Source organism: Streptomyces sp. NPDC045470 (assembly GCF_040646595.1).
In the GTDB taxonomy this organism is placed as follows: Bacteria; Actinomycetota; Actinomycetes; order Streptomycetales; family Streptomycetaceae; genus Streptomyces.
In genome coordinates, this window is sequence record NZ_JBEZAN010000007.1 from 195,128 (window position 1) to 252,798 (window position 57,671).

At 73.0% G+C, this 57,671-nt stretch carries 35 protein-coding genes (1 of these 35 cut by a window edge); 22 read left to right on the forward strand and 13 right to left on the reverse strand.

The window, feature by feature from the left end; translation table 11 throughout:
* Positions 1–195: 195 nt before the first annotated feature.
* Positions 196–1,158 (forward strand): quinone oxidoreductase, encoded by a 963-nt coding sequence (locus AB0A97_RS21870; RefSeq protein WP_361152428.1) that lies wholly within the window; start codon positions 196–198, stop codon positions 1,156–1,158.
* A 45-nt stretch (positions 1,159–1,203) separates the two neighbouring features.
* Positions 1,204–1,803, forward strand: a complete 600-nt coding sequence (locus AB0A97_RS21875; protein WP_361152431.1) for a TetR family transcriptional regulator — start codon at positions 1,204–1,206, stop codon at positions 1,801–1,803.
* 127 nt (positions 1,804–1,930) lie between these two features.
* Here AB0A97_RS21875 and AB0A97_RS21880 read toward each other — a convergent pair whose 3' ends face one another.
* Positions 1,931–2,299 carry a helix-turn-helix domain-containing protein gene (locus AB0A97_RS21880; RefSeq protein ID WP_361152433.1) on the reverse strand — a complete coding sequence of 123 codons (369 nt, stop codon included), beginning with the start codon at positions 2,297–2,299 and terminating at the stop codon, positions 1,931–1,933.
* Positions 2,300–2,434: 135 nt separating this feature from the next.
* Here AB0A97_RS21880 and AB0A97_RS21885 point away from each other — a divergent pair, with 135 nt between their 5' ends.
* Both AB0A97_RS21885 and AB0A97_RS21890 read left to right on the forward strand, forming a co-directional pair.
* Positions 2,435–3,361, forward strand: coding sequence for an ANTAR domain-containing protein (locus AB0A97_RS21885; RefSeq protein ID WP_361152436.1), 927 nt, complete (start codon positions 2,435–2,437; stop codon positions 3,359–3,361).
* A 158-nt stretch (positions 3,362–3,519) separates the two neighbouring features.
* The gene (locus AB0A97_RS21890) at positions 3,520–6,159 is read left to right on the forward strand and encodes a SpoIIE family protein phosphatase (protein ID WP_361152439.1); all 2,640 of its coding nucleotides are present in this window, start codon (positions 3,520–3,522) and stop codon (positions 6,157–6,159) included.
* 76 nt (positions 6,160–6,235) lie between these two features.
* Here the strand turns inward: AB0A97_RS21890 and AB0A97_RS21895 are convergent, their stop codons facing one another.
* Positions 6,236–7,048, reverse strand: coding sequence for a helix-turn-helix transcriptional regulator (locus AB0A97_RS21895; RefSeq protein ID WP_361152442.1), 813 nt, complete (start codon positions 7,046–7,048; stop codon positions 6,236–6,238).
* A 6-nt stretch (positions 7,049–7,054) separates the two neighbouring features.
* Here AB0A97_RS21895 and AB0A97_RS21900 point away from each other — a divergent pair, with 6 nt between their 5' ends.
* The gene (locus AB0A97_RS21900) at positions 7,055–7,627 is read left to right on the forward strand and encodes a class I SAM-dependent methyltransferase (protein ID WP_361152445.1); all 573 of its coding nucleotides are present in this window, start codon (positions 7,055–7,057) and stop codon (positions 7,625–7,627) included.
* A gap of 129 nt (positions 7,628–7,756) precedes the next feature.
* Here the strand turns inward: AB0A97_RS21900 and AB0A97_RS21905 are convergent, their stop codons facing one another.
* The 5 genes from AB0A97_RS21905 to AB0A97_RS21925 all read right to left on the reverse strand — a co-directional run bounded on the left by AB0A97_RS21905 (position 7,757) and on the right by AB0A97_RS21925 (position 11,818).
* A complete protein-coding gene (locus tag AB0A97_RS21905) occupies positions 7,757–8,380 on the reverse strand; it encodes a cysteine hydrolase family protein (RefSeq protein WP_361152447.1) in 624 nt (207 codons plus the stop codon).
* Between the two features lie 123 nt (positions 8,381–8,503).
* A complete protein-coding gene (locus tag AB0A97_RS21910; protein ID WP_361152449.1) occupies positions 8,504–9,496 on the reverse strand; it encodes a DJ-1/PfpI family protein in 993 nt (330 codons plus the stop codon).
* Positions 9,497–9,544: 48 nt separating this feature from the next.
* Positions 9,545–10,234, reverse strand: a complete 690-nt coding sequence (locus AB0A97_RS21915; RefSeq protein ID WP_361152452.1) for a class I SAM-dependent methyltransferase — start codon at positions 10,232–10,234, stop codon at positions 9,545–9,547.
* Between the two features lie 97 nt (positions 10,235–10,331).
* Positions 10,332–11,168, reverse strand: coding sequence for an AraC family transcriptional regulator (locus AB0A97_RS21920; RefSeq protein WP_361152454.1), 837 nt, complete (start codon positions 11,166–11,168; stop codon positions 10,332–10,334).
* Between the two features lie 50 nt (positions 11,169–11,218).
* Positions 11,219–11,818, reverse strand: a complete 600-nt coding sequence (locus AB0A97_RS21925) for a hypothetical protein (protein ID WP_361152457.1) — start codon at positions 11,816–11,818, stop codon at positions 11,219–11,221.
* A 625-nt stretch (positions 11,819–12,443) separates the two neighbouring features.
* Here AB0A97_RS21925 and AB0A97_RS21930 point away from each other — a divergent pair.
* Positions 12,444–13,178 carry a phosphoribosyltransferase family protein gene (locus tag AB0A97_RS21930; RefSeq protein WP_361152459.1) on the forward strand — a complete coding sequence of 245 codons (735 nt, stop codon included), beginning with the start codon at positions 12,444–12,446 and terminating at the stop codon, positions 13,176–13,178.
* 46 nt (positions 13,179–13,224) lie between these two features.
* Here AB0A97_RS21930 and AB0A97_RS21935 read toward each other — a convergent pair whose 3' ends face one another.
* Both AB0A97_RS21935 and AB0A97_RS21940 read right to left on the reverse strand, forming a co-directional pair.
* On the reverse strand, positions 13,225–13,533 hold the full coding sequence (locus tag AB0A97_RS21935; protein ID WP_361152462.1) for a DUF3817 domain-containing protein: 309 nt from the start codon (positions 13,531–13,533) through the stop codon (positions 13,225–13,227).
* A gap of 2 nt (positions 13,534–13,535) precedes the next feature.
* On the reverse strand, positions 13,536–14,003 hold the full coding sequence (locus tag AB0A97_RS21940) for a hypothetical protein (RefSeq protein WP_361152465.1): 468 nt from the start codon (positions 14,001–14,003) through the stop codon (positions 13,536–13,538).
* A gap of 297 nt (positions 14,004–14,300) precedes the next feature.
* Here AB0A97_RS21940 and AB0A97_RS21945 point away from each other — a divergent pair, with 297 nt between their 5' ends.
* The 4 genes from AB0A97_RS21945 to AB0A97_RS21960 all read left to right on the forward strand — a co-directional run bounded on the left by AB0A97_RS21945 (position 14,301) and on the right by AB0A97_RS21960 (position 19,235).
* Positions 14,301–15,251, forward strand: a complete 951-nt coding sequence (locus tag AB0A97_RS21945) for a helix-turn-helix domain-containing protein (protein WP_361152468.1) — start codon at positions 14,301–14,303, stop codon at positions 15,249–15,251.
* A 106-nt stretch (positions 15,252–15,357) separates the two neighbouring features.
* Positions 15,358–15,660, forward strand: coding sequence for a hypothetical protein (locus tag AB0A97_RS21950; RefSeq protein WP_361152470.1), 303 nt, complete (start codon positions 15,358–15,360; stop codon positions 15,658–15,660).
* Positions 15,661–17,400 carry a glycoside hydrolase family 13 protein gene (locus tag AB0A97_RS21955; protein WP_361152473.1) on the forward strand — a complete coding sequence of 580 codons (1,740 nt, stop codon included), beginning with the start codon at positions 15,661–15,663 and terminating at the stop codon, positions 17,398–17,400. It abuts the gene before it with no gap.
* 197 nt (positions 17,401–17,597) lie between these two features.
* Positions 17,598–19,235 (forward strand): carboxylesterase family protein, encoded by a 1,638-nt coding sequence (locus AB0A97_RS21960; RefSeq protein WP_361152476.1) that lies wholly within the window; start codon positions 17,598–17,600, stop codon positions 19,233–19,235.
* 94 nt (positions 19,236–19,329) lie between these two features.
* On the opposite strand, the gene AB0A97_RS21965 is transcribed toward AB0A97_RS21960, so the two are convergent.
* Positions 19,330–21,720 (reverse strand): excinuclease ABC subunit UvrA, encoded by a 2,391-nt coding sequence (locus AB0A97_RS21965; RefSeq protein ID WP_361152716.1) that lies wholly within the window; start codon positions 21,718–21,720, stop codon positions 19,330–19,332.
* A gap of 245 nt (positions 21,721–21,965) precedes the next feature.
* Between AB0A97_RS21965 and AB0A97_RS21970 the strand changes: the two genes are divergently transcribed.
* Positions 21,966–23,102 (forward strand): amidase domain-containing protein, encoded by a 1,137-nt coding sequence (locus tag AB0A97_RS21970; protein WP_361152479.1) that lies wholly within the window; start codon positions 21,966–21,968, stop codon positions 23,100–23,102.
* Between the two features lie 178 nt (positions 23,103–23,280).
* The gene (locus AB0A97_RS21975; RefSeq protein ID WP_361152482.1) at positions 23,281–24,558 is read left to right on the forward strand and encodes a hypothetical protein; all 1,278 of its coding nucleotides are present in this window, start codon (positions 23,281–23,283) and stop codon (positions 24,556–24,558) included.
* A 102-nt stretch (positions 24,559–24,660) separates the two neighbouring features.
* Here the strand turns inward: AB0A97_RS21975 and AB0A97_RS21980 are convergent, their stop codons facing one another.
* Complete coding sequence (locus tag AB0A97_RS21980) at positions 24,661–26,706, reverse strand: transglycosylase domain-containing protein (protein ID WP_361152485.1); 2,046 nt, start codon at positions 26,704–26,706, stop codon at positions 24,661–24,663.
* Positions 26,707–27,175: 469 nt separating this feature from the next.
* The gene (locus AB0A97_RS21985) at positions 27,176–27,703 is read right to left on the reverse strand and encodes a hypothetical protein (protein ID WP_361152488.1); all 528 of its coding nucleotides are present in this window, start codon (positions 27,701–27,703) and stop codon (positions 27,176–27,178) included.
* Positions 27,704–27,873: 170 nt separating this feature from the next.
* Here AB0A97_RS21985 and AB0A97_RS21990 point away from each other — a divergent pair, with 170 nt between their 5' ends.
* From AB0A97_RS21990 to AB0A97_RS22035, 10 genes are all read left to right on the forward strand, one after another.
* The gene (locus AB0A97_RS21990) at positions 27,874–28,527 is read left to right on the forward strand and encodes a response regulator transcription factor (protein ID WP_361152491.1); all 654 of its coding nucleotides are present in this window, start codon (positions 27,874–27,876) and stop codon (positions 28,525–28,527) included.
* Between the two features lie 13 nt (positions 28,528–28,540).
* Positions 28,541–29,845, forward strand: coding sequence for an ATP-binding protein (locus AB0A97_RS21995; RefSeq protein ID WP_361152493.1), 1,305 nt, complete (start codon positions 28,541–28,543; stop codon positions 29,843–29,845).
* A 215-nt stretch (positions 29,846–30,060) separates the two neighbouring features.
* Positions 30,061–40,968 carry an amino acid adenylation domain-containing protein gene (locus AB0A97_RS22000; protein ID WP_361152495.1) on the forward strand — a complete coding sequence of 3,636 codons (10,908 nt, stop codon included), beginning with the start codon at positions 30,061–30,063 and terminating at the stop codon, positions 40,966–40,968.
* A 2-nt stretch (positions 40,969–40,970) separates the two neighbouring features.
* Positions 40,971–48,566 (forward strand): amino acid adenylation domain-containing protein, encoded by a 7,596-nt coding sequence (locus tag AB0A97_RS22005; protein ID WP_361152497.1) that lies wholly within the window; start codon positions 40,971–40,973, stop codon positions 48,564–48,566.
* Positions 48,551–52,996: an amino acid adenylation domain-containing protein gene (locus AB0A97_RS22010; RefSeq protein ID WP_361152499.1), complete on the forward strand. Its 4,446-nt coding sequence runs from the start codon at positions 48,551–48,553 to the stop codon at positions 52,994–52,996. Before AB0A97_RS22005 ends, AB0A97_RS22010 begins: the two co-directional genes overlap by 16 nt.
* A 56-nt stretch (positions 52,997–53,052) precedes the next feature.
* Complete coding sequence (locus AB0A97_RS22015; RefSeq protein WP_361152502.1) at positions 53,053–54,009, forward strand: ABC transporter ATP-binding protein; 957 nt, start codon at positions 53,053–53,055, stop codon at positions 54,007–54,009.
* The gene (locus tag AB0A97_RS22020) at positions 54,006–54,839 is read left to right on the forward strand and encodes an ABC transporter permease (protein ID WP_361152504.1); all 834 of its coding nucleotides are present in this window, start codon (positions 54,006–54,008) and stop codon (positions 54,837–54,839) included. Before AB0A97_RS22015 ends, AB0A97_RS22020 begins: the two co-directional genes overlap by 4 nt.
* A 429-nt stretch (positions 54,840–55,268) precedes the next feature.
* Positions 55,269–55,679 (forward strand): DUF3662 domain-containing protein, encoded by a 411-nt coding sequence (locus AB0A97_RS22025; RefSeq protein ID WP_361152507.1) that lies wholly within the window; start codon positions 55,269–55,271, stop codon positions 55,677–55,679.
* Between the two features lie 235 nt (positions 55,680–55,914).
* Entirely contained in the window at positions 55,915–56,820 is a 906-nt protein-coding gene (locus AB0A97_RS22030; protein WP_361152509.1) for an RNA polymerase sigma factor SigF, read from the forward strand.
* Positions 56,821–56,885: 65 nt separating this feature from the next.
* Positions 56,886–57,161 carry a DUF5133 domain-containing protein gene (locus AB0A97_RS22035; RefSeq protein WP_361152719.1) on the forward strand — a complete coding sequence of 92 codons (276 nt, stop codon included), beginning with the start codon at positions 56,886–56,888 and terminating at the stop codon, positions 57,159–57,161.
* Positions 57,162–57,272: 111 nt separating this feature from the next.
* On the opposite strand, the gene AB0A97_RS22040 is transcribed toward AB0A97_RS22035, so the two are convergent.
* On the reverse strand, positions 57,273–57,671 hold the 3' portion of the coding sequence (locus AB0A97_RS22040; RefSeq protein WP_361152512.1) for an NADP-dependent oxidoreductase. The gene runs 609 nt beyond the window's last position; the window shows 399 of its 1,008 coding nt (coding positions 610–1,008); its start codon lies off the right edge, out of view; it ends in the stop codon at positions 57,273–57,275.

Consider the following 57,671-nt stretch of genomic DNA (forward strand, 5'->3'; position numbering starts at 1 on the left):
CCGCCGTACACCGCCGAACCGGCGCCGGGCCTGCCGCGCAGGGGCCACCGCCCGCAAAACTGGACTTGCGGGTCCATTTTCACCGTCCTACGCTGCGCCGCAGTTGACGGTCGACGGTGCGGGCATCCCGCCCCGCCCGCGAGCGATTCCCCTTCACCGCCCGCGAGTTCCCCACCCGCGAGAAAGGACATCCGCATGCACGCGATCCGTATGGACCGGCACGGCGGCCCCGAGGTCATGACGTGGACCGCGTTACCGGACCCGGCCCCTGGGCAAGGCGAGGTGCTCGTGCGGCTCGCCGTCGCCGGAGTGAACTTCATGGACGTCGGAGCCCGGACGGCCGGCGGACCCGGCTGGGCCGCTCCCGCGATTCTCGGCGTCGAGGGCGCGGGCCGGGTGACAGCCCTCGGAGCGGGCGTCGAGGGCTTCGCCCCAGGTGACCGCGTCGCCTGGTTCTACCACGCGGGCAGCTATGCCGAACTGCTCGCCGTTCCGCAGGATTCGTTGGTCAAGGTGCCCGACGAGGTGTCCGACGAGACCGCGGCCGCGGTCATGATGCAGGGCCTGACGGCTCACCACTTCACCACCGGGACCTACCGCGTCGGGCCGGGGGACACCGCTGTCGTGCACGCCGCGGCCGGCGGTGTCGGACTGCTGCTGACGCAGATGATCAAAGCTCGCGGTGGCCGGGTGATCGGGCTGGTGTCCCGGGAGGAGAAGGCGGCCGCGGCGCGGGAAGCCGGCGCGGACCATGTCCTGGTCTCTCGCGGCGAGGGCTTCGAAGGCCGGGTCAGGGATCTGACGGACGGCAAGGGCGCGCACGTGGTGTACGACGGGGGCGGTACCGCGACGTTCCGCTCCTCGCAACGGGCGCTGCGTCCCCACGGAGTCCATGCCTACTACGGGCCGTTCATGGGCGTCCCGTCCATCGCTCCGACCGACCTCCCCGACAGCACCTTTCTGACGTACCCCGTGGTGCACCACCATGTCCCCACGCGTGCGGCCCTGGTCCAGCACACCGGGGAGGTCTTCGACCTGGTACGGGAGGGACGGCTGACTCCTCGCATCGGAGGGCGGTACGCGCTGTCGGACGCCGCGCGGGCCCACACCGACCTCGAATCCCGCCGGACCACGGGCAAGCTCCTGCTCGTACCCTGACTGCTGCACCCCCCCATCCGGCCTCCGACGACAGGGAGTACCGCCATGCCGCTGACCCGCAAGGGCGCCGCCACCCGGCAGCGCATCGTCGAGGGCGCGGCGTCCGAGATGCGCCGGCTGGGCGTCTTCTCCCTGACGCTGGACGATGTCATGCAGCGCACCGCGACCAGCAAGAGCCAGCTCTTCCACTACTTTCCCGGCGGGAAGGACGAGCTGTTGCTGGCCGTGGCCCGCTACGAGGCGTCCGGCGTGCTCAGCGACCAGCAGCCGGAACTGGCGTCGCTGAACTCCTGGAGCGCCTGGCGGAGTTGGCGCGACAAGGTCGTCGAGCGCTACCGCAGGCAGGGCCCCAACTGTCCGCTCAACGCCGTCATGGGGCAGCTCGGTCCGACGACGGAGGGGGCCCGGGCCGTGGTGCGGGAACTCTACGCCCGGTGGCAGGCCGAGCTGGCCGCCGGCATCCGCAGCATGCAGGACCAGGGTGAGATCGACCCCGCCCTGGACGCCGAGCGCGGCGCACGGGCCCTGCTGGCCGGTATTCAGGGGGGCGTGCTGATTCACCTCACGACCGGGAGCCTGGAGCACCTGGAAGCGGCCCTGGACCAGGGGATCGAGTTCCTGCGCCGGTCGGCGGCGAAGGCGTAGGGCTGTACGCGGGCTCCGCCGCGACCGTTGCGCGACCGCTGTTCCACGCTGCGGCGTCCCCCGGCCGGACGGCCCGTCGGCTCGCCGGCCGCTGCGCCCCGGCTGGCGGCCCTCCTGTCACCGTCCGTCAGGCCGTGCTGGGGTGGCGGCGGTCGTCGGGTTGCGGGGTGCGGTCCTGCTCGTCCTGGACGAGCAGGGACAGCAGGGACGCCACGGTCAGGCCCGCTTCGGCCGGGTGGCGCAGCACCTTGCCGGGGTCGATCCGGTAGGTGTTGCTGCGGCCCTCGCGGGTGTGCGAGAGGTAACCGTCGCGCTCCAGGTCAGAGATGATCTTCTGGACGGCGCGTTCGGTCAACCGGCAGTGCGCCGCGATGTCACGGATACGGGCGGTGTGATTGTCGGCGATAGCGGCCAGTACCCGGGCGTGATTGGTCACAAATGTCCAGCCGCTGTGCGGTTCGGGCACCCCGTTGTTCGACTCGGTCAGTCCATCCATGCCCCAACTCTACCGACCGAACATTCACGCGTCTCGATACACGCAAGGATTTTCGTGTATTAGTTGACGTGTGTCTGTCGATGGGTGAGCCTGAGATGGACGGCGGACGAGCCGATGACGATGGGAGGGAAGGCCATGCCGGAAGCTGCTCACCGGGCGCGCCTCCCCGAGGGCCCCGCTGAAGGCAACGGGAACGGCGGCCCGCCGGCCGCGTGGACCCCGAGCCTGTCGCGGACCGAGGCCTCGCACTGTGGCGACCGCGCGGCGGTGGCGGTGCACGGAGAACTGGACCTGGCCGCCTGCGGAAAGGTCGAAAGCGGACTGCACGACGCCTTGAACCGCTCGTCCCGGGGCGTGGACCTCGACCTCGGCGCGGTGACGTTCTGCGACTGCTCCGGTCTCAACATGCTGCTGAGGCTGCGCCGGCGGGCTGCCGCGCAGGGCAAGACCGTCGTCATCGTCGCCAGCAGCCGCGCGGTCGAGCGGCTGCTGGAGCTGACGGAGGCGCGCGGCCTGTTCGTCTCGCCGGAGCCGCATCCCGACCCGGCTCCGCAGCCGCCCCCGGCTCCCGGCCTGGCCCTTGTCCCGCACCCCCACTCGGGCCACGACTCGAACCATGTCCCGCACGCCGCCTCGGACAGCGCCCCGCATCCTGCTCCGGACGGCAAACACCCGACGTTCTCCGCGATCGATGCCCCGGCACCGCACGATGACGCTTCCCGGAACCTGCCCACGGAGGTCGCGCAGCTACGCCGTGCGATGCAGACCCGCCCGGCCATCGACCTGGCCCGGGGCATCCTGATGGCCACCTTCACCCTGAGTCCGGAGGCCGCCTGGTCCGTCCTGGTCAGCGCTTCCCAGAACACCAACATCAAACTGCACCGTCTCGCTCAAGACCTGGTCGACAGCGTTCAGGGGGCTGCGTTGCCCGAAGCGGTACAGGGGCAACTGGGGGCCGCGGTCGCCAAGGCGAGGGCGGCCCCGACGGTTCCGGCGCAGTCGGGTACGGCCACCGTCCGGAACACCGTGCCCGAGCCGTGGCGTACGGCGCCCGGTGAGTAGCCACGGGGCCGGCCCGGCGTCGGCGCCCCCGCCCGACTCCGCGGACCCGGCAGGCGGTCAGGCGCCCCCTCGCCCAGTTGATGGATTCCGGCACGCACGTTGACGAGATACCTCCGAAGCGCAGCACCGCGGGCAGCCGCGTACCGCACACTGACGGCATGGACCACATCAGTCAGCCGGGGGCGGCGTCCTCGCGGCGGTTCCCGCCGCGGCCGGAGAGTGTGGGGCGGGCGCGGCACTTCGTGCGGGCCGTCCTGGCCGACAGCGCGCCGGACGCGGTGGAGACCGCCGAGCTGCTGGTCAGCGAGCTGATGACCAATGCGGTGCTGCACGCGCGCACGGAGGCCGAGGTGACGGCCCGGGTGCGCGACCGCGTGGTCAGGGTCGGCGTCGGCGACGGCCGGCCGTGCCACCGGCCGGTGCCGGGGGAGTCCGCCCCGTACGCCGGTCCGGGACAGGGACTGGCGGTCGTCGGGCACCTGGCCTCCCGGTACGGCGTCGACGCCGGGGGCGAGCGCAAGACGGTGTGGTTCGAGTTGTGGCCCGACGGGCGGACCCCACCGCCCTCCACCTGGGCGACCGCCGCGCCGTCCTGCGGCCCGACCCGTACGGTGACGCTCGTCGACCTGCCCGGCACGCTGTACCTCGCGTCCCAGCACCACCGGCACGCACTGCTGCGGGAGCTGACCCTGGCCGCGTTCGCCGGAGCGGACACCGGGGTGGACCCGGAAGACCTGGCCGCCGCGCACGACGCGAACCACGCGATCAGCGCGGGCGTGTCGGCGGGGCTGGCCGGACAGACGTCGGTGGCCCACGTCCACTCCCTGAGCGTCTCCCTCCCGGCGGGCGTCGTACGGGCGGTACGCATCCTGGGCCGGGTGCTCGACGCGGCCGAGGAGGCGGCCCGGGACGAACGCCTCCTCACCTGGCCGTCGCTTCCCCAGAACCGCGCCTTCCGCCGGTGGCTGCTCGACCAGATCACCGGCCAGCTCACCGGCGGCCCGCCCACTGCGTGGACCATGGTGCCCCGCGAGCCGAGCGCCAGCCCCTCGGAACTGGTGCCCTGGGACGCCAGCCAGGTATGGGCGAGCAGGGTGCCCACCATCGCGGCCGACGACGACAACCGGATCATCGTGGCCAACGGACCGGCCGCCGACATGCTCGGCTGGCAGGAGGACGAGCTGGTCGGCCAACGGCTCACCGTACTGATCCCGGAGCACCTCAGGGACCGTCACGTGACGGCCTTCACCCGCCTGCTGCTCAGCGGTCAGCCCCGCATCCTGGGCCGCTCGGTACCGCTTCCGGCGCTCCACCGGGACGGCAGGCAGGTCCCTGTCCGGCTGTTCATCCAGACCCAGGTGACGGCTGACGGCCGTACCGTCTACGTCGCCCAGCTCGCCCCCAGGACCGCCCCGCCCGTCCCCGCGCCTCTCGCCGCCTCCGGGGAGAGCCAGGCGATCTTCCCGCAGCCGCCCGGCGGACCGGAACTGCCGGACGATCCGGAGCGCGTCACGGGAGCGGGCGGTGACGAGCCCGACGGACCGGCCCGGGAACGCCGGCTGCTGGCCGACATCGGCGAGTCGCTGAGCAGCACCCCGAACCTGGACGAGGGCCTCCAGCGGGTCTGCAAAATCCTCACGCAGCGGCTGGCCGACTGGTGCCTGGTGGACCTGCTCGACGACGGTGAACTGCTGGAGCGGTTCTGCGTCGCGCACCACAGCTCCACGGAACTGCCCGCCGCGGCGTACGCGGGCAGGCTCCCCCCGGTGACCGGCGCGGCACGGGGGCCGCTGGCCCGGGTGCTGCGCGGCGCCGGACCGCTGCTGCTCACCGAGGGCCCGGAGCCGAGCCAGGTCAAGAGCCCGCTCGACGTCCACGACCGCGAACTGTTCGAACGGGTCGGGGCCAACAGCGCGGTCATCGCCCCGCTGCGGACCCGCGGGGCCGTCTTCGGCGCCCTGACACTGATCCGCACCGACGGGGAACGGCCGTTCACCGAGGAGTCGCTGCCCCTCATCGGCGACCTGGTCCGCAGCCTCGCCCTCGGCGTGGAACACGCCCGCCTCTACCAGGAGACCCGGCACATCGCCGAGCGCCTCCAGCGCTCCCTGCTGCCCGTACTCCCCGAGATCGCACACCTGCGGATGGCCGCCCGCTACGCGCCCTCGTCCACCACCGCGCAGATCGGCGGCGACTGGTACGACAGCTTCGTAGTCCCCGGCGACCGGACCGCCGTGGTCATCGGCGACGTCACCGGCCACGACCTGGAGGCCGCCGTCGCCATGAGCCAGTTGCGCAGCATGCTGCGCGGCATCGCCATCGACCGCCAGGAACCGCCCGACGAGGTGCTGCGCCGCCTGGACATCGCGAACCACAGCCTGTCCGAGGAGGCCACCGCCACCTGCATCTACGGCCTGGTGACCGGCCCTGCCGACGGGCCCTGGCAGCTCAACCACTCCTCCGCCGGGCACCTGCCACCGCTGCTGACGACCAGAGAGGGCGACACGCGTTACCTCGACGCGGGCTCAGGACTGCTGCTGGGCATGGAACCGGACATGCCCCGACCGGGCGCCATCGACCCGATCCCGGCGCACGCCACCGTCCTGCTCTACACCGACGGCCTCATCGAACGCCGCGACGAGTCCCTCGACCACGCCATGGACCGGCTCCGCCGGCACGCCGCCGCCCTGGCGGACGAACCCCTCGACGTCTTCTGCGACGAACTGCTCATCGCGCTGAGCGCCGACAGCGCCGACGACATCGCCCTGCTCGCCTTCCGCCCGGTACCGCGCGACTGAACCCCGTCGCCGGGCCGCGAGAAACCGCCTGCTCACGGCGGAGACCCGCCTGTCTCACAGCGAGAATCCGCCCGACTCACGGCGAGAAATAGACCCCGGGCGGCACCCCGACCACGCGCCGGAACGCCGCCACGAACGCGCTCGGTGACGCGTACCCGACCCGGCACGCCACCGCCGCCACCGTCGCACCGCCCGCCAGCAGCGGCATCGCGCTCTGCAGACGGGCCCGGGTACGCCACTGGCCGAACGGCATCCCCGTCTCCGCGGCGAACACACGGGCCAGCGTCCGCGCGCTGGCCCCGACCTCCGCGCCCCACTCGGCCAGGGTCCGGCCGTCCGACGGACGCCTGCGCAGGGCATCCGCGACGCGGCGCGCCCGGTCGTCGCGGGGGAGCGGCGCCAGCACCGTCGCCACCGACACCGGCCGCAGTTGGTCGAGGACGACCGCTTCCGCGCGCTCCCGGGCGCACGCCGTCAGGCTGTCGTCCGCCAGATACCCGATCAACTCGCGCAGCAGGGGCGAGACGCCGACGACGGTCGGGGCCGTCCAGCGCACCGGGCAGCGGTCCGGCACGTAGTACAGGCTGTGGCCCGCGACCGGACCCGTGGCCCCCGTCGCGTGCTCGACGCCGGCCGGTATCCACAGCGCCATGGTCGGTGGCAGGACCCAGGTGCTGCCCCGGGCGCGCACGGCGATGACTCCCTTCTCCGCCCAGGCCAGTTGGTGCGTCGTATGCCAGTGCCGCCCGTACCACTGGCCGTCGGGGACCACGAAAGTGCCGACGACCACCGCCGCTTCCGGGCCCCCGCCCCCGGGGACGAGACGTCCGTATCGCGACAGGATGTGTCCCCCTACCTCGTGGTGGACGTCGTCCGCGCTTCCTAGCATCGCCGCATGGCCTCCATGAATCGCTTGCACCAGTGGATCTGCAGTTCCGGCAGGTGGGCGCGAGGGGTTGAGCAGAATCTGCTGCCCTGGGCCCTCGACGGAGTCGAACTCGGCACCGAGACCCTGGAGATCGGTCCCGGTTACGGTGCCACCACGCGCGTCCTCGCGCGCCGCGCACCGGGTCACCTCAGTGTCCTCGAAGTCGACGCGGAGTTCGCCAAGAAACTTCAGGACGTATACGCGGGGCGGGTCGAAGTCGTGCACGGCGACGGGACGTCGATGCCGTTCCCCGACGGCGGTTTCGACACCGTCGTGTGCTTCACCATGCTGCACCATGTGCCGTCCCCGGAGCAGCAGGACCGGCTCTTCGCCGAGGCCCGGCGGGTGCTGCGTCCCGGTGGCGTCTTCGCCGGCTGTGACGGCTGTGCGAGTACGGTCTTCCGTCTGCTGCACCTGGGCGACACCTGTGTGCCCGTCCCGCCGGAGACCCTGCCGCGGCGGCTGCGTGCCGCCGGGTTCGGTCCGGCCGAAGTCACCCTCGGGAAGGGAAGGTTCCGCTTCCGCGCCGTACGGGAGTGAGCCGCGCCGGTAACGCGAACGGCGGTCCGAGGGGACGGGGGAAGGAGGTACGGGGGACGGGGGAGCGCGGTCGTACGGTCCCCGATCGGGGAACGGGGGTGGGGACCGTACGACCGCGCGTACCGAAGGTCAGGCAGGCAGGCCGTCCACGGTGGGAACGACGAGCCCGAACAGGTCGGTGACCGTGGTCAGGGCCGCGGTCCGCAGGGCGGCGGCCGGCAGCACGGTGCCGTCCGGCGCGGCGAGGGCGCGGGTGGCGGTGGTGTCGGCGACGACGGTGGGCCGGTACCCGAGGTGGAAGGCGCCCTGTGCGGTGAAGGTGACGCACAGGTGCGTCATGAAGCCGGCCAGCACGAGATCCTTGCCGCTGCCCGGCCCGAAGCCCAGGCCGGACAGGGTCTTCTCCAGTTCGGTGGCGTGGAAGGCGTTCGGGAATCGCTTGACCACGACCGGTTCCCCCTCGGCGGGCGCGACCTGGTCGCTGATGGCGCCGATGTGGGCGCGGATGTCGTACGGGGTGCCCTCGCCGCCGTCGTTGACGATGTGGACGACCGGGGTGCCCGCGGCACGGGCGCGCTCCAGCAGGCGGGCGGCCGCCCCGAGGGCCTCCTCGGCGCCCTCCAGAGCCATGACGCCGGTGCGGTAGGTGTTCTGGAAGTCGATCATGAGCAGGGCGGACTCGCTCAGCCGCGGCGGCCGGCCGTCCAGCCCGATCACGTCGCGCAGGGGCGTGGACGGGGTGTTGGCGTTCATCGGGAACCTTTCGTCAGGACATGGCAGGTAAGGAAAAGGGACGGCAGGGAAGGGAAGGGCAGGGCGACGTCTTCCGCCTCGCCGTGCCAGGGAGGGAAACGGAGGGTGAGACGGTGTGGCGGGTCAGCCGACCCGGGTACGGAAGCGGCGGCGGTAGGCCGCCGGAGTGGTGGCGAGCTGCCGCCTGAACGCCCGGTGCAGGGTCTCCGCCGAGCCGAGTCCGGCAGCGGCGGCGACCTGGTCGAGCGGGCAGTCGGTGGTCTCCAGCAGGCGCCGGGCCAGCTCGACCCGGGCCGCCTCGACATAGGCGGCGGGACTGCTGCCGGTCTCCTGTTTGAAGACGCGGGCGAAGTGCCGTTCGCTGAGGCACATCCGGGCAGCCAGGGCCGGTGCGGACAGGTCCGCGTCGAGGTGGTCGGAGATCCACAGCCGTAGCTCGTCGATGTCCCGGCGCTCGGCGGCCGGACGGCTGAGCGGTACGGAGAACTGGCTCTGACCGCCCTGCCGTTTGAGGTACATCACCAGGTGCCGGGCGACCGCCAGGGCCGTCTGCTCGCCCAGGTCCTCGGCCACCAGGGCCAGCGCGAGATCCAGGCAGGCACTGATCCCGGCCCCGGTCCACAGCCGGCCGCAGTCGGAACGGACGAAGATCGGGTCCGGGTCGACCGTGACGTCCGGGTGGTCGGCGGCGAGCTGGGCGGAGGTCGACCAGTGGGTGGTCGCCGTCTTCCCGCCCAGCAGCCCGGCCGCGGCCAGCAGATGCGCGCCCACACACACCGACGCGACCCGCCGGGCGTACGGGGCCGTCTCCCGCACCCACGCCACGACAGCCGGATCGGTACGGGCCACCGGGCCGTCGTCGGTCATGTCGACCGCGCCCGGTACGACCAGCGTGTCCACCTGCTCGCCGACGTCCGCGAAGGCCACGTCGGCGACCAGCCGCACACCCGCCGACGTGCGGACCGCGCCCGCGGCCGGCCCGGCGAGGCGCACCTGGTAGCCGGCGCGGCCCCCGGTCTCCCGGTTGGCCAGCGCGAAGACCTCGGCCGGGCCGGTGACGTCGAGAAGATCGACATCGGGGAAGACCGCGATGACGACACGGTGCGCAGTGGGCATGAAGCGATCCTCACCGCAGCCGCCGGTGACCGCAATGACGATTACCTGTCACATCCGGACACGGTCGTGCGGGCGGTCGTGCCATACGAGCGTGTACCGCCAGAACAGCCGGCGGCGCAGGCGGGCGCCGGGCAGGAGGCGGCGGGCCTCGCGGGCGATGGTCGCGAAGCCGGTGTCCGCGGGGCGGGTCAGGGCGGTCATCGCGACCGGCCGGGGTGCGGGTGCCGTACGGCCGCGGTGCTTGAGCCGGCCGGTGGCGGCGTTGAGCGGGGCGGACACGGCGGCGAGCAGATGGTCCACGGGCGTCTGCTGACGGGCCAGACCGACGACGACCAGAGTGCCGCCGGGAGCCAGGTGGTCGCGGAAGACGGCGAGCGCGTCGGCGAGCGGCAGGTGGTGGAGGACGGCGACGCAGGTGATGACGTCGTACGGTCCGCCAGGGATTCCGGTGAGCGCGTCAGCGACCGTGAAGGTCACGGTGGCCGCGTCCGCGGGCGGAGTCAGCTCCCGCGCGCGGGCGACGATCGCCGGGTCGGGGTCGATGCCGTGCACCGTGGCGGCACGGGTGGCCAGCAGCCTGGCCAGGTCACCGCTGCCGGACCCGACGTCCAGAGCACTGCCGAGGCGCCGGGGGAGTTGCCGCAGGATCCACGGGTGGAAGTGGGCGTTGTGGTCCCAGGGATGCGTGGCGTTGAACCGGTCGAGCGCCCGGAGGAGACGGGGCAGCAATGACGTCATGCCGCCAGTTCATCAGACCGGGCCCGCCGGCCGCGCCGGCCACCGTCGGGCGCGGGCAGGGGCGGCCGGGTGCGTCCAGGCCCGGTCGGGAGGCCCGTCACGCGCGTCGGAAAGCGCCGGGTGTGATGCCGTACACCCGCTGGAACCAGCGGCTGAAGTGTGCCTGGTCGGCGAAGCCGGTGGCCGAGGCCGCGTCGGCCGGTGCGGCACCGGACCTGAGCAGCGCACGCGCGTGCCGCAGGCGCAACTGCCGCTGGTAGTCGCTCGGCGCGAGACCGAACTCGGCGCGGAACGCACGGTAGAGGGCGAACCGGCTGCACCCGGCGGCCGCCGCCAGTCGCTCCGCGGTCATCGGCTCCCAGAACGCCTCGTCCAGCACCTCCCTGGCCCGGTGGGCCGCCTGGCGGCGGGCTCGGTCGGCCGGTGTCCGGGCCCGTACGGGGGACGCCGTCCCGGACGCGCCGCGGCGGGTCATGGCGGTGACGGCGGCGGTCAGCCGCTCGTCGCGGACGAGCGGATTCGTGGAGCCGACGAGCGCGGCGTGCAGCCGGGCGAGGGCGTCGGTGAGCACACGGTCGGTCAGCACGGGGTGCGGGAAGAGGGGCAGCGCGCCGGTGCGGCCCTCGGTGGCGTCGCTGATCATGTCGCTGACCACGGACGGGCCGATGTGCACGATCCGGTAGCGGTACCCCAGGTCGGCCGCCGACCAGCCGTCGTGCACCTCGTCCGGGTTGAAGGCCATCACCATGCCGGCGCCGCTGGTGTGGATGCCGCCCCGGCAGTGGAAGCTCTGGGCACCGGCGTCGGTGATGCCGAAGGAGTAACTGTGGTGGCTGTGCGGCGGGTAGACGTGGTCGAAGAAGTGCGCGTGCATGGCCTCCACGGGGCGGTCGCCGTCGCGCCAGTACCGCACCCAGCCGTCGGCGGTGGACATGCCGACATTATGAAGGCGCACCAGCGTTCCGGACCGGCGGGGCCGCCGCCTCAGGCCCGTGGGCGCGAGGAGGACACGGCCGCGGCCAGGGAGGCGCCGGTCCGCCACAGCGGGGAGCAGGCGAGCAGAAGCAGTACGGCACCGAGCGGGATCAGGTCCATGAACGCGAAGGTGAGCAGAGCGGCGGCGAGGACGAGGACCGGCGCCCACGGTGCGAGGGTACGCAGGGCGGCCAGCCGGCCGGTCAGCAGCAACTGGCCGACGAAGAAGAGCAGCGGGCCGACGAGGTAGAAGGCGAATGCGACGCCCGGTACGGACTGGAAGGCACGCGTCAGCCCGGCCATCTCCGTATGACTGTCCGCCATCAGTCCCGTCGTGATGTCGACGCTGAACTGGACCGCGAGCGCGACGACTCCTGCGCCGCCGGCCCAGCACCCCGCCGAGGACCACAGGTCGCTTCCCGCTGCCTTCCGCATGGCGGCGAATCCCTGGGCGAAGAAGAACAGGCCGACAAGAAAGCACAGGTGCCCTGTCGTCCAGGCGAGCCCCGGCCCCCTGATCCCGTCGAGCCCGTCGAGGAGACGGATCACTCCGTAGGCGCCGAACAGGAGGGGGCCGAAGAGAAGCGAGCGCTGTGCTGTTGTTGTCATGCCTCAAGGGTCGTGACGCCGGCCTGCGACTTCATCCGGGACATCCCTGGTTGTACCCCGTCGTGCCCCAAGGGCGGGCTGGGGGTTGCTCGGTGAGCAGGCAGGATCGCGACGCGCCACCAGCCCCGGAAGCTCGGGTGGCGCACTCGCTCGTCCGCGTAGTGCTCCACGGCCGCTTCGTGCACGGACATCCGGCCAGGCCGGCACGGCTGCGGCGTCCGGCGTCCCGTTCGTGGCCGATGCCACCGGTGCCACGAGCTCCCCGCCGTCAATGGCGGTCACCGCGCGGGTTCGTCGCGCCCGGTGACCGGGCACAGGGGCGGATCGTTCGTCAGCACGGTCGAGGCGCGGTCCGGTGAAGGCGCTCGTCCGCTCCGGGGGCAGACGCGGTCCGTACCCCGGGAGGACGCCAGCGCGATGATCACGCGGATCAGGGCTCTTCCCTCCCTTCGGTGTCGTGTTCCCGCACCCTTCATGGTGGGGTCCAGCGGTACTGTCTATCCGGCCGAAGCCCTGCCCCCACACGCGCACTTCTGATCACCCTGGTGGCAGGCAGAGGCGGCTTGTCCCGGTCGCCGCGGTACGTCCCGAACCCCCTCTCGGCGCCCGAGGACAAGGAGCATGTATGCGCTTCACCGACCGCCGGCACGCGGGCCGGGCACTCGCCCAGTGGCTGCGCGCGCCGACCGGCACTGCGACCGGCCCGTCAGACACGCCCGCCCCGTCCGGCACGTCGTCCGGCACATCCGACGCACCCGACACCGCGGCATGGCCGTACGGGGCCGCCGACCCGCTCGTCCTGGCCCTGCCGCGCGGCGGTGTGCCCGTGGCCGCTGAGGTCGCCCGGGAGTTCCGGGCGCCGCTCGACGTACTGGTGGCCCGCAAGATCGGCGTACCCGGTTCGCCCGAGACCGGCATCGGCGCCCTCGTCGGCGAGGAACAGCCCGTCTTCGACCAGCGGGCCCTGCGGTTCCTGGGCCTGGCCGAGGACGGACTCGCTCCCTCCGTCGCACGCGAACGCGCCGAACTGCACCGGCGGGAGGACCTCTACCGCGAGGGCCGTCCCGAGCCCCGCGTTTCCGGGCGGCCCGTACTCCTCGTCGACGACGGCCTGGCGACCGGCCTGACCGCCCTCGCGGCCCTGCGGCACCTGCGCCGCCGACGGCCCGCGCATCTGGCGCTCGCCGCACCGGTCGGTTCCCGCAACGCCGTCATGAAACTGGCCGGGGAGGCCGACCGCGTGCTCGTCCTGCACCAGCCGGACCCCTTCCGCGCGGTCGGCGAGTGGTACGAGGACTTCGACCAGGTCGGCGACGACGAGGTGATCGCTGTGCTGCGCGCCGCGTCCTCCGCCAGGTGAGACCGGGCCGCGTCGAACCGGTGGGATTCTCGGGCTCCTTGCGCGCTCAGCGCCTCCCGGGCGTCTCTCGGAGAGAGGTCCCGCCACGGCCGGTGTGTTCCGTGGTCCGTGTCAGGCGTCGTACGGCCAGCAGGCCGCCGATGCCCGGAAGCAGGGACAGGCCCACGGCCGGGGCGGAGCGTCGCGGGTCGCGTGCGGTGGCGACGACGGTGAAGAGGTAGGCGCAGCCGTGGACCGGGCCTGCCAGGGAGGAGACGGCAGGCAGATGCACGGTCGCGAGGTTGGTCAACAGGACGACCAGAGAAGCGAGTTCGACGGCCGCTGCGATGCGGAGAAGGTGTCTGTCGCGGCGCACGGTCACGCTCCCGTGGTCGAGCCGGGGCGAATGATCATGAGGACGGTCACCACGGCCCACAGCAGGTTGAAGACGCCGGTCAGCATCGCGAGCCGTGCGGTGGCGCCACGCTCCACCGAGGCCCCGGCACCGTCCAGCCGGCCGAGCAGCACCTCCTGTCCGGGGAGGATCAGGAGTGCGAGCACCCCGGCCGCGGCGGCGGTCAGGACGATCGAGGCGATCAGCCACGCGTCACCGAGGACGCCCAGGCTGCTCGCGGTCGCGAAGCCGAAGACCGGTACGGCCAGGCCGAGGCCCGCGTAGACGCGGCAGATGCGGTGCAGCAGCCGGACCCCGGAGAGCGTGGCGGCGTCCGGGCCGGACTCCTGGGCGCGGCGTACCGCCGCGGGGAACATGCTGGCCGCCACGGTCACCGGGCCGATGGCGACGATCGCTGCCAGGACGTGCACGGCGAGGAGGAACTTCGTCACCGGCCCGCTCCGGACCGGGCGGGCGGCGCTGCCGGGGGAGCGGCGGCAGGGCGGGACGGGGCGACAGGCATGGGACGGGTGCTTCTTTCTTCCGTTCGGGGAGGGCGGCAGCCACTCCTGCGCCACCGCCCGGGATCTTGCAGCGTCAGGCTAGGCCGGGCCCGCGACGGGGCCCCATGGGCTGAAACGACAATTTCCAACGGGTTCCCGCCACCCGCCCGTGTCTGCGCTCAAGCTCCTCGAACCCCTGTGGCCTGGGTGTTTGCGACCGGCGGGTTCTCGCTTACCGTGGCCTCCATGCATACGGTGGCGGTACTGGCGCTGGACCATGTGGTGGCGGCCGATCTGGCGACCCCGATCGAAGTGTTCGGGCGCGCCCGGCTGGCGGACGGGCGCCGGCCGTACCGGGTCCAGGTCTGCGCACCGCGGCCCCAGGTCGCCACCGAGACCTTCACGCTCGTCGCTCCGCACGGCCTGGAGGCGCTGCGGGAGGCGGACACGGTCGTCGTGCCGGGCTGTTCCGAGGACGCCGCGCCCCCGGGTACGGAGGTGCTCGACGCCCTGCGCGCGGCAGCGGCCGCCGGCACCCGTGTCGTCTCCATCTGTACGGGCGCGTTCGTCCTGGCCGCGGCCGGTCTGCTGGACGGGATGCGCGCGACCACGCACTGGGTGGCGGCCGACCGGCTGGCCGAGCGGTTCCCGCTCGTGGATGTGCGGCCGGACGTGCTGTACGTGGACAACGGCCAGATCCTGACCTCGGCCGGGGCCGCCGCCGGAACGGACCTGTGCCTGCACATCATCCGGCGGGACCTCGGCTCGGCGGTCGCCGCCGACTCGGCCCGGCTGTCGGTCGTGCCGCTGGAACGGGAGGGCGGGCAGGCGCAGTTCATCGTGCAGACCAGGCCGCCCGTGCCCCAGGGCTCCCTGCTGGAACCGGTGCTGGCGTGGATCGAGGACCATCTCGCCCAGGACGTGACGCTCGCGGAGATGGCCGCGCGCAGCAGGCTGAGCGAGCGGACGTTCAGCCGCCGCTTCCGGGAACAGACGGGCACCACACCGCTGCAATGGCTGCTGCGGGCCCGGGTGCGGCGCGCGCAGTTCCTGCTGGAGACCACCGAGCACGGCGTCGAACGCATCGCCTCCCAGGCCGGTTTCGGCTCGCCCACCGCGTTCCGTGAACGGTTCAAGCGCGTCGTCGGCGTCACACCGCAGTCCTACCGTTCCGCCTTTCGCTCCCACACGCCCTGAAGAACCGCCCCCCACCCCTCGTACGCTGTCACGATGCACCCATGGACCCGAAGACCGCGGTGAGTTCCAGGTGGCCCGAGGCGCTGCCGGGCCCCTGGGACACGGCGTGCCGGAGCAAAGCTTCTTCGCGCGGGGCTTCGGCACCCTGCTGACGGTCGCAGCGGGCGCGCGCGGACGCGGCGTGGGACCATGTCTCCTCACGGCCGTCGAGACCGCATGTACCACCGCCGAGCTGTTCACCTCGACCCACATCTCCAACCACCCCGTGCAGCACCTGCTGCGACGCGCCGGCCGGCGCCCGGTGGGCCTGCTCCACGGGTTCGACGAGGGAGACCCCGAACTCATCCACCGCTGCCCGGGCCCGCGACTTCCGGGAGCCGGCGCCACCGGGCGCCGCACACCCGGGTGAATGCGTGTCTCCGGAGGCTCCTTCCTTCCGTACCACGAACCGAAAGGCAGCCACGTGACCGCACAGCACTCCGCCGCAGGCACCGGGAACACCGGCCGTGACACCCGCGACTGGTGGCGGCAGGCCGTCGTCTACCAGGTCTACCCGCGCAGCTTCGCCGACTCCGACGGCGACGGCGTCGGCGACCTGCCCGGCGTGACCTCCCGGCTCGGCCACCTCGCCGCACTGGGGGTGGACGCCGTCTGGCTCAGCCCCTTCTACCCCTCCCCGCTCGCCGACGGCGGCTACGACGTCGCCGACTACCGCGACATCGACCCGCGCCTGGGCACCCTCGCCGACTTCGACACGCTGGTCGGCGAGGCGCACCGGCGGGGCCTGAAGGTCATGGTCGACATCGTCCCCAACCACTCCTCGGACCAGCACGCCTGGTTCCAGGAGGCGCTCCGCTCCGCCCCCGGGTCCACCGCGCGGGAACGGTACGTCTTCCGCGAGGGCAAGGGCGAGCACGGCGAACTGCCGCCCACCGACTGGATCTCCTGCTTCGGCGGGCCCGCCTGGACCCGGCTGCCCGACGGCTGGTGGTACCTCCACCTCTTCGCCCCGCAGCAGCCCGACTTCAACTGGGACCACCCCGAGGTGCGCGCCGAGTTCCGTACGACGCTGCGCTTCTGGGCCGACCGCGGGGTGGACGGCTTCCGCGTCGACGTGGCCCACGGCCTGGCCAAGGACCTGGCCGCGCCGCTGCGCGACATCGGCAGTGTCGAGGCATACGAACCGGACGACCTGCCCGAGGACGGCAGTCACCCCTTCTGGGACCGGGACGAGGTGCACGAGATCTTCCGCGACTGGCGCAAGGTCTTCAACGAGTACGACCCGCCGCGCATCGCGGTCGCCGAGGCATGGGTACGCAACTCCCGCCGCTCCGCCTACGCCACCCCGCAAGAACTCGGCCAAGCCTTCAACTTCGACTTCCTGACGGCGTCCCTGCACGCCGGCGAGGTACGCGCCTCCATCGACACCGCGCTCACCGACGCCCGCGCCGCCGGAGCCACCGCGACCTGGGTGCTCTCCAACCACGACGTGATCCGGCACGCCTCCCGGCACGGCCTGCCGGACGGCTGCGACGAGGAGGCGTGGCTGCTGTCCGACGGCCTGGCGCCCGCCCTCGACCGGGAGTACGGGCTGCGCCGCGCGCTCGCCGCGACCCTGCTGATGCTGGCGCTGCCCGGCGCGGCCTACGTCTACCAGGGCGAGGAACTGGGCCTGCCCGAGGTCGCCGACCTCGACCGCGCCGACCTGCGGGACCCGGTGTGGGTCCGCAGTCAGGGCCGGTCGAAGGGCCGGGACGGCTGCCGGGTGCCGCTGCCCTGGCGGCGCGGCGGCAGCTCGTACGGCTTCGGCAGCGGCGGTTCCTGGCTGCCGCAGCCGCCGTACTGGGGCGAACTGTCCGTCGAGGCGCAGGAAGGCGACCCCGCCGCACCCCTGGAGCTGTACCGCGCCGCACTGCGTCTGCGCCGCGAACTGCTCGCCGACGAGGCCCTGGAATGGGTCAGCGGTCCGACCGCGGCCGCCGAAGGACTGCTGCACTTCCGCCGCTCGGGCGGCTGGCACTGCCTGGCGAACCTGTCCGACACCCCGCGGCCACGGCCCGACGGCACCCTGCTGCTGTCCTCCGCGCCCGTCACGGGGGACCGGCTGCCGCCGTGGACGACGGCCTGGGTCCGGGTGGCGACGGACTGAGCCGAGCGGAGGACAGCGGAGGACGGGGACACCGGGGTTCCGTCGGGCGGGGTGTGGGCGCGCATCCGTGTCCGGCCGTGTTGCCGTATCCGGCCCTGTCCTGCCGTGTCCGTGGGGCCGTTGCCGCCGTTTCCTCCACGACCGGTGCGCGCCGCGCGGGCGCGCGTCCCGGCGCCGCTTCTGGGAGGAGACCGCTCATGAGGAGTCGCAGAGGGCCGAAGAGGAGGGCCGGGGCCACGGTGATCGTGGCGTTCCTGTGCGCGGGGACGACGGTCCCGGCCGCACTCGTCGGCGCGCGGGCGGAGCCGGGCGCCGGGCCGGACCGCGTCACCGTACGGACCGACACCGGTCCGGTGCGGGGCGTCCGGACCGCCCGACACCGGACCTTCCAGGGCATCCCGTACGCCGGACCTCCCGAAGGCGCCTACCGCTGGGCGGCTCCGCGCCCGGTGGCGCCGTGGCGCGGGGTCCGGGACGCCACCCGGCCGGGGCCGCTGTGTCCGCAGGTCCCGTCCGCGTACGCGCAGGTGTCCAGCGAGGAGGAGGACTGCCTGGTCCTCAACGTCACCGCGCCCGCCCGGGTACGGGAGCGCGCCCCCGTACTGGTGTGGATCCACGGGGACGGGTCGGTCGGCGGCGGCAGCTTCTTCGACGCGCGCCGGCTCGCGGACCGCGGCCTCGTGGTCGTCACGGTCAACTACCGGCTGGGGGTCTTCGGCGGCTTCGCCCACCCGGGCCTCAAGGGCTCGGGGACCTTCGCCCTCCAGGACCAGCAGGCCGCGCTGCGCTGGGTGCGGCGCAACGCGGGCGTCTTCGGCGGCGACGCGGGGAACGTGACGGTGGCGGGCTCCTCGTACGGTGCCTCGGCCATCACCGGGCACCTCACCTCGCCGGGCGCCCGGGGGCTGTTCCACCGGGCCGCGCTGTCCAGCGGTGAGGGCATGATGGACATGCCCGCCGGGACCATGGGGCCCGGCGTGCCCGGTTACCCGTGGTTCGTCTGGCGCCCGGCCCGCCAGATGGAGGAGATCAGCGCGGAGATGACCGCGCCGCTCGGCTGTGCGGCGCCCGATCCCGCACGGACCCTGCGGTGCCTGCGGGCCCTGCCGGTCAAGAAAATCCTCAAGGTGCCGTACATCATGAACGCCTTCCAGGCGTTCGGATACGGCAACGCGACGCTTCCGGCACTCCCGCCGAAGGCCCTGCGCGCGGGCCGTTTCCACCGTGTACCGGTGCTCTCCGGCGCGACCCGTGACGAACACCGGACCTTCGTGGGCCTCCAGTACGACGCCGTCAACAAGCCTTTCACGAGCGAGAATTACCGGCAGGCTCTCGTGACCGCGTTCGGCGGCCGAGCGGGCCGGGTGCGCGCGAAGTACCCGCTGTCGGAATACCCTTCTCCGGCCATCGCGTGGTCCGCGGTCGTCACCGACCGGATGTGGGCCAGGGGGACGTACACGCAGCACACGGCACTGGCCCGGCGCGTACCGACCTACGCCTATGAATTCGCCGACCGGAACGCCCCCATGTACCTGCCCCTGCCCGGCCGTTTCGATTTTGGTGCCTATCACGCGGGCGATACGCCCTACCTGTTCGAGGAGGAGGCGGCGCAGCGGCGTTTCACGGCGGCGCAGCGATGGCTCTCGGACACGATGACGAACCACTGGGCGGCTTTCGCCCGCACCGGGACGCCGAACGGCCCCCGGCTGCCGGTGTGGCGCCCGTACCGGAACGCCGACGCGCGTCCGTACACCCATTCCTTGGCGACCGACCGGATCGCACCGGTCGATTACGCCGGGGAGCACGCTCTGGAATTCTGGCACCGGATTCCGTGAACGGACCGGTTTCCGTGCACGGACCGGTTTCCGTGTGCGGAAGGTGAGCGGCGGGACGGTGTCCTCGCCCGCCCCGCCGCCCCGTGTGCCCTGCTCAGGCGCCGACGTACGCCGCCAGATGCTCGCCCGTGAGGGTGGAACGGGCCGCCACGAGATCGGCGGGCGTGCCCTCGAAGACGATCCGGCCGCCGTCGTGGCCGGCGCCCGGTCCCAGGTCGACGATCCAGTCGGCGTGCGCCATGACCGCCTGGTGATGTTCGACGACGATCACCGACTTGCCGGAGTCGACCAGCCGGTCGAGCAGACCGAGCAACTGCTCGACGTCGGCGAGGTGCAGCCCGGCGGTCGGCTCGTCGAGGACGTACACGCCGCCCTTCTCGGCCATGTGCGTGGCGAGCTTGAGCCGCTGCCGCTCGCCGCCGGACAGGGTGGTCAGCGGCTGGCCGAGGCCGAGGTAGCCGAGCCCGACATCCGCGAGCCGGCCGAGGACGCGGAGGGCCGCCGGGGTCCGGGCCGCGCCGTCGCCGAAGAACTCCGTGGCCTCGGTCACCGGCATCGCGAGCACCTCGCTGATGTCACGGCCGCCGAGGCGGTATTCCAGCACCGACGGATGGTAGCGCTTGCCCTCGCACTCCTCGCAGGTGGAGGCGGTGCCGGCCATCATCGCCAGGTCGGTGTAGACGACTCCGGCACCGTTGCAGTGCGGGCAGGCCCCCTCGGAGTTGGCGCTGAACAGCGCCGGCTTCACGCCGTTGGCCTTCGCAAACGCCTTGCGGACCGGGTCGAGCAGCCCGGTGTACGTCGCCGGGTTGCTCCGCCGCGACCCGCGGATCGGCGTCTGGTCGACCGACACCACCCCCGCGCCGGGCGGGAGCGAGCCGTGCACGAGCGAACTCTTGCCGGAGCCCGCCACGCCGGTCACCACGCACAGCACCCCGAGCGGCAGGTCCACGTCGACGTTCCGCAGATTGTGCTTCGTGGCGCCGCGGATCTCCAGCGCGCCGGTGGGCTCGCGCACCGTCTCCTTCAGGGCGGCCCGGTCGTCGAAGTGGCGGCCGGTGACGGTGCCGCCGGCCCGCAGCCCCTCGACGGTGCCCTCGAAGCAGACCGTGCCGCCCGCCGGGCCGGCGCCGGGGCCCAGGTCGACGACGTGGTCGGCGATCGCGATGGTCTCCGGCTTGTGCTCCACGACGAGCACCGTGTTGCCCTTGTTCCGCAGCCGGAGCAGCAGGTCGTTCATCCGCTGGATGTCGTGCGGGTGCAGACCGGTGGTGGGCTCGTCGAAGACGTACGTGGTGTCGGTGAGCGACGAGCCGAGGTGGCGGATCATCTTGACGCGCTGGGCCTCGCCGCCCGACAGGGTGCCCGACGGCCGGTCCAGCGAGAGGTAGCCGAGGCCGATCTCCACGAACGAGTCGAGGGTGCGCCCGAGGGTGGTGAGCAGCGGCGCCACCGAGGGTCCGGTCACGCCGCGCACCCAGGCGGCCAGGTCGCTGATCTGCATCGCGCAGGCGTCGGCGATGCTGGTCCCGTCGATCAGCGACGACCGGGCAGCCTCGCTCAGCCGGGTGCCGTCGCACTCGGGGCACGCCCGGAAAGTGACCGCCCGGTCCACGAACTCCCGGATGTGCGGCTGCATCGCCTCCCGGTCCTTGGCCAGGAACGACTTCTGGATCTTGGGAATCAGTCCTTCGAAGGTGAGGTTCACCCCCTCGACCTTGACCTTGGTCGGCTCCCGGTGGAGGAAGTCCCGCATCTCCTGCTCCGTGAAGTCGCGGATCGGCTTGTGCGGGTCCAGGAGGCCCGATTCGGCGTAGACCCGTACGGTCCAGAAGCTGTCCGACTTCCAGCCGGGGATGGTGAACGCGCCCTCGGCGAGCGACTTCGTGTCGTCGTAGAGCTGGGTGAGGTCGATGTCGGAGACCGCGCCCCGGCCCTCACAGTGCGGGCACATGCCGCCGGTCCGGCTGAAGGTGGCCTTCACCGCCTTCTTGCCGCCGCGCTCGACGGTGATCGCGCCGCTGGCCCGGACCGAGGGGACGTTGAAGGCGAACGCGCCGGGCGAGCCGATGTGCGGCTGCCCGAGCCGGCTGAAGAGGATGCGCAGCATCGCGTTGGCGTCGGTGACGGTGCCGACGGTGGAGCGCGGGTCGGCGCCCAGCCGCTGCTGGTCGACGATGATCGCGGTGGTCAGCCCTTCCAGCACGTCCACCTCGGGCCGGGGCTGCGCCGGCATGAAGCCCTGTACGAAGGCGCTGTACGTCTCGTTGATCATCCGCTGCGACTCGGCGGCGATGGTGTGGAACACCAGCGAACTCTTGCCCGAACCGGAGACGCCGGTGAACACCGTCAGCCGGCGCTTCGGGATCTCGACGCTGACGTCCTTGAGGTTGTTCTCCCGCGCGCCGAGCACCCGGATCAGGTCGTGCCGGTCGGCGACGTGCGGCGCAGGCGACTGCGGGTCCGGTCGTACGGCCTTGCTCATCGGGTCTCCCTCGGTCACGCGGTCCGCCTGCGCGGTCTCGCCGGTGCGGACGATGCTGTCCACGGCCATGACGCTAGCCGGGGACGGGGTCCGGCGCTTCTCGATTCGTGATCGAATCGGCCGGCTTCGCCGGGCCCGGCGGGCGGTGGGCGCGGCCTTCTTCGGACCAGTGATCCACTGTTGGGTATTTTGTGCAAAGATTCCCTGCCCGGCCCGGGTGGGCCGGGGTGACAAGGGGAAAATTCGTGACATCAACGATCCTCAGGTCCGCCGTCGGCACGGTGCTCACCGTGGCCGCGGTGGCCGTGTGCCTGCCCGCCTCGTCCGCCGCCGCCGCCGCGCCGCGGACCGCCGCTGCGGACCAGGCGACGACGCAGACCTTCACCCGCACCGCCGACGCGGTACTGACACAGCGGACGGCGGCGCTGCTCGACAACCGCTCGGGCCGAATAGCCGAGCTGCCCCGCAAGCAGGTGCGCCTGTCGGCGCGCCTGGCGCGGGCCGAGGACGCCGGGGTGTCCTCGCTGCGGGCCCGCAAGAAGCGGCTCGCCGGCCTCGGGGAGGCGTACACCGCCGCCGACACCCGCGTCACCGTGGACAGCACCCGGCTCACCGGCCGGCGCGCCACGGTGGAGGTCACCGAGAGCACCACGCTCACGTACAAGAAGATCCGCGGGGACGAGCCGGCCACCACCGGCTTCAAGGCCCGCCACGAGCTGGACTTCACCGCGGTCCCGGGCGGCACCTGGGAGCTGACCGGGATCAGGTCCCGGGACGAGGGCCCCGGCGCGATCAACGCCCCCACGCTGCGGACGGCGGCGGTCGCGGACGACGGCAACACCATGCCCAGCGCGCCGGCCGCCGGCATCTCGCGGCCCGCGCGTCCGTTCCCCCGCAAGCAGGTGACCGGCGGTCTCGACTACGCCGCGATGGCCGCGTACTCGGAGAAGTACTGGCGGAACTACAACCCCGAGTACCGCAAGTTCAACGCGGCCGGCGGTGACTGCACGAACTTCCTCAGCCAGGCCCTGAAGGCGGGCGGCTGGAAGACGGAGGGCGGCTCGGCCTCGGACTACCGCAAGTGGTGGTACGACGCGAACCACCAGTCCGACAGCTGGGTGGGGGCCAACGAGTGGTCCTGGTACGCGCTGAACTCCCGGCGCGTGACCAGCCTGTCGAACGTCTACCAGATGGACGTCGGCGACGTCATGCAGATGGACTTCGACGGGGACGGGTCCAAGGACCACTCCATGATGACGACGTACCGCAGCAGTTACGGCGTGCCGTACCTGACGTACCACTCGACCAACACCTACCGGAAGTCGGTGGCGAGCATCATCGCGTCCTACCCGGACTCGGTCTACTACGCCTACCGCACCTGACGGCAGGGCCGGGCGGCCCGTCGCGCCGCCCGGCCGCCGTCCACGCGGCGGGCCGCGGACCCGGCGGACCGGCCGGGCCCGCGGTGTGGCGCAATACAGCGCCCGGGGCTGATGAGTGGCATGACTCCTCTGTGATACTTGGGCCAGAACACGTGTTTTGGTGCCAGGGGGTAGGGAAATGTCGAAGAAGAGCGTGCTCGGCGCGCCGGCGCTGGTCACCGTGGCGGCTCTCGCCCTCGGCCTGACGGCCTGCGGCTCCGACGACCAGGGTGGGGACACGAAGGCGGCGCCGTCGCAGGACGCCGCCCAGCCGAGGCCGGCCCCGCCGGAGGGCGGCGCGGGCCAGGGCAAGGAGACACCGAAGCCGAAGCCCGAGGAGAAGTGGGACGGCAAGGTCAAGGTGCTCGGGGACGGCTCGACGTCGTACACCGGCCCCCAGCCCCACCAGCCCAAGCCCGCGAAGCTCAAGCCCGGCGAGAAGCCGCCGCAGTTCGTGGTGTTCTCCTGGGACGGCGCGCTGGAGGGCGACGACCATCTCTTCTCGCATTTCCGGGAGGTGGCCAAGGAGAACAACGCCAAGATGACGTTCTTCCTCACCGGCACCTATCTCCTGCCGAAAGCGAAGGCGACGATGTACAAGCCGCCGCAGCACAAGCCGGGCGCCTCGGCGATTTCGTACGCGACCAATGAGCACATCAAGGACACCCTGCGCCAGGTCCGGGGCGCGTGGCTGGACGGCAACGAGATCGGCACCCACTTCAACGGCCATTTCTGCGGGGCCAAGGGCGGCGGTGACTGGAGCGTCGCGGAGTGGAAGAGCGAGATCGAGCAGGCGTACTCCTTTGTCCAGAACTGGAAGACGAACACCGGGTACACGAGCCTGCCCCCGCTGCCCTTCGACTACAAGAAGGAGCTGGTGGGCGGACGTGCGCCGTGCCTGGAGGGTCAGGAGAACCTGCTCACCGCGGCCAAGGACTTCAAGTGGCGCTACGACGCCAGCTCGCCCGGCGACTTCCAGATATGGCCGTCGAAGAAGAACGGCATATGGAACTTCCCGTTGCAACTGCTGCCCTATCCGCAGAGCGAGAAGCAGGTCCTGTCCATGGACTTCAACTTCCTCTACAACCAGTCCGGTGACAACACCAAGGGCGACCCGGCGAAGTACGCGCAGTGGCGGAAGCTGACCCGGGACGGATACCTCAACGGATTCAACCGCGTCTACCACGGGAGCCGGGCGCCGCTGTTCATCGGCAACCACTTCGAGGACTGGAACGGCGGCATCTACATGAAAGCCATCGAAGACCTCGTGAAGTCGGTCTGCAAACGGGACGGGGTGCGCTGCGTCACCTTCAAGCAGGTGGCCGACTGGCTGGACGCCCAGGACCCCGCGGTCCTGGAGCGGATGCGCGGACTCGACCCGGCGCAGATCACGGACTGGTCGTCGGTGGTCAAGTAGCCCGGCCACGGCCCCGGCCGCCGGTACGCCAGGAGTCGCCAAAGCCCCCGGCCCGCGCCCCCCGAAGGGAATCGCGGGCCGGGGGCTTTCCCGGTGGGCGCCCTACCGGGTGGCGGCCATGTAGCGCGTCCAGATGTCGGTCGGGTACGGGCTGCCGACCGCGCCCTTCGCCCGGCCGCCGATGCCGTCCAGCGGCAGCAGCTCCTGGCTCTTGGGGTCGATGCGGGCGAGCGAGACGGCGGTCGACACGGTGCCGCGGTAGCCGACGAACCAGGCCGACTTGTTCTCCTGTTCGGTGCCCGTCTTGCCGGCCGCTCCCGGACCCGCAGCCTTCGCCGCGGTGGCCGAGCCCCGGCTGACGGCCTCGCGCAGCGCGTCGTCCACGGCACCCGCCACGTCCTGCGGCAGCACCTGCGCGGCAGCCGGCTTCTCGACCGGCACGTCGCTGCCGTTGCGCATGAGCTTGCCGACCGAGTACGGCTCGCTGTGCTTGCCCCGGCCCGCGAACGTGGCGTACGCGTCGGCCATGCGGATCGCGCTGGGTGTGGCGGTGCCCAGGGCGAAGGACGGCAGCTTCTCGCCGAGGCTGCTCTCCAGCAGCCCGGTCTGCACGCCCACCTTGCCGACCCGCTCCAGGCCCACGTCCATGCCCAGTTGCATGATGCTGCTGTTGACGGACTGCGCGACCGCGCTCTTGAGGGGAATCCTGCCCCAGGACCTGCCGCCGTCGTTCTCCGCCTTGGCGATCTTTCCGGCCCGGTCCCAATACGGGCCCTCCGGCGTCCGCAGCGTGATCTTGTTGTTGCCGTCGTAGACCGTGGCCGGCGTGACCGGGGTACGGGGCTTGCCGCGCTCGCGCTCGACACCGTCGCGCAGCGCCGCCGCGTAGACGAACGGCGTGAAGGCGCTGCCCGCCGGCACCACCGAGGAGTTGGCGTCGTTGAAACCCTGCTCAAGGTAGCCGGGGCCGCCGTACAGGGCGACGATCCGCCCGTCCGTGGTCACCGAGGCCGCGCCGATCCGCGCGTGGCGGTCGGCCGCGCGGCCGACCGGGTCGAGCTTGGCCCGTACGGACTCGACGGCCTTGGTCAGGGCCGTCGTCCGGGGCGCCTCGAAGGTGGTGTGGATCTGGTAGCCGCCGAGGGCGAATTCCTTCTCGGAGACGTCGGTGTGCGCGCCGACGTAGGCCCGGGCGGTCTCCACGAGGTAGCCGTTCTGGCCGGTCAGCCCGGCGGGCTTGGGCGGGGCCTGCGGCTCGGGGAAGCGGGTGTAGCGGCCCCGCTCCTCGGGCGAGAGCTTGCCGATGGCCACCATCCGGTCGAGCACCCAGTTCCAGCGCTCCACGGCGCGCTTGCGGGGCTCGGCGCCGAGTGCCGGGTCGTAGAGCGCGGCGCCCTTGAGGAGGCAGGCGAGGAACGCGCCCTCGCTGGCGTTCAGTTGCGCGGCGTCCTTGCCGTAGTAGGCGTGCGCGGCGCGCTGGATGCCGTAGGTGCCGCGCCCGAACCAGCTCGTGTTCAGGTACCGCTCAAGGATCTCGTCCTTGGTCATCTTGTTGTCGAGCTTGATCGCGATGAACATCTCGCTGAGCTTGCGGGTGAAGGTCTGGTCCTGGTTGAGGTACGCGTTCTTCACGTACTGCTGGGTGATGGTGGAGCCGCCCTGGGTGTCGCCGCCGGTGACCATCCTGGTGGCGGCCCGGAGGATGCCGCTGGGCGAGATGCCGCTGTCGGAGTAGAACGTCTCGTTCTCGGCGGCGAGCGCGGCCCAGCGGACGTGTTCGGGAACGGCGTCGAGCGGGGTGTCCTGCCGGTTGATGTCGCCGGTACGGGCCATCTCGGTGCCGTCGGCCCAGTAGTAGACGTTGTCCTGCTGGGTGGCGAAGGCGTTGAGGTCGGCGGGTATCTCGGTGCGCGCGTACATGATCGCCACGAGGATGGCCAGGACGCCGAAGCAGGAGCCGGTCAGCCCCAGCGTCTGGCGCCAGGACGGCACCCAGCGCCGGAAGCCGGTGCGCCCCGGGCGCGGGTAGGCCGGGCGGCGGAGCCGGAGACTGCGGCGGTTGGCGGCCCACCACCGGTTGAGGACGGACCATCGGCCGCCCGCGGCGGCGGTGGCCCGGGCGTGTGCCCCTTTTCGACGTTCGATCACTGCTCGACCCTATGGGATTACTCCCCGTACGAATGTTCTGCTCTGCCACGAAAACGTTACGTTTCCCTGGCGACGGGGCGACGGGGCGACGGGGCGACGGGGCGATGGGGCGGCCGGTGGTGCCGCCGGCCGGCCGTGGCGCGGGTCCGGACGGCCGGCGGCGGGGCGGACCGCCGGAGACCGAGGTGCGGCGCACCGGCCGGTCGTCGTGCGCACGGGGGACGGCCGGGGCGGCCGCGTGGTCTCCGGCGGCCCTGGGGGAGGACATCGAATTCGGCGGCCACCGGGCTCGGCGAAGCGAATGGAGCCGGTTATTCGAACAACGGCCGGAATTCTTGGGCGTAGTGCGAATCTTCCATGATGCCGGTCCTGCGGTTACGCCGTGGTTACAGGCCGGATTCCGTGGAATAAGGGCGTGCCGAGAATGTCCAACCGCCCAATGGGGGCGGTTGGACGTACTGCCGGAAGGTCAGAACTCGGAAGGCAGACTCGGTGCCTTGGGCGCCGCCGGGCAGTCCTCGGTGCAGGTGAAACCGAGCGCCGGAGTCTCGGGCGTCACCGCCGCGGGCTCCTTCGGCAGGCTGCTGTTCTCGGGCAGTTTCGACGCGCATGCCTTGGCCGCGGTCCGGTACGCCTTGGAGACCGGGTTGACGGTGCCGCCGGCCTTGAGCTGGAGCTGCCCGTTCTCCTTGACGGTGATCCCCGGGAAGTCCTTGATCCCGTTGTCCTTCATGCACTGGGTGAACGCCTCGGCCTGCCGCTCCCGCGTCGCCGAGTCCCCGGCGGCCGCCTTGCCCGTACCGCCCGAAGCGGACGTCGAGGACGCAGCCTGCGCCGCACCGGCGACGGACCGCGACGCAGCGGCCGGGGCCGCGGACGACGAGGTCTGGAGCACCAGGGCGGTCCCGCCGGCCGCCAGCGCCGCGACGAGCAGCGGGACGGCGAACAGCCTGCGCTTCCTACGGGGTGGTGTTTCTTCTTCGGACGGTGCCGACATGTCAACTCCTCTGGGACGCTGGACGTCTGGAAGCCAGTTCAGCAACCGGGCGGTTACCGCGGCGGAACATCGGGTGTTAGGCGTCTGTAACCCCCGACCAGCCCTTACCCCGCTGTAACCGCCCGCCGCGCAAGATCACGGACAACAGTGCCGAACCGACGGTGGGGGCCATGCGGATTCTGGTGGTGGAGGATCATCGCGATCTCGCGGAGACGCTGGCCGCGGGCCTGCGCCGGGAAGGCATGGCGGTCGATGTCGCCCTGGACGGGACGGCCGCGCTGGAACGCACCGCGGTCAACCGGTACGAGGTCGTCGTCCTCGACCGCGACCTGCCCGGCCTGCACGGCGACGAGGTGTGCCAGACGCTGATCACCGAGGGCTACCCGGCGCGGGTGCTGATGCTGACCGCCGCCGCCACGATCGAGGACCGGGTGGAGGGCCTGACCAGCGGTGCCGACGACTACCTGCCCAAGCCGTTCGCCTTCGCCGAACTGGTCGCCCGGATCCGGGCCCTGAGCCGCCGCAGTCAGCCCGCGCTGCCCCCGGTCCTGTGCCACGCCGACCTCAAGCTGGACCCGGGCAAGCGCACCGCGCAGCGCGCGGGCACCCGGCTCGACCTCAGCCCGAAGGAGTTCGCGGTGCTCGAACTGCTGCTGGCGGCCGGCGGGCGGGTGGTCTCCGCCGAGGAGCTGCTGGAGCGGGCCTGGGACGAGGCCGCCGACCCGTTCACCAACACGGTCAAGGTCACGGTGAGCCGGCTGCGGCGCAAGCTGGGCGATCCGCCGCTCATCGAGACCGTCGCCCAGGCCGGCTACCGGATCTGAGGGGAGGCCGGGGATGCGCCGCACACTCCGTCCGGTCCGCCGCACGTCCGGCGGCCGTCCGCCCGGCGACCCGGGGCGCGGCCGGCCGGGCCCCGGCCGTCCCACGTCCGGTGGTTCGGCGTCCGACCGCCCCACGTCCGGCCATCGCGCCTCCGGCCCCCTGGCCAAGGTCCGCTGGACCATCCGGCTCCGGCTGACCCTCCTGTACGGCGCGCTCTTCCTGGTCACCGGCGTGCTGCTGCTCACCGTGGTCTACCTGCTGGTGGCCGGGCGGCCACCGTGGGCCGGTGTCGAGCCGCCCGCTCCGCCGGCCGCTTCCGTGGCGCCCAGCGGCCTCGGCGCCGACGTACCGGCTCCGACGGTGGACCTGGAGCCGTATCTCCAACAGCAGCGCAGCGACTATCTGCGGAAGCTGCTCACCTCCTCCGGGATCGCGCTGGTCCTGCTGACCTTCCTGTCGGTGTGGCTGGGCTGGCTGATGGCAGGCCGGGCGCTGCGGCCGCTGCGGACCATGGCGGACACCGCGAAGGACATTTCGGCCAGCGACCTGCACCGGCGGCTCGGCGCGCCCGGCCCGTCCGACGAGATCAAGGACCTGGCTGACACGTTCGACGCGCTGCTCGACCACCTGGAGGCCGCCTTCGAGGCGCAGCGCAGGTTCGTCGCCAACGCCTCCCACGAGCTGCGCACCCCGCTCACCTTCGAACGCAGCCTGCTGGAGATCACCCTCGCCGACCCGCGGGCGAGCGCCGCCGAACTGCGGGAGACGTGCGTCCGCGTGCTGGGCAGCAACGCCCGGCAGGAGAAGCTGATCGAGGCGCTGCTGACGCTGGCCCGCAGCCAGCGCGGGCTGGACCGGCGGGTGCCGGTGGACCTGGCGGCGCTGGCCGCCGACCACCTGGACCGGCCGCGGGACGCCGACGGCCCGCCCGGTGTGCGGATCGGCGGCGAGCTGGCGCCGGCCGCCGTGCTGGGCGACCCGCCGCTGGTCGAGCGGCTGATCGTCAACCTGGTCGACAACGCGGTCCGGCACAACGTGCCCGACGGGCAGGTGCGGGTGTGGACAGGCCGGTGCGCGGGGCGGCCGGCGCTGAGCGTCCGCAACACCGGGCCCCAAGTCCTCCCGTCCCAGGTCGAACTGATCTTCCAGCCGTTCCAGCGGCTGCGCGCGACCCGGCTCGGCGGCCACGACGGCCAGGGCATCGGCCTGTCGATCGTCGCCGCCATCGCGGCCGCCCACGACGCGGAGCTGCATGCCGAGGCGCTGCCGGAAGGCGGTCTCGAAATCCGCGTCGAATTCCCGCCCGTCGCCCACTGACGCCGCAGGGAATTCCCCTTCTTCTGGACGTCAATATTCCGCTGTCTGGACACTGCGCGGGCCCGCCGCGTTACGGGTATGTTCGCCGCAAGAGCTGCCGCCGCGCGCCCCGGATAACGGTGTGGCCGCGCGGCGTTGTAATTCTTCGGGGGGAGCTCGGCGTGCGCGGAAACCGGAATAGCCGCGGTGACCGGTCGGAACCGACGGGGATTCCGTTGTCGTCCGGCCAGCAGCGGATGTGGTTCGTCAACAGGCTGGAGAACGCGGGCGCCGCGTACACGATGGCCATGGCCGTCCGGCTCGTCGGCGGGCTGCGCACGGCGGCGCTGGAGGCGGCGTGGGCCGATGTCGTCGGGCGCCACGAGGCGCTGCGTACGGTCTTCGCCGAGGCGGACGGGGAGGTCCGGCAGCGGGTGCGGGACGAACCGCCGGCCGGGCTCGGGAACCGCGGTGTCAGCGAGGAGGAGCTGGCGTCCGTCCTCGCCGCCGAGGCGGGCCGGGAGTTCGACCTGCGGGCCGAGCCGCCGTGCCGGGCGACGCTGTACGCCCTCTCCCCACGCGAGCACGTTCTGCTGCTGGTGGTGCACCACATCGCCGTCGACGGGCGGTCCCTGGAGGTGCTGGCCCGCGACCTGTCACGTGCCTACGCCGCCCGGTCGCGGGGCCGGGCGCCGGAGTGGACGCCGCTGCCCGTCGCGTACACCGATGTCGCCCGGCGGCAGCAGGAACTGCTCGGCGCCGGGCAGGACCCGGAGAGTGTGTACGGGCGGCAGCTCGCCTACTGGCGCCAGGCACTGGCGGGCCTGCCCGCCCAACTGGACCTGCCCTGCGACCGGCCGCGTCCCGCCGAGCCCCGGCACGAGGGGAGTGCGGTGCCGGTCCGCATTCCGCCGGACACCCACCGGGCCCTGCTGAGGATCGCGGACGACTGCGACGCCACCCCGCTCATGGTCGTACGGGCCGCGCTCGCCGTCCTGCTCTCGCGTCTGGGCGCGGGGGACGACATCCCCATCGGCTCCCCGGTCGACGGACGGACCGACGCGACGCTCGAAGACCTGGTCGGGTTCGTGGCCAACACCCTGGTCCTGCGGACGGACCTCACCGGAGACCCCGCCTTCACCGACCTGGTGCGGCGGGTCCGCGCCACCGGCCGGGCCGCCGAGGCCCACCAGGACCTGCCCTTCGAACACCTCGTCGGCGTGCTCAACCCGGACCGCTCGCTGGCCCGCCACCCGCTGTTCCAAGTCCTGCTGGTGATGGAGGACTCGCCCGGCTCCGCCTGGGACCTGCCCGGCCTGACCGCCGTACCGGAGCGGGTCGGCATCGAGGCGGCGCGCGACGACCTGACGTTCGGCCTCTTCGACCTCTACCTCAACCTCACCGAACGCCACGACGCGGACGGCCGGCCCGGCGGCATCGACGGCGGGCTCTGGCACAACGCGGCACTCTTCGACCGGGAGACGGCCGCCCTGCTGGCCGCCCGGCTGACCGCGGTCCTCGCCCGGCTCACCGCGGACCCGGTGCTGCGGGTGAGCGAGACCGGCGTCCTGCTCGACGGCGAGGAAGCGCGGCTGCTCACCGAGGTGAACACCGGCCGGGCGGCCGCCCCGGACACGACCGTCCCCGCACGGTTCGCGGAGGTCGCCGCCCGCTTCCCGGACGCGGCCGCGATCGTCTCGGACGCGGACACCCTCACGTACGCGGAACTCGACGCACAGGCGAACCGGTTCGCCCGGTACCTGCGCGCCGGGGGAGTGGCGCCGGGCCACCGCGTCGGCGTCGTGCTGCCCCGCTCCGCCGGACTGGTCGTCGCCCTGCTGGGCATCGCCAAGGCCGGAGCGCTGGCCGTACCGGTGGACCCGTCCTACCCGGCCGAGCGGGTGCGGTACCTGCTGGAGGACTCCGCCCCCACGCTGGTCGTGAGCGGGGAGGAGGCGCCGCGGGAACCCCTCCTCCGGGACTTCTCGGCCGCGCCGCTCCCGGTGCGGATACCGACGGGATCGGGCCTGTACGTGATGTACACCTCCGGATCGACGGGCACACCCAAGGGCGTCACGGTCACCCACGGCAACGTCACGGCGCTCGCCCTGGACACGTGCTGGGGCGACATCGGCACCGGGCGCGTCCTCTTCCACGCCCCGCACGCCTTCGACGCCGCCACGTTCGAACTGTGGGTGCCGCTGCTCAACGGCGGGTGCGTCGTGGTGGCACCGGAGACGGAGCTGACCGGGAGCACTCTGGCCCGGCTGGTCGCCGCCCACGCGCTGACGGCCGTGCACGTCACCGCCGGGCTGTTCCGGCTGCTGGCCCAGGAGACCCCCGACTGCTTCACTGGCCTCCGGAACGTCCTGACCGGCGGCGACGTGGTCCCCGCCGAAGCCGTCGTCCGCGTCGCCGAAGCGTGCCCGGACGTCACGCTGCACCACCTGTACGGGCCGACGGAAATCACCCTGTGCGCCACCACGTACACCGTCCCCCCGGGAGCGCGGGCGCCCGCGGTGCTCCCGATCGGCGGCCCGCGCGACGGTGTACGGGTCTTCGTCCTGGACCGGGTCCTGCGCCCGGTGCCACCCGGCGTCGCCGGTGAACTGTACGTCGCGGGGCGGGGCGTCGCCCCCGGCTACCTGAACCGCCCCGCGCGCACCGCGGAACGCTTCGTCGCCTGCCCGTACGGCGGCGGGCGGATGTACCGCACCGGCGACCTGGTCCGCTGGGACCGCTACGGCCGCCTGGTCTTCCTGCGCCGCGCCGACGACCAGGTGAAGGTCCGGGGCTTCCGGATCGAGCCGGCCGAGGTCGAGGCCGTCCTCGGCCGGTGCCCCGGCGTGGACCAGGCAGCCGTCGTCGTCCGCGAGGACCGGCCCGGCGACAAACGCCTCGTCGCCTACGTCGTCGGTGACGCGTCGGGCGTACGGGACTTCGCCGCCGAGCACCTGCCCGACCACATGGTCCCCGGCACCGTCGTCCCCCTCGACGCCCTGCCGCTGACGGCCAACGGCAAGGTCGATCGGGCCGCGCTGCCCGCCCCCGACCACGCGGCCGCCATCTCGGACCGCCCGCCCCGCACCCCGCAGGAACAGACCCTGTGCCGGCTCTTCGCCGAGGTCCTGGGCCTGGACCGGACCGGCATCGACGACCGGTTCTTCGACCTGGGCGGCGACTCCCTGCTGGCCATGCGGCTGATCAGCAGGGCCCGTACCGCCCTGGGCGTCGAGATCCCCCTCACCGTGCTGTTCGAGTCGCCCACGGTCGCGGGTCTGGCCGGGCTGCTGAGCGAACTGGGCACCGGGCGCCCGCGCGTGGTCGCGGCGCGGCGGCCGGAGATCCTGCCGCTGTCGTTCGGGCAGCAGCGCATGTGGTTCGCGAACCGGCTGGAGGACACCGGCGCCTACAACATGGCCATGGCCGTCCGGCTCACCGGCAGCCTGGACCTGCCCGCGCTGCGCGCCGCCTGGGCGGACGTGATCGCGCGCCACGAGCCGCTGCGCACGGTCTTCCCCGAGCGGGACGGCATACCGCGCCAACTGGTCCTGGACGGTGACCGGACGGAGCCGGGACACTCACCTGGCACTCCGGACCTGCCGGTCCTCCCCGCCGACGAGGCGTCACTCGACACCGTACTGGCCGAGCACATCGGCCGCCGGTTCGCCCTCGACACGGCGCCGCCCCGGCGGGCGACCCTGTTCGCCCTGTCCGCCGACGCCCACGTACTCCTGGTGGTCGTGCACCACATCGCCGCCGACGGCTGGTCGATGGGCATCCTGGCCCGCGACCTGTCGACGGCGTACACGGCGCGGAGCGCGGGGCGCGCGCCCGACTGGGCGCCCCTGCCCGTCCAGTACGCCGACTTCACCCTCTGGCAGCACGCACTCCTCGACAGCGGCAACAGCCTGCTCGACACCCAGCTCGCCCACTGGACCGAGACCCTGGCCGGTCTGCCGGACCAGCTCGAACTGCCCACCGACCGGCCGCGCCCGGCCACGGCGAGCCACCGCGGTGCCGCGCTGCCGTTCACCGTCGAAGCCCGGACGCACCAGCGGCTCGGCGCCGTCGCCCGCGCGTGCGACACCACCTTGTTCACCGTCGCGCAGGCCGCGGTCGTCCTCCTGCTGTCCCGGCTCGGCGCGGGCGAGGACATCCCGCTCGGCACCCCCGTCACGGACCGCACCGACGAGTCCCTGGACGGCGTCGTCGGGTTCTTCCTCAACACCTTGGTGCTGCGGACCGACGCCGGCGGCGATCCGACCTTCGCCGAACTGGTGGCACGAGCCCGGGACGCCGACCTCGCCGCCTACGCCCACCAGGACCTCCCGTTCGAACACCTCGTGGAGGCGCTGAAGCCCGCCCGTTCGCCCGCCCGGCACCCGCTGTTCCAGGTGCTGCTGGTGCTGGAGGACGAGCTGCACCCCGCGTGGGACCTGCCCGGCCTCGGCGCGGCACCGGTCCCGGTCGCACCGGCCACGGTCGAGTTCGACCTGGTCTTCGGCCTGGGGGAACGCCCTGACGGCATCGGCCTCGACGGCTACCTGGAGTACGCCACCGACCTCTTCGACCCGGACAGCGCGCGAAGCCTGGTCACCCGGCTGCTCGCGGTGCTCGACCAGGTCGCCGCCGATCCGGGACTGCGGGTCGGCGAGGTCGAACTGCTGGCCCCGGCGGAGCGGCGACGGCTCGTCACCGGCGTCAACGCCGGGGCGGCGGACGCCGGCGGCCGTACGGTCCTCGGCCAGTTCGACGCCACCGTGCTGCGGTCCCGTGCCGACGCCGCCGTGACGGCGGGCGCCACCTCGCTGACGTACGGCGAACTGGACGCGCGGGCCAACCGGTTCGCCTGGTACCTGCGTGCCAAGGGGGTGGCTCCTGGTGACCGGGTGGGTGTGGTGCTTTCGCGGTCGGTGGAGCTGGTGGTCGTTCTGCTGGGTGTGGCGAAGGCGGGGGCGGTGTTCGTGCCGGTGGATCTGTCGTATCCGGTGGAGCGGGTGCGGTGGTTGCTGGCGGATGCGGCTCCGGTGCTGGTGGTGGGGGAGTCGGAGGTGTGCGAGGCGGCGCTCGGGTCCTTCTCGGCCGATCCGCTGCCGGTGGGGGTGTCGCCGGAGTCGGCGCTGTATGTGATGTACACGTCCGGGTCGACAGGTGTGCCCAAGGGCGTGGTCGTTACGCACGGGGGTGTGGCGGGGCTGGCGCTGGACTCCTGCTGGGGTGACATCGGGCCGGGCCGCGTCCTGTTCCATGCGCCGCATGCCTTTGACGCTTCGACGTTCGAGCTGTGGGTGCCGTTGCTGAACGGCGGGTGTGTGGTGGTGGCGCCGGAGACGGTGGACCTGGCAGGCGGCACGCTGTCCAGGCTGGTCGAGGAGTATGCGCTGACGGCCGTCCATGTGACGGCCGGCCTCTTCCGGGTGCTGGCGCAGGAGACCCCCGAGTGCTTCGCCGGTCTGCGGCATGTCCTGACCGGCGGCGACGTGGTGCCCGCCGAAGCCGTCGCCCGGGTGGCCGAGGCGTGCCCCGGCGCCGAGATCCGCCACCTGTACGGGCCGACCGAGACCACCCTGTGCGCCACCGCACACGTCATCGGTCCGGGGGCGAAGGTGCCGCCGGTGCTGCCGATCGGCGCGCCCCGGGACGGCCTGCGGGTGTTCGTTCTGGACGGCTTCCTGCGGCCGGTTCCGGTGGGTGTCGCCGGGGAGTTGTACGTGGCCGGACGAGGTGTCGCGCGGGGGTACCTGGGGCGTGCGGGGCTGACCGCGGAGCGGTTCGTGGCGTGCCCGTACGGCGGCGGGCGGATGTACCGGACGGGCGACCTGGTGCGCTGGGACCAGGATGACCACCTCCTCTTCCTGGGCCGGGCCGACGACCAGGTGAAGATCCGCGGCTTCCGCATCGAACCGGCCGAGGTCGAGACCGTCCTCGGGCAGTGCCCCGGCGTCGAGCAGGCCGCCGTCGTCGTACGGGAGGACCGGCCCGGGGACAAGCGTCTGGTCGCCTACGTCGTCGGGGACGCCTCCGGGACACGGGACTTCATGGCCGAGCGACTGCCGGACCACATGACTCCGTCGGCCACGGTCGTCCTGGACGCGCTGCCGCTGACGGCCAACGGAAAGGTCGACCGGGCGCTGCTGCCCGCCCCCGATCACGCAACGACGGAATCGTCGGCTCGCGCGCCCCGCACCCCGCAGGAACAGATCCTGTGCCGGCTGTTCGCCGAGGTGCTGGGGCTGGAGGTGGCCCGGGTCGGCATCGACGACGGCTTCTTCGACCTGGGCGGGGACTCTCTGCTGGCGACGCGGCTGGCCAGCCGGGTCAAGGGCGCGCTGGGTGCGGAAATCCCGGTGCGGGCGCTGTTCGAGGCGCCGACGGTCGCCGGGCTGGCCGGGCGGCTGGACGAGTTCGAGGCCGTACGGCCCGTGCTCGTACCGGTGGACCGGCCCGATCCGCTGCCGCTGTCGTTCGGGCAGCAGCGGATGTGGTTCCTGCACAGCCTCGAAGGGCCGAGCGCCACCAACAACATTCCCCTCGCCGTCCGGCTGAACGGAGAGCTGAGCGTCACGGCGCTGGAGGCAGCCTGGGCCGACGTCGTGGCCCGGCACGAGACGCTGCGCACCCGCTACCCCGAGCACGGCGACGGCGCCCGGCAGGACATCGTGGCCGCCGCCGAGGTGCCCGTACACCTCGCCACCGTCCGGATCGCTGCGGACGAGGTGGAACAGGCGCTGGCCGCCGGTGTCACGCAGGGCTTCCGGATCGAACACGAACTTCCGTGGCGGGTCAAGCTGTTCGAGGTGGCGCCCGCCGAGCACATCCTGCTGATCGTGGTGCACCACATCGCCGCCGACGGCTGGTCCATGGGCGTCCTGGCCGACGACCTGGCGACCGCCTACACCGCACGGGCCGCAGGCCGCGCGCCCGGCTGGACGCCGCTGCCCGTCCAGTACGCCGACTTCACCGTCTGGCAGCGCGACCTGCTCACCCAGGACACCCCGGACGGCCTGTTCGGCAGGCAGGCCGCGTTCTGGTCCGAGACCCTGGCGGGCCTGCCGGAACACCTGAAGCTGCCGTTCGACCGGCCCCGCCCGCCGGTGGCGACCCACCGGGGAGCGTTCCTGCCCTTCACGGTGGACGCCACGGCGCACCGGCGCCTGGCGGAGATCGCCCGTGAGTGCGATGCGACGCTGTTCATGGTCGCACAGGCCGCCGTCGCCGTGCTGCTGTCCCGGCTCGGCGCCGGGGCGGACATCCCGCTCGGCACGCCCGTCGCGGGCCGCACGGACGAGGCCGTGGACCATCTGGTCGGCAACTTCCTCAACACGCTGGTGCTGCGGACGGACGTCGGCGGTGACCCCTCCTTCACCGAACTGGTCGGCCGCGTACGGGAGACCGACCTCGCCGCGTACGCCCACCAGGACCTGCCCTTCGAACACCTGGTGGAAGTGCTGAACCCGGTCCGCTCGCTGGCCAGGCACCCGCTCTTCCAGGTCGCCTTCGCCCTCCAGAACGCACCCGAGACGCACTTCGACGCCCCGGGGCTGGAGTCCCGTCCGGTACCGGTGCAGATGTCCACTTCAAAATTCGACCTGTCGGTCCTGATGTGGGAACGCCGGGACCCCGACGGCGCCCCCGCCGGCCTGGACTGCTACCTGGAGTACGCCACCGACCTCTTCGACCCCGCCACGGCGGAACGGCTGGTGGCCCGGCTGCTGCGGGTCCTCGACCAGGTCACCGCGGACCCCGCCGTACGGGCCGGGGCGGTGGACGTGCTCGGTGCCGACGAGCGGAACCGCGTCACGGCGGCGGCAGCAGCACACCGGGCGGGCACCCGGGACACGACCGTGCCCCAGCGCTTCGGACGGGTCGTCGCCCGGCACGGCGACGCCGTGGCGGTGGAGTCCGCCGACGGCACGCTGACCTACCGGGAACTGGACGCGCGGGCCGACCGCTGTGCCCAGTACCTGTACGCGAAGGGCGTCACCCCCGGCGACCGGGTCGCGGTGCTGCTCGACCGCTCGGCGGAGCTGGTCACCGTACTGCTCGGCATCGCCAAGGCGGGCGCGGCGGCCGTGCCCGTCGACACGGCGTACCCGGTCGAACGGGTGCGGTTCCTGCTGGAGGACGCCGAACCCGTCCTGGTCATGACGCGTGCCGAGGTGGCCGAGGCGCTGCGGTACTTCCCGGCCGTCCCGCCGCCCGTGAAGGTCACGCCGGACACCGGGCTGTACGTGATGTACACCTCCGGCTCGACCGGGACGCCCAAAGGGGTCCTCGCGACGCACGCGAACGTCACCGCCCTCGCCCTCGACCCCTGCTGGCACGGCATCGGCGGCGGACGGACGCTCTTCCACGCCCCGCACACCTTCGACGCGTCCACCCTGGAGCTGTGGGTGCCGCTGCTCAACGGCGGGTGCGTGGTCGTCGCGCCGCCGCTGGACCTGGACGGGGAGACGGTGGCCCGGCTGGCCGACGCGCACGCGCTGTCGGCCGTCCACGTCACCGCCGGGCTGTTCCGGGTGCTGGCGCAGGAGACGCCCGACTGCTTCAAGGGCTTCCGGCACGTGCTGACCGGCGGCGACGTGGTGCCCGCCGAGGCGGTCGCCCGGGTCACCGAAGCCTGTCCCGGCGTCACCGTCCACCACCTGTACGGGCCGACCGAGACCACCCTGTGCGCCACCACCCACACCCTCGCACCCGGAACGGCAGCACCGTCCGTCCTGCCGATCGGACGCCCACGCGACGGCGTGAGCGTCTTCGTCCTGGACCCGCTCCTGCGCCCGGTGCCCACGGACGTGGCGGGCGAACTGTACGTCGCCGGGGAGGGCGTCGCGCGCGGGTACCTGGGCCGGGCGGCGCTGACCGCCGGACGGTTCGTGGCGTGCCCGTACGGCGGTGGGCGGATGTACCGGACGGGTGACCTGGTGCGCTGGGACCGGGACGGAAACCTCGTCTTCCTCGGGCGGGCCGACGACCAGGTGAAGATCCGCGGCTTCCGCATCGAACCGGCCGAGGTCGAAGCCGTCCTTGGCCAGTGCCCCGGCGTGGACCAGGCCGCCGTCGTCGTACGGGAGGACCGGCCCGGGGACAAGCGCCTGGTCGCCTACGTCGTCGGAGAAGCAGACGGCGTACGGGAGTTCGCGGCCGAGCGGCTGCCGGACTACATGCTTCCCGGCGCCGTCGTCACCCTCGACGCGCTGCCCGTCACGGACAACGGCAAGGTCGACCGGGCCGCGCTGCCCGCACCCGACCACGCGGCGGCGTCCGGGAGGCGCGCGGCCCGCACCCCGCTCGAAACGTTCTTCTGCGGCCTCTTCGCGGACGTCCTCGGGCTGGTGACGCCGGACGCGCGTACCGGCCCGCCCGTCCCGCGGCCGGACGTCCGGCCCCCGGACGTGCCCCGTCCGGACGTGCCGGAACCGGTCGTCCCGCGCCCGGCCGGCCCGGACTCCGGTGTCCCGAGGCCCCCGGCAGCCCCCATGCCCCCGGCGGCGCCCGAAGCCCCGGCCCCGACCGTCGGCGCCGACGCCAACTTCTTCGAACTCGGCGGCGACAGCATCATCTCCTTGCAGCTCGTCGCCCGCGCCGCCCGGGCCGGGTACCGGATCAGCGCGACGGACGTCTTCCAGCACAAGACCCCGGAGGCCCTCGCCCTCGCCGCCCGCCCCGTCACGGAGGAGGAGACCCGGCACGACGACGGCGACGGCCCCGTCCCCCTCACCCCGGTCATGCGGCAGCTCGCCGACCGGCAGGCCCTGGCCGGGCCGCTGCACCAGACCGTCATGGTCTGGACCCCCACCGGCCTGACCGCCGCCGACCTGACCACCGCCCTGCAAGCCGTCCTGGACCACCACGGCGCCCTGCGGCTCCGCCTCGGCCCCGACGACACCGGCGCTCTGCACATCCGGCCGCCGGGTTCCGTCCAGGCGGCGGACCTGCTGCGGACCGTACGGCTGCCCGGACCGGCCGAGCAGATCACGGCGACGATCGTCCGCGAGCAGTGCGCCGCCGCGACCGGCCGCCTCGACCCACGCTCGGGCACCGTCCTGCAAGCCGTCCGGTTCGACGCGGGCTCGCACCGGCCGGGACGGCTGTTCCTCGCCGCCCACCACCTGTGCGTGGACAGCGCCTCCTGGCGCATCCTCCTCGACGACCTGGCGCTCGCCTGCGAGGCGGTCCGGGCGGGCACCACCCCGGCCCTGCCACCGGTCCGTACGTCCTTCCGCCGCTGGGCCGAACTGCTGCGGCAGGCCGCCCACGACCCCGCCCGCACCGCCGAACTCCCGCTCTGGCAGCGGGTCGGGGCGCCCGCCGCCCCGCTGCTGCCGACCCCGCCCACCGGGCCGGGCGGGTCCGGGGAACTGCGCATGACCCTGGCCCCCGACACGTCGGCAGCCCTGCTCACCACCGTCCCGGCGGCCTTCCACGCCGAGGTCACCGAAGTGCTCCTCGCCGCGCTGGTGCTCGCGGTCGCCGACTGGCGCGGCCGTCCCGGAGCCGTCCTGGTGGACCTCGAACGGCACGGCCGCGAAAGCGGCCTCGCACCCGGTACCGACCTGTCCCGTACGGTCGGCTGGTTCACCAGCGTCCACCCGGTCCGGCTCGACCCGGGCGGCACCGAACCCGGCGCCCGCTCCGGCGACCCCGACCCGGGGACCGTACTCAAACGCGTCAAGGAGCAGCTCAGGGGACTGCCCGAGCACGGCATCGGCCACGGACTGCTGCGCCACCTGAACGCGCGGACGGCCCCGGCCCTGGCCGGACTCGCCACCCCGCCGCTCCTGTTCAACTACCTCGGCCGCGTCCCCGCCGCGGACGAGCGCCGGACGGCCACCACCGCGTGGACCGCCACCGGCGACGCCCACCCGCCCGAAGGCGTACGCACCCACCCGGTCGACCTCGACGCCCGCACCGTGGACACCGACGACGGGCCCCGGCTGACGGCCCACTGGGCCTGGGACCCGGCAATGGTCTCGGAGGCCGACATGCGGCGTCTCGGCCATGCGTGGTTCCGGGCCGCCGAGGCCCTGGTGGCGTGCGCCGCGCAGGCGGACGCGGGCGGCCGTACCCCGTCGGACCTCGACCTCGTCGCCCTGACGCAGGACGACATCGACCAGCTCGAAACGGAATGGGGAAAGTAGCCGTGAGCAAGCCCGGACTGGCCGACATATGGCCGCTCGCGCCGATGCAGAAGGGCATGTTGTTCCACGCCCTGTACGACGCCGAGGCCACGGACATCTACCGGGGCCAGGTGGTCCTGGACCTGGACGGCCCTCTCGACACGGACGCCCTCAGGTCGGCGGGACACGCGCTGTTACGCCGGCACCCGACCCTCAGGGCCGGGTTCCGCACCCTGAAGTCCGGCGACACGGTGCAGATCGTCCCGCAGCGCGCGGACCTCCCGTGGCGGGAACTGGACCTGCGCCCCGTCCCGGCCGGGCGGCGTGCGGACGCCCTGGACGAGGCGGTACGCGCGGAGTGGACCCGGCGCTTCGACCTCGCGGCACCGCCCCTGCTGCGCCTGACCGCCATCCGTGTCGGCGACACCCGCACCCGCGTCGTGCTGACCGTCCACCACATCCTCTGCGACGGCTGGTCGACGTCGATCATCGCGAACGAACTGGTCGAGCTGTACCGCAACGGCGGTGACGAACACGCCCTCCCGCCGGTCACCCCGTACCGCAGCTACCTCGCCTGGCTGGCCCGCCGCGACGGCGCGGCCGCCGCCGCGGCATGGCGGCAGGAGCTGCACGGGGCGCGGCCCACCCTCGTCGCACCGGAGACGGGCCACCGCGCGCCGGTCGACCCCGACGAGGTACGGGTCGAACTGCCCGCCCCGCTGGTGACGGACCTCGCGGCGCTGGCCCGCCGCAACGGGGTGACCCCGAGCACCGTGATGCGCGGCGCGTGGGCCGTGCTGCTCGGCACGCTGACCGGACGCGACGACGTGGTCTTCGGCGGGACCACGGCCGGGCGCCCGCCGGAGATCCCGGGCATCGACACCACCGTCGGCCTGTTCATCAACACCCTGCCGGTACGGGCCCGCTGGTCGGCCACCGACACCGTCGCCCAGCTCCTCACCCGCCTCCAGGAGGCACAGGCGGCGCTGCTGCCGCACGAACACCTGAGCCTGGCCGAGGTGCAGAGCATCGCCGGGACCCGGACCCTGTTCGACACCCTGACCGTCTTCCAGAACTACCCCGTCGACCTCCTCGACCTGACCGGGACCACCGCACGCTCGGTGTCCGGTGACCTCGACCTGGCGAGCGTCGGCGGCCGGGACGCCGCGCACTATCCGCTGACGTTCACCGCGATGTCCGAACGTTTCCGGCTGACCTACCGCCCCGACCTCTTCACCCGCGCCGACGCACAGCTCCTCGCCGACCGCCTCGTGCGCGTCCTCGGGCAGCTCGCCGCCGGCCCGGCCACCCGGATCGGCGACCTCGACGTCCTCGTCGGCGGCGAACGGGACCGGCTGCTGCACGGCGTGAACACCGGCGCCCCGGGGCCCGCGCCGACGACCGTCCCCGCCCTCTTCGAGCGGACCGCGCGGCGGCGCGCGCGGGAAGCGGCGGTGGTGTCCGCGGCGGAGACCCTGACCTACGAGGAGCTGGACGCCCGGGCGAATCGATTCGCCTGGTACCTGCGTGCCAAGGGGGTGGCTCCTGGTGACCGGGTGGGTGTGGTGCTTTCGCGGTCGGTGGAGCTGGTTGTGGTGTTGCTGGGTGTGGCGAAGGCGGGGGCGGTGTTCGTGCCGGTGGATCTGTCGTATCCGGTGGAGCGGGTGCGGTGGTTGCTGGCGGATGCGGCTCCGGTGCTGGTGGTGGGGGAGTCGGAGGTGTGCGAGGCGGCGCTCGGGTCCTTCTCGGCCGATCCGCTGCCGGTGGGGGTGTCGCCGGAGTCGGCGCTGTATGTGATGTACACGTCCGGGTCGACAGGTGTGCCCAAGGGCGTGGTCGTTACGCACGGGGGTGTGGCGGGGCTGGCGCTGGACTCCTGCTGGGGTGACATCGGCTCGGGCCGCGTCCTGTTCCATGCGCCGCATGCCTTTGACGCTTCGACGTTCGAGCTGTGGGTGCCGTTGCTGAACGGCGGGTGTGTGGTGGTGGCGCCGGAGACGGTGGACCTGGCAGGCGGCACGCTGTCCAGGCTGGTCGAGGAGTATGCGCTGACGGCCGTCCATGTGACGGCCGGCCTCTTCCGGGTGCTGGCGCAGGAGACCCCCGAGTGCTTCGCCGGTCTGCGGCATGTCCTGACCGGCGGCGACGTGGTGCCCGCCGAAACCGTGGCGAGCGTCCTGGACGCCTGCCCCGGAGTGACGGTACGTCACCTCTACGGCCCCACGGAGACCACCCTCTGCGCGACCACCCTCGCCGTCGAACCCGCCGCGAAGGTGCCCTCCGCCCTCCCCGTCGGAAGACCGCGGGACGGCGTACGGGTGTTCGTCCTGGACAGTTTCCTGCGGCCGGTTCCGGTGGGTGTCGCCGGGGAGTTGTACGTGGCCGGGCGGGGCGTTGCGCGGGGGTACCTGGGGCGTGCGGGGCTGACCGCGGAGCGGTTCGTGGCGTGCCCGTACGGCGGTGGGCGGATGTACCGGACGGGCGACCTGGTGCGCTGGGACCAGGACGGCCATCTCCTCTTCCTGGGCCGGGCCGACGACCAGGTGAAGATCCGCGGCTTCCGCATCGAACCGGCCGAGGTCGAGACCGTCCTCGGGCAGTGCCCCGGGGTGGCGCAGGTCGCGGTGCTGGCGCGGGAGGACCAGCCCGGCGACAAGCGCCTGGTCGCGTACGTCGTCGGCGAGGCCACCCGCATACGGGAGTTCGCGGCCGAGCGGCTGCCGGACCACATGGTGTCGTCGGCGACGGTCGTCCTGGACGTGCTGCCGCTCACCGTCAACGGCAAGATCGACCGGGCCGCCCTCCCCGCCCCCGACTGCACGGCGGCGGCAGACGCATCGGCTCGCGCGCCCCGCACGCCGCAGGAACAGATCCTGTGCCGGTTGTTCGCCGAGGTGCTGGGGCTGGAGGTGGCCCGGGTCGGCATCGACGACGGCTTCTTCGATCTCGGTGGGGACTCGTTGTCGGCGACGCGGCTGGCCAGCCGGGTCAAGGGGGCGCTCGGTGCGGAGATTTCCGTGCGGGCGCTGTTCGAGGCGCCGACGGTCGCCGGGCTGGCCGGGCGGCTGGACGAGTTCGAGGCCGTACGGCCGGCGCTGGTCCGGGCCGACCGGCCCGATCCGCTGCCGCTGTCGTTCGGGCAGCAGCGGATGTGGTTCCTGCACAGCCTCGAAGGGCCGAGCGCCACCAACAACATTCCCCTCGCCGTCCGGCTGAACGGAGAGCTGGACGGCACAGCGCTGGAGGCGGCCTGGGCCGACGTCGTGGCCCGGCACGAGACGCTGCGCACCCGCTACCCCGAGCACGGCGGCAGCGCCCGCCAGGAAGTCCTGGCAGCCGTACCGGCACGGATACCCGTGACCGCCGTCGCCGCGGAGACGGTGGACGCGGCGCTGGCCGCCGAGGCCGCCCACGGGTTCCGGCTCGACACGGACCTGCCGTGGCGGGTCACGCTGTTCGAGGTGGCGCCCGCCGAGCACGTCCTACTGGTCGTGGTGCACCACATCGCCGCCGACGGCTGGTCCATGGGCGTCCTGATGCGGGACCTGTCGGCGGCGTACGCGGCACGGTCCGAGGGCCGCGCGCCCGGCTGGGCGCCGCTGCCCGTCCAGTACGCCGACTTCACCCTGTGGCAGCGCGAACTGCTCGACCGGGGCACCGAGGACGGCCTGTTCGGCAAGCAGCTCGACTTCTGGACCCGCACCCTCGCCGACCTCCCCGAACAGCTGGCGCTGCCCTTCGACCGGCCCCGCCCCGCCACGGCCAGCCATCGGGGCGCGATGCTCCCGTTCACCGTGGACGCCGCCGTGCACCGGCGGTTCATGGAGATCGCCCGGCAGTGCGACGCGACGCTGTTCATGGTCGCGCAGGCCGCCGTCGCCGTGCTGCTGTCCCGGCTCGGCGGCGCCGAGGACGTGCCGCTCGGCACGCCCGTCGCCGGACGTACCGACGAATCCCTCGACGGCCTCGTGGGCAACTTCCTCAACACGCTGGTGCTGCGGACGGACGTCGGCGGCAACCCCTCCTTCACCGAGCTGATCGGCCGCGTACGGGAGACCGACCTCGCGGCCTACGCCCACCAGGACCTGCCCTTCGAGCACCTGGTGGACGTCCTGAACCCGGTCCGCTCGCTGGCCAGGCACCCGCTCTTCCAGGTCGCCTTCGCCCTTCAGAGCGCCCCGGACACGGAGTTCGCGGCACCCGGGCTCGACGCCGAGCCCGTCCCGGTCGGGCTGGCCTCCTCGAAGTTCGACCTGTCGGTGGTGCTGCGCGAGCGCCCCGACGGCGGCGGCCTCGACGGCTTGCTGGAGTACGCCACCGACCTCTTCGACCCCGCCACCGCACAGGCCCTGGCCACCCGGCTGGTGGAGGTGTTCGGCCGGCTCGCCGGCGACGCCCGGGTCCGGGTGGGTGATCTGGACATCCTGCTGGCCGGGGAGCGGGAGCGCCTCGTCTCGGGGGCGAACATCGGGCGGCCGGGCACCGGCGCCGCGGACCGCACGGTTCCCACCGTGTTCGAGGAGGTCGCGGCCCGCCGTCCGGACGCGCCGGCCGTCGTGTCCGGCGCGCTGACCCTGACCTACCGGGAATTGGACGCGCGCGCCAACCGGTACGCGCACCACCTGCACGCGCAGGGCGTCGGCCCGGGGGACCGGGTCGCGGTGCTGCTGCCGCGCACCGCCGAGCTGGCGACCGTCCTCCTCGGCATCGCCAAGGCGGGAGCGGTGTCCGTCCCCGTCGACACCAGCTATCCGGCCGAGCGGGTGCGCCACCTGCTGGAGGACTCCGCTCCCGCGCTCGTGGTGACCGAGGCCGGGACGCGGGAAGCGCTCGACGGCTTCCCCGCGTCCCCGGCTCCCGCGCGCGTGGCACCGGAGTCCGGCCTGTACGTGATGTACACCTCCGGCTCGACCGGGACGCCCAAGGGCGTGCTGGTCACCCACGGCGGTGCGGCGGCCCTCGCGCGCGACACCTGCTGGGGCGGCATCGGCACGGGCCGGGTGCTGTTCCACGCGCCGCACGCCTTCGACGCGTCCGTCTTCGAGTTGTGGGTGCCGCTGCTGAACGGGGGCTGTGTCGTGGTCGCGCCCGCCGTGGACATGGACGGCGGGACGCTCGCCGGGCTCGTCGCGGAGCACGCGGTGACGGCGGTGCACGTGACGGCCGGCCTCTTCCGGGCGCTGGCGCAGGAGACCCCCGAGTGTTTCGCGGGGCTGCGGCACGTGCTGACCGGCGGCGACGTGGTGCCCGCCGAAGCGGTCGCCCGGGTGGCCGACGCCTGCCCGCAGGCCGAGGTGCACCACCTGTACGGGCCCACGGAGACCACCCTGTGCGCCACCACCCACACCGTCGCACCCGGCACACAGGTCCCGTCCGTCCTGCCGATCGGCCGGCCGCGTGACGGCTTCGCGGTCTTCGCCCTGGACCGGTTCCTGCGGCCCGTCCCGGTGGGCGTGCCGGGTGAGCTGTACATCGCGGGGGAGGGCGTCGCGCGGGGGTACCTCGGCCGTGCGGCGCTGACGGCGGAGCGGTTCGTGGCGTGCCCGTACGGGGGCGGGCGGATGTACCGGACCGGCGACCTGGTGCGCTGGGACCGGGACGGGGACCTGGTCTTCCTCGGGCGGGCCGACGATCAGGTGAAGGTGCGGGGTTTCCGTATCGAGTTGGCGGAGGTCGAAGCGGTGCTCGGGCAGTGCCCGGGGGTGGAGCAGGCCGCCGTCGTCGTACGTGAGGACCGGCCCGGGGACAAGCGGCTGGTCGTGTACGTCGTCGGGGACGCCTCCGGGACGCGGGAGTTCGTGGCCGAGCGGCTGCCGGACTACATGGTGCCGTCGGCGACTGTCGTCCTGGACGCGCTGCCGCTGTCCGTCAACGGCAAGGTCGACCGGGCCGCCCTCCCCGCCCCCGACTACGCGGCGGCGGCAGCCGCATCGGCCCGCGCGCCCCGCACCCCGCTCGAAACGCTCTTCTGCCGCCTCTTCGCGGAACTCCTGGGCCTCGGAACGCCGGAAGGGGAAGCGGCAACCGGTACGGACGAGGAGCTGGACCAGCCGGAGGGGCAGGTCCAGCCGGCCCTCCCGGTCGCCGCGGACGCGAGCTTCTTCGCACTCGGCGGGGACAGCATCGTCTCCCTGCTGCTCGTCGCCCGCGCCGCCAAGGCCGGATACCGCATCAGCGCCTCGGACGTCTTCCAGCAGAAGACCCCCGAAGCCCTCGCCCTGGTCGCCGAGCCCGTCACCGAGGACGAGCTCCGGCACGAGGACGGCCACGGAACCGTCCCCCTCACCCCGGTCATGCGCGAGCTGACCGCACGCGGCGGACCGGCCACGCTGGCCGCCAGGTTCGCGCAGTGGACCGTCGTACGCGTCCCCGCCGACGCCGGGCAGGACCGGCTGACGCAGGCCGTCGAGAAGGTGGTGGCCCACCACGCGATGCTCCGGGCCCGCCTGGTCGTCCCGGACGACGCCGAACCGTACCTGGAAGTCGGCGACGCGGCACCCGTACCGGACCGGGTCCGGCGGGTGGACGCCGAGGGGCTGACGGAGCAGGCACTGGAGGAGCTGATCGACACCGAGGCGCGGGCGGCGTCCGGCCGCCTCGACCCGCGGACCGGCACCACCCTGCGGGCCGTCTGGTGCGACCGGGGGAGCGGACGGCCGGGACGGCTCGCGGTCGTCGTCCACCACCTGGTCTTCGACGCGGTGTCCTGGCGCATCCTGCTGCCGGACCTCGCCGCGGCCTGGACGGACCCCGACGGGAGCCTGGCACCGGTCGCCGCCTCGTTCCGCACCCACGCCCGGCAGGTGGCGGCGGCCGGCCCGCCGCGGGCCGCCGGTCCGGCGCAGGGCACCGAAGGACAGCTACGGCAGCGGACGTTCACCGTGCCCGCGCGCACGGCGTCCGCGGTGCTGACCACCGTCCCCGCGGCCTTCCACGCCACGACGGGCGACGTCCTGCTCGCCGCGCTCGTAGCGGCCCTCACCGAGGAACGGCCGGGCCCGGTCGACCTCGACATCGAGGGGCACGGCCGCGACGGCGACCTGGACCTGTCGCGCACGGTGGGCTGGTTCACCACCCTGCGCCCGGTCCGGCTGGACGCGGGCAGCACCGACTTCGACGAGGTGCGCGCGGGAGGCCCGGCCGCCGACAGGCTGCTCAAGCGGGTCAAGGAACAGGCCGCCCAGCCGTACGGGGGCGGGCTGCCCGCGCCCACGGCCGGGTTCAACTACCTGGGCCGGTTCTCCGTCGCGGGCCCGGAGGCGGGCGACTGGCAGCCGGCCGGACCCCGCTCCATGGGCGCCGACGCGGACCCGGAACTGCCCGCCCTGCACGCGCTGGAGTTCGGCGGCCTGGTCCGCGACGGCGACGCCGGCCCGGAACTGGTGCTGCTGGTGTCCTGGCTGGCGGGCGCCCTCACCGAAGACGCCGCGGTCCGGCTGGCCGACCGCTGGACCGGCCTGCTGGCCGGCCTGGCCGCACTCTCCGAAGCACCGGACGCGGGCGGCCTGGTCCCCTCCGACCTGCCGCTGGTCGACCTGACGCTGGGGCAACTGGAGGCGCTGGAGGACGACTTCAACGAAGAACCCGGTGGAGGAGGTATGCCGTGGACCGCCGCATAGAAGACGTGTGGCCGCTGACACCGCTGCAGGAGGGGCTGCTGTTCCACTCCCTGTACGACGGGCAGGCCGAGGACACCTACGTCGTCCAGGACGTCCTGGACATCGAAGGCGACCTCGACACGGCAGCGCTGCGGGCGTCCTGGCAGGCCCTGGTGGCCCGGCACGCCACCTTGCGCGCCTGCTTCCGCCAGCCACCGGGCCTCGAACACCCCGTCCAGGTCATCCCGGCCCGCGCAAAACTGCCCTGGCGGAACGTCGACCTGACCGGCAGGCCGCCCCAGGACGCCCTCGCCGAGGCGGAACGCCTCGCGGACGAGGAACGCGCCCGGCGCTTCGACCTGGCCGTACCGCCGCTGCTCCGGCTCGTCCTGCTCCGGCTCGGACCGGCCCGGCACCGCCTCGTCCTCACCAACCACCACATCCTGATGGACGGCTGGTCGCTGCCGACCCTCCAGCACGAGCTGTGGACCCTCTACGAGGCGGGCGGCGACCCCTCCGGCCTGCCGCCCGTGACGCCCTACCGCGACTACCTCGGCTGGCTGAACGCCCAGGACAAGGAGTCGGCCCGCGCCGCCTGGCGGGCCGACCTCGCCGGGCTCCGCGAGCCGACACTGCTGGCACCGACGGCCGGCCGGCCGCCGTCCGCCGGGCACGGCCAGGTGCACACGAAACTGGACCGGCAGACCACCACGGCGCTCACCGAACGCGCCCGCCGCCACGGTCTGACCCCCAACACCTTCGTCCAGGGAGCCTGGGCGCTGCTCCTCGGCCGCCTGCTGGGCCGGGACGACGTGGTGTTCGGCGCGACCGTGGCAGCCCGGCCCACCGAGCTGCGCGGCGTCGAGTCCATGCTCGGGCTCTTCATCAACACCGTTCCGGTACGGGTCCCGCTGACGGCCTCCCGGCCGGTGTCCGCACTGCTCGCCGAGGTGCAGACCCGGCAGGGCGCGCTGATGTCCCACCAGTACCTGGGGCTCAGCGAGATCCAGAAGGTCGGCGGCCCCGGAGCCGGGTTCGACAGCCTGCTGGTCTACGAGAGCTTCCCGCGCGGCGCGCCCGCGAAGGAGAACGGGCCGCCGCTGAAGCTCACCCCCGTACGCGGGCACAACGTCAGCCACTACCCGGTCAGCCTGGCCGCCTTCCCGGGCCCCGAGCTGCTGTTCCTCCTGACCCACCGCCCGGAGCTGATCAGCGCCCGGAGCGCACGGCTCCTCGCCGCACGGTTCACCCGCATCCTGCACCAGGTGGTCGCCGACCCGGACGTCCGCGCCGGCGACCTCGACATCCTCGTCGACGGCGAACAGGAGCGGCTGCTGCACGGCGTGCACACCGGCCCCCCGGGGCCCCCGCCGACGACCGTCACCGGCCTCTTCGCACGGACCGTACGGCAGCACCGGCACGACATCGCCGTGGTGGCCGGAGAGACGACCCTGACGTACGGCGACCTCGACGCCCGCGCCAACCAGGTCGCCCGGCATCTGCACGCGTCGGGCGCCCGGCCTGGGGACCGGGTGGTCGTCACGCTCGCCCGCTCACCCGAACTGGTCGTGGCCCTGCTGGGCATCGCCAAGGCGGGTGCGGTGGCCGTGCCGGTGGACACCGCACAGCCGGCCAGGCGGGTACGCACGCTGTTCGAGAACGCCGCGTCCGCCGTCGTCCTGACGGAGACCGACGTCGAGGACGCGCTGCGCCACCACTCCGGCGCTCCGCTCACGGCCCCGGTGGCACCGGACTGCGGCCTGTACGTGATGTACACCTCCGGATCCACCGGGACACCCAAGGGCGTCGTCACCACCCACGGCAACGTCGCCGCCCTCGCCCAGGACACCTGCTGGGACGGCATCGCCGTCGGCCGCGTCCTCTTCCACGCCCCGCACACCTTCGACGCCTCCACCCTCGAACTGTGGGTGCCGCTCCTCAACGGCGGCCGGGTGGTGATCGCGCCACCGGCCGACCTCACCGCGAAGACACTGGCCCGCCTGGTCACCGACCACGGACTGACGGCCGTGCACCTCACGGCCGGGCTGTTCCGCGTCCTCGCGCAGGAGGCCCCCGAGTGCTTCGCCGGTCTCCGGCACGTCCTGACGGGCGGCGACGCGGTACCGGCCGAGGCCGTCGCCGGTGTCCGGGGCGCCTGCCCCGACGTCACCGTCAGTCATCTGTACGGGCCGACCGAGACCACCCTGTGCGCCACGGTCTTCGTCGTCGGGCCCGGCGCGCCCGCCCCGGCCGTCCTGCCGATCGGCGGGCCGCGCACCGCGGTACGGGTGTACGTGCTGGACGCGGCGCTGCGGCCGGTGCCGCCCGAGGTCACCGGGGAGCTGTACATCGCCGGGGAGGGCGTCGCGCAGGGATACCTCGGCCGTGCGGCGCCGACCGCCGAACGGTTCGTGGCGTGCCCGTACGGCGGGGGACGGATGTACCGGACCGGCGACCTGGTGCGTTGGGACCACGACGAGAACCTGGTCTTCCTCGGGCGGGCCGACGATCAGGTGAAGGTGCGGGGTTTCCGGATCGAGTTGGCCGAGGTCGAAGCGGTGCTCGGGCAGTGCCCGGGGGTACGGCAGGCGGCGGTGATCGTGCGCGAGGACCGGCCCGGGGACAAGCGGCTGGTCGTGTACGTCGTCGGGGACGCCTCCGGGACGCGGGAGTTCGTCGCCGAGCGGCTGCCGGACTACATGGTGCCGTCGGCGACGGTCGTCCTGGACGCGCTGCCGCTGACCGTCAACGGCAAGGTCGACCGGGCCGCCCTGCCCGCCCCCGACCACCCGTCCGGCTACGGCGGACGCGGCCCCGGCTCGCCCGCCGAAGAAATCCTCTGCGCCCTGTTCGCCGAAGTCCTGGGCGTGCCACGGGTCGGCGCCGAGGACGGGTTCTTCGACCTCGGCGGCGACTCGCTGCTGGCGACCCGCCTGGCCGGGCGCGTCCAGGCCGTCCTGGGCAAGGACCTCGAAGTGCGGGTGCTCTTCGAGGCGCCGTCCCCGGCCGCCCTGGCCGCCCGGCTGGCCGGCACCGGCGACCGGCACGGACCGGCCGCGGGGCCGCGCCCCGACGTCATACCGCTGACCCCCGGCCAGCGGTCCATGCTCTCCGGCGAGAGCCGGTACAACATCCCGCTGACGGTCCGCCTCGGCGGCCCGCTGCGCACGGACGCACTCGAAGCGGCCTGGCACGACGTGCTGACCCGGCACGAAGCCCTGCGCACCCGCTACCCGGAGACCGGCGGGCAGCAGGTCACCGACCCCGGCCGGACACCGCTGACCGCCGTCCCCGTCACCGAGGACGAACTGCCCGGGGCGCTGGACACGGCCCGCGACCGGCCCTTCGACCTGGCCGCCGGGCCACCGAGCAGGGCGGCCCTCTTCGCCCTCGCACCCGACGACCACGTGCTCCAGATCGTGGTGCACCACATCGCCGCGGACGGCTGGTCGACCGGGCTGATCGCCCGCGACCTGTCCACCGCGTACACCGCGCGGGCGTCCGGCGGCGCGCCCCGGTGGGCGCCGCTGCCCGTCCAGTACGCCGACTTCGCCGTACGCCTCGACGAGCAGACGGCACGCGTGGACGAGCCGGACAGCCCGTTCGGACAGCGCCTCGCGTACTGGACCGGCGTACTCGCCGACCTGCCGGAAGCGCCCCTGCTCCGCCGGGACCGGACACCGCCGGCCGAACCCACCGGCCTGGGCGGCAGCGTCCCCTTCGCGATCGACGAGGCCGCGCACCGGGCACTGCTGGAGACCGCCCGGCGCGAACGGGCGACCCTGTTCATGGTGCTGCGGGCGGCCATCGCCGCCCTGTGGGCGCGGCGGGGCGCGGTGAACGTACCGATGGGCACGGTCTCCGCGGGCCGGGCCGACCACGCGACGAGCGACGTGGTGGGCCTGTTCGCCGACCACCTGGTGCTGCGCGCGGACGCGGACGGCGACCCGACGTTCGCCGAACTCGTCCGGCGGGTCCGCGCGGCCGACCTCGCCGCCTACGCCCACCAGGACCTGCCGTCCCAGCTCGTCGAGGAACGCCTGGGCCGGCGCCCGTTCCAGATGATCACCGGCATGGAGAACCTGCCCGAACCGCCCTGGGCCCTGCCGGGGCTGACGGCACAGCCCCTGCACCCCGCGCACCGCAACCGGGGCGCGGCCCGCAGCGAACTGGCCGTCACCCTGCGCGAGCTGCGGGTTCCCGGGAGCGGCCCGGCCGGTGTCGAAGGCGTCGTCTGGTACAGCACCGACGCGTACGAGCGACCGACTGCCGAGGTGTTCGCGGCCGAGCTGACCGGCGTCCTGCGGCAGGTCGCGGCGGAGCCCGCGGCCAGGATCGGCCAGCTCCGGACGGATCTGACCGACCTGCCGGACCTGCCGGCCTTTCCTGGCACCGCACCCACCGCACCGGCGGACGGTGCCCTCCGCCAGAAGGCGAGCGACCGCACATGACCGGACACCCCGCGACAACGGCCCCGGTGACGGGGCGACAACAGGAAGGTGCCCCGATGACCGGCAATCCGGCGATCCACGCCGACGGTCTGCGCAAGAGCTACCCAGGACCGGGCGGCGGCGAGACGGAGGCCGTCCGCGGTCTCGGGCTGAGCGTGGCGGAGGGGGAGTTCTTCGGACTGCTCGGACCCAACGGCGCCGGCAAGTCCACCACCATCGGCATGCTGACGACCATGGTCCGGCCCACGGCGGGCCGCGCGGAGGTCTGCGGCCTGGACGTGGCCGCCGACGCGGTGGCGGTCAAGCGGCGCATCGGCGTGGTGGCGCAGGACAACACGCTCGACATGGAACTGACCGTGGCCGAGAACCTGGAGTTCCGCGGCCGGTACTTCGGCCTCGGCCGCCGGGACGCCCGGGCCAGGGCGCGGGCCCTGCTCGACCTCTTCGGGCTGACCGACCGCGCCCGGGCCCGGGTCTTCGAACTCTCCGGCGGCCAGCTCAAACGCGTCATGATCGCGCGGGCCCTCGTGCACCGTCCGGACGTGCTCTTCCTCGACGAACCGACGGCCGGCCTCGACCCGCAGTCCCGCCTCCACCTCTGGGACGTCCTGCGCGGACTGCAGGCCGAAGGGCAGACGATCCTGCTCACCACGCACCACATGGAGGAAGCCGAGACGCTGTGCGACCGGCTCGCCGTGATCGACCACGGCCGGGTCCTGGCCTGCGACAGCGTCCAGGCCCTGCGCGCGTCGGTCGGTGCGGAGACCGTGGTCACCGTCGTCCACGAGGGCGGCGACTTCGACCTCGCCGCGGTGCGCGCGCTGGCGCGGGCCGACCGGGTGGAGGCCACGGAGGGACAGGTACGGGTCTTCGCCGAAGACCCCGACGGGGTGCTCAGTGACCTGGTGGCGCTGGCCGCCAAGGCCGGACTCACCGTCGTCGACGCGTCCCAGACCGCCCCCAGCCTGGAAACCGTGTTCTTGACCCTCACCGGACGGGAGTTCCGCGAATGACCACCACCGTGCCCACCCGGGCACCGGCCGCCGGCAGCCGCGCACTGCACACCTTCGCGGCCATGATGGCGCGCGACGCCAGAGTGCTGCGGCGCACCTTCGTGATGAGCGCCGTCCGTATCGTCATCCAGCCGCTGCTGTTCGTCTTCGTCTTCGCGTACGTGCTGCCGAAGGTCGGGGGCGGCGGTGCCGGGCCCGGGGGAGAGGCGTTCTCGACGGTCATGGTGCCGGGGCTGGTGGGCTCCTCCATGGTCCTCCAGGCGATGGCGGCCGTGACGTTCCCGCTGGTCATGGAGTTGTCCGGGCCCGGCGCCATCGAGGACCGGGCGCTCGCCCCGGTGTCCGTCCGGGTGCTCGGCCTGCAGAAGATCCTCTCCGCCGTGGTCGAGGGACTCGTCGCCGGCCTGCTGGTCTTCCCCGTCGTCCTGCTGGTGCACGCCCAGGGCCACGGACCCGCCGTGGCGGTCGCCGACTGGCCGATGCTGGTCCTCGTCCTGCTGGCGGGCGCGGTGCTGGCCGCGTCGATCGGCATGTACCTGGCCACTCGCATCGATCCGCGCCAGATCCAGGTCCTGTTCACCCTGGTGATGTTCCCCGCGATGATGCTCGGCTGCGTGTACTTCCCCTGGACGGCGTTGGAGAGCACGCCCTGGCTGCAGTACGCCGTACTCCTGAACCCGATGGTCTACATGAACGAGGGCCTGCGCGCCGTCCTCACGCCGCAGATCGACTCCATGCCCGCCTGGGCCTTCCTGACGGCCCTCCTGGTGGGCGCGGTGGGGTTCGGGTGGCTCGCCATGCGCTCGTTCGCCCGCCGTGTCCTGCGATGACCTGCCGTCTTCTGCCGTTCCCGGCCCAGCCGAACTCCCAGAAGGGAAGCACCATGTCCACCTCGTCCGAGAACGCGGAACCCGGGGCCCGGATTCCGGCTCCGCCCCGCCCGCCCGTACCCGAGCCCGTCGCGCCCGCTCCGCCCCCGGCTCCGGCCGTACCACGGCCGGCCCGCCCGCAGTCGGCGGCGGAGGAACCCCCGCCGTTCGACGCCCCGGCGGCTCCCACCGCTCCCGCGCCGCCGGTCCCGCCGGAGATCCGGCACCCGTAACCGGTACCGGAGACACAACCCCCGTAACCGATAAGGAGAACGCACCCCCGGCGCGCCGTCGCCGTCCGCGACCCCGCCGCTCCGCCGCCGATGCCCGCCGCGCCGCATGGGACATCGCGAACCGGGCACCCGGCGGGGCATGGGAATGCTCACGCGCATGGAGAAGACGGTGGAGCACTGGGAGAGCGCGCTGGTCGACAAGGTGCTCGGCAACGATCCGGTCGAGCTCTGCGACGACCTGCGGCGCGAATGCGACCGCCACGCCGTGGTGTGCGGCAGGCGCCGCGTCCTCGTCCCCAACGCCTACAAGGTGGAACTGACCCCCGCCGTCCACGAGCAGCTCGGCGAGCGTGACGGGCAGATCGGCCAGGAACTGACCGATGTCCTGGCCCGGCACGCCGCCGAGCACGACTACGAGTGGGCCGGTCCGCTCACCGTCCACGTGACCGGCGCCGAGGAACCCCTCGACGGGCGCTACCGCATCACCAGTCAGGCCATGTCCAACATACCGGCGGACGCGTTCAGCGAAACGCCCCCGGAGGCGCCCCGCACGACAGCGCCCTCGTGAGACGCACCCCACGGGGCATGCTGCCTGAGGCACGCCCCCCTGAGAGCCACCGCACGGCCCTCTTGCCCGAGTTGCGCCATTCACGTCCAATGTACCTTTTCGTCACCTCTGTTGGTCTGTATTGCGCCACTGATGGCCCGACCTGCGCCGACTGTTTTTGATCTGTGAGGAATGAGTGGTGTGGATCTGGGAACCCGCTCCCTCACATCGTCGTCGACGCAGGAAAGGGCGAGTCATGACAACGGCAGCAGTGCAGACTGTGGAACTCGGAAAGACGGCCGGTACGGACCAGCCGGCGAGCGAGTCACGGGGCGTTGCCGAGGGACTGCCGTGGGTCGAGGACGCGGGGAAGGTCGCTCCCAAGGATGCGCGTGAGCTCTCCAAGCTGTTCTTCGAGCAGCTCTGCCACCTTGAAGAGGGCACACACGAGTACCAGTACGCGCGCAACACGCTCATCGAGATGAACCTGTCCCTGGTGCGGTTCGCCGCCAGCAGGTTCCGCAACCGCGGCAGCGGTGAGATGGAAGACATCATCCAGGTCGGCACGATCGGCCTGATCAAGGCGATCGACCGGTTCGACCTGTCGCGCGAGGTGGAGTTCACCTCCTTCGCGGTGCCGTACATCGTCGGCGAGATCAAGCGCTTCTTCCGCGACACCAGCTGGGCGGTGCACGTCCCGCGCCGGCTCCAGGAGCTGCGGGTGGAGATAGCCAAGGCCAAGGAGCAGCTGGCCGGAGCCCTCGACCGCGACCCCACGGTCAAGGACCTGGCCACCCATCTGAAGATCACCGAGGAAGAGGTCCTGGACGGCCTCGTCGCCGCCAACGGCTACGCCGCCGGCTCCCTGGACTCGCCCAACGAGCAGTCCGACGACGGCCCGGCGAGCGGCAAGGCCCGTACGGTGGCCGACACCATGGGCGAGACCGACCCCGCCATCGAGACCGTCGAGAACCTGCACGCCCTCGCCCCGCTGATCCAGGAACTGGACGACCGGGAACGCCAGATCATCGAGATGCGGTTCGGCCAGGAGATGACGCAGTCCAAGATAGGCGAGGCGCTCGGCATCTCCCAGATGCATGTGTCCCGGCTCCTGGCCCGCACCCTCGGCAAGCTCCGCACGGGCTTGTGCGTCGAAGCCTGACGCGTCCGCCCGGCACCTCGATGTGAAACTCCGTGAAAAACCCTACGGCCATGGAGGGAAAGACCGTGTTGACGGCCCACCCCGCGATTCTGCGGGATCTTGTCGAGCAGTACGAGACGCTGCGGATTCTCCACGCGGAGCAGGGCACGCCCGCGTCGCGACAGCGGCTGGAGGACGTCTCGTACACCCTGTGCGTCTCGACGGGAACCCGGAGCACCGAGGACGCCCTCGCCGTCGCACACCGGCAGCTCGCTGCCGCGCCCCGCGTGACGGACGCCTCGCACCGGATCGAGGACACGGCCCCGGCAGCACCCGGTCCCGACGTGCAGCTCACCGCTTGAGTGCGGCGGCGTGAGCGCCCCGGCCCCCTTCCTGCCGTACGCGGGGAGGGGGCTCGTGCATGGCGCGCGGGTCCTGCTCGGAGCCGGACCGCCGTTCTGCCGGTGGCGTTCTCAGAGCCGTACCAGCATCTTCCCGACGTTACGGCCGTCCATCATCCCGAGGAAGGCGTCCACCGCCCGGTCGATCCCGTCCTCGACCGTCTCCCGGAAGAGGAGCTGCCCGTCGGCCAGCCACCGTGCCGCCTCGCGTTCGAACCGCGGGCGCAGGGCGGAGTGGTCGCCGACCTCGAAGCCGCGCAGGGTGAGGCGCTTCTTGACCAGTTCGGTCATGTTGCGGGGGCCCGGTGGCGCCGTGGTGCCGTTGTACTCGGATATGGCTCCGCACAGCGCTGCCCGGCCGTCGCGCTTGAGCAGGTCGATGGCGGCCTCCAAATGCTCGCCCCCGACGTTGTCGAAGCAGACGTCGATGCCGTGCGGCGCGATCCGTGCGAGCTGGCCGCGTACATCGCC

What these genes read in the sequence shown, in the direction of transcription:
- AB0A97_RS21905 (WP_361152447.1), bottom strand. Translation starts at nt 8,380, where the DNA reads ATGAACGCCAACACCCCGTCCACGCCCCTGCGCGACGTGATCGGGCTG.
- AB0A97_RS22015 (WP_361152502.1), top strand. Translation starts at nt 53,053, where the DNA reads ATGACCGGCAATCCGGCGATCCACGCCGACGGTCTGCGCAAGAGCTAC.
- AB0A97_RS21995 (WP_361152493.1), top strand. Translation starts at nt 28,541, where the DNA reads ATGCGCCGCACACTCCGTCCGGTCCGCCGCACGTCCGGCGGCCGTCCG.
- AB0A97_RS21900 (WP_361152445.1), top strand. Translation starts at nt 7,055, where the DNA reads ATGGCCTCCATGAATCGCTTGCACCAGTGGATCTGCAGTTCCGGCAGG.
- AB0A97_RS21985 (WP_361152488.1), bottom strand. Translation starts at nt 27,703, where the DNA reads ATGTCGGCACCGTCCGAAGAAGAAACACCACCCCGTAGGAAGCGCAGG.
- AB0A97_RS21880 (WP_361152433.1), bottom strand. Translation starts at nt 2,299, where the DNA reads ATGGATGGACTGACCGAGTCGAACAACGGGGTGCCCGAACCGCACAGC.
- AB0A97_RS21930 (WP_361152459.1), top strand. Translation starts at nt 12,444, where the DNA reads ATGCGCTTCACCGACCGCCGGCACGCGGGCCGGGCACTCGCCCAGTGG.
- AB0A97_RS22025 (WP_361152507.1), top strand. Translation starts at nt 55,269, where the DNA reads ATGGAGAAGACGGTGGAGCACTGGGAGAGCGCGCTGGTCGACAAGGTG.
- AB0A97_RS21955 (WP_361152473.1), top strand. Translation starts at nt 15,661, where the DNA reads ATGCGTGTCTCCGGAGGCTCCTTCCTTCCGTACCACGAACCGAAAGGC.
- AB0A97_RS21870 (WP_361152428.1), top strand. Translation starts at nt 196, where the DNA reads ATGCACGCGATCCGTATGGACCGGCACGGCGGCCCCGAGGTCATGACG.
- AB0A97_RS21885 (WP_361152436.1), top strand. Translation starts at nt 2,435, where the DNA reads ATGCCGGAAGCTGCTCACCGGGCGCGCCTCCCCGAGGGCCCCGCTGAA.
- AB0A97_RS21965 (WP_361152716.1), bottom strand. Translation starts at nt 21,720, where the DNA reads ATGAGCAAGGCCGTACGACCGGACCCGCAGTCGCCTGCGCCGCACGTC.
- AB0A97_RS21895 (WP_361152442.1), bottom strand. Translation starts at nt 7,048, where the DNA reads ATGCTAGGAAGCGCGGACGACGTCCACCACGAGGTAGGGGGACACATC.
- AB0A97_RS21925 (WP_361152457.1), bottom strand. Translation starts at nt 11,818, where the DNA reads ATGACAACAACAGCACAGCGCTCGCTTCTCTTCGGCCCCCTCCTGTTC.
- AB0A97_RS21915 (WP_361152452.1), bottom strand. Translation starts at nt 10,234, where the DNA reads ATGACGTCATTGCTGCCCCGTCTCCTCCGGGCGCTCGACCGGTTCAAC.
- AB0A97_RS22020 (WP_361152504.1), top strand. Translation starts at nt 54,006, where the DNA reads ATGACCACCACCGTGCCCACCCGGGCACCGGCCGCCGGCAGCCGCGCA.
- AB0A97_RS21920 (WP_361152454.1), bottom strand. Translation starts at nt 11,168, where the DNA reads ATGTCCACCGCCGACGGCTGGGTGCGGTACTGGCGCGACGGCGACCGC.
- AB0A97_RS21975 (WP_361152482.1), top strand. Translation starts at nt 23,281, where the DNA reads ATGTCGAAGAAGAGCGTGCTCGGCGCGCCGGCGCTGGTCACCGTGGCG.
- AB0A97_RS21960 (WP_361152476.1), top strand. Translation starts at nt 17,598, where the DNA reads ATGAGGAGTCGCAGAGGGCCGAAGAGGAGGGCCGGGGCCACGGTGATC.
- AB0A97_RS21990 (WP_361152491.1), top strand. Translation starts at nt 27,874, where the DNA reads ATGCGGATTCTGGTGGTGGAGGATCATCGCGATCTCGCGGAGACGCTG.
- AB0A97_RS22030 (WP_361152509.1), top strand. Translation starts at nt 55,915, where the DNA reads ATGACAACGGCAGCAGTGCAGACTGTGGAACTCGGAAAGACGGCCGGT.
- AB0A97_RS21910 (WP_361152449.1), bottom strand. Translation starts at nt 9,496, where the DNA reads ATGCCCACTGCGCACCGTGTCGTCATCGCGGTCTTCCCCGATGTCGAT.
- AB0A97_RS21875 (WP_361152431.1), top strand. Translation starts at nt 1,204, where the DNA reads ATGCCGCTGACCCGCAAGGGCGCCGCCACCCGGCAGCGCATCGTCGAG.
- AB0A97_RS21890 (WP_361152439.1), top strand. Translation starts at nt 3,520, where the DNA reads ATGGACCACATCAGTCAGCCGGGGGCGGCGTCCTCGCGGCGGTTCCCG.
- AB0A97_RS21945 (WP_361152468.1), top strand. Translation starts at nt 14,301, where the DNA reads ATGCATACGGTGGCGGTACTGGCGCTGGACCATGTGGTGGCGGCCGAT.